The sequence below is a fragment of the Paraburkholderia sediminicola genome, assembly GCF_046027825.1.
Taxonomy (GTDB): domain Bacteria; phylum Pseudomonadota; class Gammaproteobacteria; order Burkholderiales; family Burkholderiaceae; genus Paraburkholderia; species Paraburkholderia sediminicola_D.
Genome location: NZ_JAQQDU010000007.1, coordinates 115,343 through 161,410, shown reverse-complemented (window position 1 = coordinate 161,410; position 46,068 = coordinate 115,343). Strand labels below are relative to the sequence as shown.

At 60.5% G+C, this 46,068-nt stretch carries 59 protein-coding genes; 14 read left to right on the top strand and 45 right to left on the bottom strand.

What is annotated here, in order from left to right; all coding sequences use genetic code 11:
• Window positions 1-157: 157 nt before the first annotated feature.
• The 8 genes from PQQ96_RS06150 to PQQ96_RS06115 all read right to left on the bottom strand — a co-directional run bounded on the left by PQQ96_RS06150 (window position 158) and on the right by PQQ96_RS06115 (window position 10,047).
• Window positions 158-2,671, bottom strand: coding sequence for a TonB-dependent siderophore receptor (locus tag PQQ96_RS06150; protein ID WP_408290024.1), 2,514 nt, complete (start codon window positions 2,669-2,671; stop codon window positions 158-160).
• A gap of 117 nt (window positions 2,672-2,788) precedes the next feature.
• Window positions 2,789-3,793, bottom strand: a complete 1,005-nt coding sequence (locus PQQ96_RS06145; RefSeq protein ID WP_408290022.1) for a FecR domain-containing protein — start codon at window positions 3,791-3,793, stop codon at window positions 2,789-2,791.
• Between the two features lie 19 nt (window positions 3,794-3,812).
• Window positions 3,813-4,325, bottom strand: coding sequence for a sigma-70 family RNA polymerase sigma factor (locus PQQ96_RS06140; RefSeq protein WP_408290021.1), 513 nt, complete (start codon window positions 4,323-4,325; stop codon window positions 3,813-3,815).
• 100 nt (window positions 4,326-4,425) lie between these two features.
• Entirely contained in the window at window positions 4,426-5,040 is a 615-nt protein-coding gene (locus PQQ96_RS06135; RefSeq protein ID WP_408290020.1) for an NAD(P)-dependent oxidoreductase, read from the bottom strand.
• A 140-nt stretch (window positions 5,041-5,180) separates the two neighbouring features.
• Complete coding sequence (chrA, locus tag PQQ96_RS06130) at window positions 5,181-6,404, bottom strand: chromate efflux transporter (protein ID WP_408290018.1); 1,224 nt, start codon at window positions 6,402-6,404, stop codon at window positions 5,181-5,183.
• A gap of 180 nt (window positions 6,405-6,584) precedes the next feature.
• Window positions 6,585-8,375, bottom strand: a complete 1,791-nt coding sequence (locus tag PQQ96_RS06125; protein ID WP_408290016.1) for a chloride channel protein — start codon at window positions 8,373-8,375, stop codon at window positions 6,585-6,587.
• Window positions 8,376-8,377: 2 nt separating this feature from the next.
• Window positions 8,378-8,794: a MarR family winged helix-turn-helix transcriptional regulator gene (locus PQQ96_RS06120; RefSeq protein ID WP_408290015.1), complete on the bottom strand. Its 417-nt coding sequence runs from the start codon at window positions 8,792-8,794 to the stop codon at window positions 8,378-8,380.
• A gap of 86 nt (window positions 8,795-8,880) precedes the next feature.
• Window positions 8,881-10,047 (bottom strand): HPP family protein, encoded by a 1,167-nt coding sequence (locus PQQ96_RS06115; protein ID WP_408290013.1) that lies wholly within the window; start codon window positions 10,045-10,047, stop codon window positions 8,881-8,883.
• A gap of 303 nt (window positions 10,048-10,350) precedes the next feature.
• Here PQQ96_RS06115 and PQQ96_RS06110 point away from each other — a divergent pair, with 303 nt between their 5' ends.
• Entirely contained in the window at window positions 10,351-10,668 is a 318-nt protein-coding gene (locus PQQ96_RS06110) for a DUF1840 domain-containing protein (RefSeq protein WP_408290011.1), read from the top strand.
• A 596-nt stretch (window positions 10,669-11,264) separates the two neighbouring features.
• Window positions 11,265-11,723 (top strand): universal stress protein, encoded by a 459-nt coding sequence (locus PQQ96_RS06105; protein WP_408290009.1) that lies wholly within the window; start codon window positions 11,265-11,267, stop codon window positions 11,721-11,723.
• Window positions 11,724-11,739: 16 nt separating this feature from the next.
• Here the strand turns inward: PQQ96_RS06105 and PQQ96_RS06100 are convergent, their stop codons facing one another.
• Window positions 11,740-12,306, bottom strand: a complete 567-nt coding sequence (locus PQQ96_RS06100; RefSeq protein ID WP_408290008.1) for a DinB family protein — start codon at window positions 12,304-12,306, stop codon at window positions 11,740-11,742.
• Window positions 12,307-12,678: 372 nt separating this feature from the next.
• Here PQQ96_RS06100 and PQQ96_RS06095 point away from each other — a divergent pair, with 372 nt between their 5' ends.
• A complete protein-coding gene (locus PQQ96_RS06095) occupies window positions 12,679-12,867 on the top strand; it encodes a hypothetical protein (protein ID WP_408290006.1) in 189 nt (62 codons plus the stop codon).
• Between the two features lie 131 nt (window positions 12,868-12,998).
• On the opposite strand, the gene PQQ96_RS06090 is transcribed toward PQQ96_RS06095, so the two are convergent.
• Together PQQ96_RS06090 and PQQ96_RS06085 are read right to left on the bottom strand one after the other, a co-directional pair.
• Entirely contained in the window at window positions 12,999-13,454 is a 456-nt protein-coding gene (locus PQQ96_RS06090) for a YjjA family protein (protein ID WP_408290005.1), read from the bottom strand.
• Between the two features lie 532 nt (window positions 13,455-13,986).
• Complete coding sequence (locus PQQ96_RS06085; RefSeq protein WP_408290003.1) at window positions 13,987-14,193, bottom strand: hypothetical protein; 207 nt, start codon at window positions 14,191-14,193, stop codon at window positions 13,987-13,989.
• A gap of 409 nt (window positions 14,194-14,602) precedes the next feature.
• Between PQQ96_RS06085 and PQQ96_RS06080 the strand changes: the two genes are divergently transcribed.
• Window positions 14,603-15,853 (top strand): metal-dependent hydrolase family protein, encoded by a 1,251-nt coding sequence (locus PQQ96_RS06080; RefSeq protein WP_408290001.1) that lies wholly within the window; start codon window positions 14,603-14,605, stop codon window positions 15,851-15,853.
• 51 nt (window positions 15,854-15,904) lie between these two features.
• On the top strand, window positions 15,905-17,275 hold the full coding sequence (locus PQQ96_RS06075) for an MFS transporter (protein WP_408289999.1): 1,371 nt from the start codon (window positions 15,905-15,907) through the stop codon (window positions 17,273-17,275).
• 15 nt (window positions 17,276-17,290) lie between these two features.
• Here the strand turns inward: PQQ96_RS06075 and PQQ96_RS06070 are convergent, their stop codons facing one another.
• Window positions 17,291-18,157, bottom strand: a complete 867-nt coding sequence (locus PQQ96_RS06070) for a LysR family transcriptional regulator (protein ID WP_408289997.1) — start codon at window positions 18,155-18,157, stop codon at window positions 17,291-17,293.
• Window positions 18,158-18,274: 117 nt separating this feature from the next.
• On the opposite strand from PQQ96_RS06070, the gene PQQ96_RS06065 reads away from it, so the two are divergent.
• The 3 genes from PQQ96_RS06065 to PQQ96_RS06055 all read left to right on the top strand — a co-directional run bounded on the left by PQQ96_RS06065 (window position 18,275) and on the right by PQQ96_RS06055 (window position 19,782).
• Window positions 18,275-18,604 (top strand): antibiotic biosynthesis monooxygenase family protein, encoded by a 330-nt coding sequence (locus PQQ96_RS06065; RefSeq protein WP_408289996.1) that lies wholly within the window; start codon window positions 18,275-18,277, stop codon window positions 18,602-18,604.
• 283 nt (window positions 18,605-18,887) lie between these two features.
• Window positions 18,888-19,223: a YbjQ family protein gene (locus tag PQQ96_RS06060; protein WP_408289995.1), complete on the top strand. Its 336-nt coding sequence runs from the start codon at window positions 18,888-18,890 to the stop codon at window positions 19,221-19,223.
• A 136-nt stretch (window positions 19,224-19,359) separates the two neighbouring features.
• Window positions 19,360-19,782, top strand: coding sequence for a hypothetical protein (locus PQQ96_RS06055; protein ID WP_408289993.1), 423 nt, complete (start codon window positions 19,360-19,362; stop codon window positions 19,780-19,782).
• 205 nt (window positions 19,783-19,987) lie between these two features.
• On the opposite strand, the gene PQQ96_RS06050 is transcribed toward PQQ96_RS06055, so the two are convergent.
• Window positions 19,988-21,430: an ISNCY family transposase gene (locus tag PQQ96_RS06050; protein WP_408289991.1), complete on the bottom strand. Its 1,443-nt coding sequence runs from the start codon at window positions 21,428-21,430 to the stop codon at window positions 19,988-19,990.
• Between the two features lie 243 nt (window positions 21,431-21,673).
• On the opposite strand from PQQ96_RS06050, the gene PQQ96_RS06045 reads away from it, so the two are divergent.
• The gene (locus tag PQQ96_RS06045; RefSeq protein WP_408289990.1) at window positions 21,674-21,907 is read left to right on the top strand and encodes a hypothetical protein; all 234 of its coding nucleotides are present in this window, start codon (window positions 21,674-21,676) and stop codon (window positions 21,905-21,907) included.
• A gap of 72 nt (window positions 21,908-21,979) precedes the next feature.
• Window positions 21,980-22,420 carry a hypothetical protein gene (locus PQQ96_RS06040; RefSeq protein ID WP_408289988.1) on the top strand — a complete coding sequence of 147 codons (441 nt, stop codon included), beginning with the start codon at window positions 21,980-21,982 and terminating at the stop codon, window positions 22,418-22,420.
• Between the two features lie 86 nt (window positions 22,421-22,506).
• Here the strand turns inward: PQQ96_RS06040 and PQQ96_RS06035 are convergent, their stop codons facing one another.
• From PQQ96_RS06035 to PQQ96_RS05940, 20 genes are all read right to left on the bottom strand, one after another.
• The gene (locus PQQ96_RS06035) at window positions 22,507-22,731 is read right to left on the bottom strand and encodes a hypothetical protein (RefSeq protein WP_408289986.1); all 225 of its coding nucleotides are present in this window, start codon (window positions 22,729-22,731) and stop codon (window positions 22,507-22,509) included.
• A complete protein-coding gene (locus tag PQQ96_RS06030) occupies window positions 22,724-23,191 on the bottom strand; it encodes a holin family protein (protein ID WP_408289984.1) in 468 nt (155 codons plus the stop codon). Before PQQ96_RS06030 ends, PQQ96_RS06035 begins: the two co-directional genes overlap by 8 nt.
• A 4-nt stretch (window positions 23,192-23,195) precedes the next feature.
• Window positions 23,196-23,495 carry a hypothetical protein gene (locus PQQ96_RS06025; RefSeq protein WP_408289983.1) on the bottom strand — a complete coding sequence of 100 codons (300 nt, stop codon included), beginning with the start codon at window positions 23,493-23,495 and terminating at the stop codon, window positions 23,196-23,198.
• Window positions 23,477-23,884 carry a hypothetical protein gene (locus PQQ96_RS06020; RefSeq protein ID WP_408289981.1) on the bottom strand — a complete coding sequence of 136 codons (408 nt, stop codon included), beginning with the start codon at window positions 23,882-23,884 and terminating at the stop codon, window positions 23,477-23,479. Before PQQ96_RS06020 ends, PQQ96_RS06025 begins: the two co-directional genes overlap by 19 nt.
• The gene (locus tag PQQ96_RS06015) at window positions 23,881-24,513 is read right to left on the bottom strand and encodes a glycoside hydrolase family 24 protein (protein WP_408289979.1); all 633 of its coding nucleotides are present in this window, start codon (window positions 24,511-24,513) and stop codon (window positions 23,881-23,883) included. Before PQQ96_RS06015 ends, PQQ96_RS06020 begins: the two co-directional genes overlap by 4 nt.
• Before the next feature lie 122 nt (window positions 24,514-24,635).
• On the bottom strand, window positions 24,636-26,066 hold the full coding sequence (locus tag PQQ96_RS06010; RefSeq protein ID WP_408289978.1) for a hypothetical protein: 1,431 nt from the start codon (window positions 26,064-26,066) through the stop codon (window positions 24,636-24,638).
• Entirely contained in the window at window positions 26,067-26,642 is a 576-nt protein-coding gene (locus tag PQQ96_RS06005) for a hypothetical protein (RefSeq protein ID WP_408289976.1), read from the bottom strand. It abuts the gene before it with no gap.
• Entirely contained in the window at window positions 26,643-27,029 is a 387-nt protein-coding gene (locus PQQ96_RS06000) for a hypothetical protein (RefSeq protein WP_408289974.1), read from the bottom strand.
• Window positions 27,008-27,280 (bottom strand): hypothetical protein, encoded by a 273-nt coding sequence (locus tag PQQ96_RS05995; protein WP_408289973.1) that lies wholly within the window; start codon window positions 27,278-27,280, stop codon window positions 27,008-27,010. The genes PQQ96_RS06000 and PQQ96_RS05995 overlap by 22 nt, the downstream gene beginning before the upstream one ends.
• Window positions 27,280-27,741, bottom strand: coding sequence for a hypothetical protein (locus tag PQQ96_RS05990; RefSeq protein WP_408289971.1), 462 nt, complete (start codon window positions 27,739-27,741; stop codon window positions 27,280-27,282). Before PQQ96_RS05990 ends, PQQ96_RS05995 begins: the two co-directional genes overlap by 1 nt.
• Window positions 27,742-27,765: 24 nt before the next feature.
• On the bottom strand, window positions 27,766-28,770 hold the full coding sequence (locus tag PQQ96_RS05985) for a major capsid protein P2 (RefSeq protein ID WP_408289969.1): 1,005 nt from the start codon (window positions 28,768-28,770) through the stop codon (window positions 27,766-27,768).
• Window positions 28,771-28,825: 55 nt separating this feature from the next.
• Window positions 28,826-28,954 carry a hypothetical protein gene (locus PQQ96_RS05980; RefSeq protein ID WP_408289968.1) on the bottom strand — a complete coding sequence of 43 codons (129 nt, stop codon included), beginning with the start codon at window positions 28,952-28,954 and terminating at the stop codon, window positions 28,826-28,828.
• An 11-nt stretch (window positions 28,955-28,965) separates the two neighbouring features.
• The gene (locus tag PQQ96_RS05975) at window positions 28,966-29,151 is read right to left on the bottom strand and encodes a hypothetical protein (protein ID WP_408289966.1); all 186 of its coding nucleotides are present in this window, start codon (window positions 29,149-29,151) and stop codon (window positions 28,966-28,968) included.
• A 116-nt stretch (window positions 29,152-29,267) separates the two neighbouring features.
• Window positions 29,268-29,897: a hypothetical protein gene (locus PQQ96_RS05970; protein ID WP_408289965.1), complete on the bottom strand. Its 630-nt coding sequence runs from the start codon at window positions 29,895-29,897 to the stop codon at window positions 29,268-29,270.
• Between the two features lies 1 nt (window position 29,898).
• The gene (locus PQQ96_RS05965; RefSeq protein ID WP_408289964.1) at window positions 29,899-30,429 is read right to left on the bottom strand and encodes a hypothetical protein; all 531 of its coding nucleotides are present in this window, start codon (window positions 30,427-30,429) and stop codon (window positions 29,899-29,901) included.
• On the bottom strand, window positions 30,430-30,744 hold the full coding sequence (locus tag PQQ96_RS05960; RefSeq protein ID WP_408289962.1) for a hypothetical protein: 315 nt from the start codon (window positions 30,742-30,744) through the stop codon (window positions 30,430-30,432).
• 10 nt (window positions 30,745-30,754) lie between these two features.
• Complete coding sequence (locus tag PQQ96_RS05955) at window positions 30,755-31,045, bottom strand: hypothetical protein (RefSeq protein WP_408289960.1); 291 nt, start codon at window positions 31,043-31,045, stop codon at window positions 30,755-30,757.
• 82 nt (window positions 31,046-31,127) lie between these two features.
• Window positions 31,128-33,158 carry a replication endonuclease gene (locus PQQ96_RS05950; RefSeq protein WP_408289958.1) on the bottom strand — a complete coding sequence of 677 codons (2,031 nt, stop codon included), beginning with the start codon at window positions 33,156-33,158 and terminating at the stop codon, window positions 31,128-31,130.
• Window positions 33,155-33,442, bottom strand: coding sequence for a hypothetical protein (locus PQQ96_RS05945; protein ID WP_408289956.1), 288 nt, complete (start codon window positions 33,440-33,442; stop codon window positions 33,155-33,157). Before PQQ96_RS05945 ends, PQQ96_RS05950 begins: the two co-directional genes overlap by 4 nt.
• Before the next feature lie 85 nt (window positions 33,443-33,527).
• Window positions 33,528-33,698, bottom strand: coding sequence for a hypothetical protein (locus tag PQQ96_RS05940; RefSeq protein ID WP_408289954.1), 171 nt, complete (start codon window positions 33,696-33,698; stop codon window positions 33,528-33,530).
• A 350-nt stretch (window positions 33,699-34,048) separates the two neighbouring features.
• Here PQQ96_RS05940 and PQQ96_RS05935 point away from each other — a divergent pair, with 350 nt between their 5' ends.
• Entirely contained in the window at window positions 34,049-34,435 is a 387-nt protein-coding gene (locus PQQ96_RS05935; RefSeq protein ID WP_408289953.1) for a DUF3693 domain-containing protein, read from the top strand.
• 115 nt (window positions 34,436-34,550) lie between these two features.
• Complete coding sequence (locus PQQ96_RS05930) at window positions 34,551-35,081, top strand: IS21 family transposase (RefSeq protein ID WP_408289951.1); 531 nt, start codon at window positions 34,551-34,553, stop codon at window positions 35,079-35,081.
• A gap of 71 nt (window positions 35,082-35,152) precedes the next feature.
• On the opposite strand, the gene PQQ96_RS05925 is transcribed toward PQQ96_RS05930, so the two are convergent.
• Window positions 35,153-35,479 (bottom strand): helix-turn-helix domain-containing protein, encoded by a 327-nt coding sequence (locus PQQ96_RS05925; RefSeq protein WP_408289949.1) that lies wholly within the window; start codon window positions 35,477-35,479, stop codon window positions 35,153-35,155.
• The gene (locus PQQ96_RS05920) at window positions 35,463-35,717 is read right to left on the bottom strand and encodes a type II toxin-antitoxin system RelE family toxin (protein WP_408289947.1); all 255 of its coding nucleotides are present in this window, start codon (window positions 35,715-35,717) and stop codon (window positions 35,463-35,465) included. Before PQQ96_RS05920 ends, PQQ96_RS05925 begins: the two co-directional genes overlap by 17 nt.
• 461 nt (window positions 35,718-36,178) lie before the next feature.
• On the opposite strand from PQQ96_RS05920, the gene PQQ96_RS05915 reads away from it, so the two are divergent.
• The gene (locus PQQ96_RS05915) at window positions 36,179-36,709 is read left to right on the top strand and encodes an IS21 family transposase (RefSeq protein ID WP_408289945.1); all 531 of its coding nucleotides are present in this window, start codon (window positions 36,179-36,181) and stop codon (window positions 36,707-36,709) included.
• Window positions 36,710-36,834: 125 nt separating this feature from the next.
• On the opposite strand, the gene PQQ96_RS05910 is transcribed toward PQQ96_RS05915, so the two are convergent.
• The 10 genes from PQQ96_RS05910 to PQQ96_RS05870 form a co-directional block, all read right to left on the bottom strand.
• Window positions 36,835-37,353, bottom strand: coding sequence for a hypothetical protein (locus PQQ96_RS05910; RefSeq protein ID WP_408289944.1), 519 nt, complete (start codon window positions 37,351-37,353; stop codon window positions 36,835-36,837).
• A 59-nt stretch (window positions 37,354-37,412) separates the two neighbouring features.
• Entirely contained in the window at window positions 37,413-37,763 is a 351-nt protein-coding gene (locus PQQ96_RS05905; RefSeq protein ID WP_408289942.1) for a BrnA antitoxin family protein, read from the bottom strand.
• Window positions 37,747-37,848, bottom strand: coding sequence for a BrnT family toxin (locus PQQ96_RS05900; protein WP_408290032.1), 102 nt, complete (start codon window positions 37,846-37,848; stop codon window positions 37,747-37,749). Before PQQ96_RS05900 ends, PQQ96_RS05905 begins: the two co-directional genes overlap by 17 nt.
• A 63-nt stretch (window positions 37,849-37,911) precedes the next feature.
• Window positions 37,912-38,016, bottom strand: coding sequence for a BrnT family toxin (locus tag PQQ96_RS42345; RefSeq protein ID WP_459252136.1), 105 nt, complete (start codon window positions 38,014-38,016; stop codon window positions 37,912-37,914).
• Between the two features lie 22 nt (window positions 38,017-38,038).
• On the bottom strand, window positions 38,039-38,731 hold the full coding sequence (locus PQQ96_RS05895) for a hypothetical protein (protein WP_408289940.1): 693 nt from the start codon (window positions 38,729-38,731) through the stop codon (window positions 38,039-38,041).
• A 145-nt stretch (window positions 38,732-38,876) separates the two neighbouring features.
• Complete coding sequence (locus PQQ96_RS05890) at window positions 38,877-39,089, bottom strand: Ogr/Delta-like zinc finger protein (RefSeq protein ID WP_179731908.1); 213 nt, start codon at window positions 39,087-39,089, stop codon at window positions 38,877-38,879.
• Complete coding sequence (locus tag PQQ96_RS05885) at window positions 39,086-39,340, bottom strand: ogr/Delta-like zinc finger family protein (RefSeq protein ID WP_408290030.1); 255 nt, start codon at window positions 39,338-39,340, stop codon at window positions 39,086-39,088. The genes PQQ96_RS05890 and PQQ96_RS05885 overlap by 4 nt, the downstream gene beginning before the upstream one ends.
• 572 nt (window positions 39,341-39,912) lie before the next feature.
• Window positions 39,913-40,995, bottom strand: coding sequence for a porin (locus PQQ96_RS05880; protein ID WP_408289938.1), 1,083 nt, complete (start codon window positions 40,993-40,995; stop codon window positions 39,913-39,915).
• A 308-nt stretch (window positions 40,996-41,303) separates the two neighbouring features.
• Complete coding sequence (locus PQQ96_RS05875; protein WP_408289936.1) at window positions 41,304-42,074, bottom strand: YczE/YyaS/YitT family protein; 771 nt, start codon at window positions 42,072-42,074, stop codon at window positions 41,304-41,306.
• Between the two features lie 141 nt (window positions 42,075-42,215).
• The gene (locus tag PQQ96_RS05870; RefSeq protein WP_408289934.1) at window positions 42,216-43,985 is read right to left on the bottom strand and encodes an amidohydrolase family protein; all 1,770 of its coding nucleotides are present in this window, start codon (window positions 43,983-43,985) and stop codon (window positions 42,216-42,218) included.
• A 212-nt stretch (window positions 43,986-44,197) separates the two neighbouring features.
• Here PQQ96_RS05870 and PQQ96_RS05865 point away from each other — a divergent pair, with 212 nt between their 5' ends.
• A complete protein-coding gene (locus PQQ96_RS05865; protein ID WP_408289933.1) occupies window positions 44,198-45,085 on the top strand; it encodes a LysR family transcriptional regulator in 888 nt (295 codons plus the stop codon).
• Window positions 45,086-46,068: the final 983 nt, after the last annotated feature.

The window sequence follows — 46,068 nt, the reverse complement described above, 5'->3', positions numbered from 1 at the left end:
ACTCATCGTGGCTTCCTGCCGTTTCGTTCCAGGCAGTATTGTATGGACCCGAGGGCTTTTGCGACAGCCTCTTCAGGTAGGGGCATGTCAAAACGGTTCGAATCTCATGTTGATCAATTGAACGTGCAGGCCTGACACGCAGTGCCGGCGCAGTCGCTTAGAACTCCAGCGTCGACAGCAAAGAAACCTGACGCGCGTCGCCAACCGCTACGAAGTACCTGTTCGCGCTCGATGGGTAGTAGGTCTTGTTGAACAGATTCTTCACGTTGAGCTGGAACGACAGATGGCGATTGCCGAGTTTCGTCTCGTAGGTCGCGAAGGCGTCGGCGACGGTATAGGCCGGCAGCGTGAAACTATTGGCCGAGTCGCCCGGGCGTGGGCCGACGTAATGCGCACCTGCGCCGACGCGCAACTGGTCGCCGCCGAAGATCGTGCCGAAGTCGTACACCGCGGCGAGCGACGCCGTGTTCTGCGGTGCATTCCACAGGCGCTTGCCGGCGTAAAGCGGGTCCTCGGTGGTCTTCGCGTCAATGTACGCGTAGCTCGCGATCACGCTCCAGTGCTGGCCGATCTGGCCGGCCACGTCGAGCTCCACGCCGCGCGAGCGTGCCTTGCCGGCCGTGCGCCAGTCGGTCTGTTTGGTGGTGTCGTTGTATTGCTGCACCAGCACGTTCTTCTTGTCGATGTTGAAAATCGCCAGCGTGCCGCTCAGGCCGCTGGGCATCGCCACTTTGGCGCCGAGCTCCCACGAGGTTGCTTCCTCAGGCTGCACCGACGAATCGATGACCACGCCGGAGCCGAGCGGCGCGATCGTCGAGGTCGGCTTGAGCGATTGTGTATAGCTTCCGTACAGCGATACCGTGTCGGTCCATTTGTAGATCACGCCCGCGCGCGGCAGCCACTTGGTGCCGTTGATGTCGGTGTTGACGACAAACGGACGACCCTTTCCCGCGAGCTGGTTGTAGCTTAGAAAACGCGCGCCGCCGATCAGAATCCACTTGTCGGTGAGATGCAAACTGTCCTGAAGGAAGAGCGAGCGGTCGTGCAGCGTGTCGGTCTGATCACTGTCGCTCGCCGACACGGTGGTCGACGGGCTCTCCAGGCCGTAGACCGGGTGGAAATAGTTGAACGGATATTTCGTGGCCTGGCGCAACAGGTCTTTGCGATAGATGCGGCGGTATTCGTCGTCGACGCCAACCTGCAAATCGTTGCGCAAACCAGCGATGTCGAAATGGCCGTCCACATAGGCGATCGCGTAGCTGTCCGTGCTAAGCGCACCATGCGTGGCATCGTTGCTGCGCGACACGGCACCGGTCGTGCTGTTGATGCCTTGCACGCGCAACTGGCCCGCGTCGTAGCGCTCGCGGTTGTAGCTGTAGCCGAAGTGCGCCTTCCAGTTAGCGTTAATCTGATGATCGACGCTGATCTGCGCGAGGTTCGATTCGCCGTCCATTTCGTTGAACGGTTCGTCGAGACGTTCGCGGCTCGAGACGGCGAGCGGCTTGTTAGTCTTCGGGTCGAGCGCCGTGCCGCGGTCGAACGGATAGAGAAACTTGCGATATTCGTACGACACCACCACCTGCGTGTCGCGTCCGTTCCACGCGAACGATGGCGCGACGAGTGTCTCGCGATGTTCGCCGAAGTTGCGCCAGTATTGTTCGTCGGTTTGATCGACAACCAGCCGGTAGGCGAGGCGCGAATCGCCGATTGGCCCAGTCGTATCGAGCGTCGCGCCCGCACCGCTGCGGCCGTGTCCGTAGGTCGAGCCGAGCACGGAAATCGCGTGGTACGGCGTGAGCAAAGGCTGCTTGCTGACCACGTTGACGACGCCACCTGGGTCCATGATCCCGTACAACAGCGAAGTCGGACCCTTGAGCACTTCGACGCTGTCCGCGGCCGCGTTCAGCGCACGTCCCTGCACGAGCGGCATGCCGTTGTGCATGATCGAGCCGTCGCGATTGCCGCCGAAGCCGCGCTTGAGCAAGGTGTCCTGCGTGCCCGCCAGCGTATTGCCTTGCACGATGCCGCTCACGTTGGCGAGCGCGTCGTCCAGATTGCGCGGACGCTGGTCGCTCAATACCTGCTTCGGCACGATGTTGACGGCCTGGGCCGTGTCGAGCGCCGACGTATCTGAACGCGTCACCACCGCGTCGACAGGCGGCCGGTAACTGCCGGCTTTCACGATCGTCGAGTTGATGGTCACGGCGGGAAGGGTGGTGTCGTGCGGGTTGCTGTTGTCCGCTGCGGATTCAGCGCGCTGCACGAGCGTATAGCTGCCATTGGACTGGTGCACCGCGCCGAGTCCCGTGCCGCGCAGGATTCGATCGAAGCCTTGTGGCAGGTCGTAATCGCCCTGCAGGCCTTCACTCGTGCGCCCAGCCGTCAGCGCCGCGGGGAACGACAACAGTAGGCCGCTCTCGCGTCCGAAGCGATTGAGCGCCGCTTCGAGCGGGCCGGCCGGAATGTCGTAGCTCTTGCGCGCCGGCGCCTCTGCAGCGGGCGGCACATCGGCTGCCAGCGCGACGTTAAACGGTAGTCCCGCCGAGATCAACGCGGCCGTCGCAAGATGCCTCGCCAGGTATGCCGGTTGTCGTACGCACAAAGCGCCGCGACGGCCACGGCTGCTGCCCCGGTTGCCGTTGCCGGCGCCGGTCTTTCGATGCTGTCCCATGTTCAAAGCTCGCAGGAAGGTAGACGATGTGTTGCTCTCATCTCCCTTGTCACGCGAGATTCGAAAACAGCTCACAACAGCCGAAAGTTTTTTCAGCGCCGGTGGCGCACGTCGGTTCTAGGCGCGCGCCGCGCGCACGGTGCCCCAGTAGCGTGTGATGAAGACCACCTCGATCGGCAGTGTTCTCGCCACGGTGTCCAGTACGCGGTCAGTGTCGCTAAGCGGAAAGGTGCCTGAGAGCCGCAGGCCGGCCACAGAGGGATCGCAGCTCAAATGCCCCGCGCGGTAGCGGTCGAGTTCGCTCACGAAATCGCCTAGCCGCATGCCGCTCGCGACGATCAAGCCATCCGTCCATGCCGCGTCGTTCTCGCTGATTGGCTCGACCGCGCTGACATCGTTGCGTGTAAAGCGGGCGCGTTGACCGGCAGGGACGATCGGCGCCAGACCGGGTGCGTCGAGTGGACTGATCCGCACGGCGCCTTCGAACACATCCAGGCGGCAGAGTGCGCTTTGCTGTCTGACGCCAAAGCGCGTGCCTAAGGGCTGCAAACTGCCTTGCGCGGTCTCGACGATGAACGGCCTCCGTTCACCGTTGTTGTGACCGGTCGCGACTATGATTTCGCCTTTGATCAGACGCACACGCCGCTCCGTGCTGCTGAAGCGGATATCGACCGCGCTGTCGGTGTTCAGCGTCATGCGGGTGCCGTCAGCCAGTGTGATGGTGCGACGCTCGCCGAGCGCGGTGCGCGCATCGGCGCTCCACGCGCGCCACGGCACGTGTTCACTGGCGATCCATGTCGCGCTGCCGGCGAACAACAGGGTTGTGAGGACCTTGACGCTCGCGCGCCGTCTCGCCGAGCCGGGGCGTGTCAGCGCGGCGCGTGCGACGGCCGCGCGGCCTGCGCCTACGTTGCCTATGGTTTCTTCAGCGAGGCCCTTGAAGCGGCTGCTGACGCTGCAGATGTGTTGCCATGCGCGTTCGTGATCGGGATGTTCAGCGCGCCAGCGCGCCAACCCGAGTTGCTGCGAGCGGGTGTTGTCGCGGGATTGCAGTTCCATCCACCACTCCACGGCGCGCAGGGCGATGTGCTGCGGAATATCGGGTCTCGCGCTCGTGTTCATCCGTCAATCCGTCGATCCGTCAGGCCGCGCTCAGCGCAAAGAAACACTGCGCGCCGGCACGCACCAGGTGGCGTTTCACGGTCGAGATGGAAAGCTTCAGTTGGGCGGCAATCTCGGCATGGCTCAAACCGTCGAGCTGGGCCAGCAGGAAAGCAGTTTTGACAGCGACCGGCAGCCGCTCCAGCAGACTGTCGATTTCGCACAGCGCTTCCAGAAGCAGCGCACGTTCCTCAGGCGAGGGCGCGAAACGCTCGGGCACTAGCGCCAACGCTTCCAGGTACGCACGCTCGATCTGCTCACGGCGCCAGTAGTTGGCCATCACGCGTTGCGCGACCGTCGTCAGGAACGCCCGCGGCTCTTCCAGACCGAGCGGTTCATCGCGGGCGAGCAGACGTACGAACGTGTCGTGCGCGAGGTCGGCTGCACGATGCGCGCAGCCGAGCTTCTTACGCAGCCACGCGTGGAGCCAACCGTGATGAGTCTTGTAGAGCGCCTGCATCTCGTGATGCAGGGCCGATTCGTTTGCCGCCATGGGCTACGGTGCGCGCCGGATCGGTAGATGCGGCGCACTTGCGAATGAGAATGATTCGCATCATAGCATGACGAAATGTAAGGTGTGAATGCAGCGTCTCTCAGTAGCCGACTGTGAAACGCTGGCGCGAATGAGCCGGCTTTTCCACTTCGTCGAACAAGGCGATCGCATAGTCCTGATAGCTGATCCAGCTGCGGCCGTTCGCGTCGGTGAGCAGATCGTCGTGGCCGAGCCGGAAATGGCCGGTGCGCTCGCCGTCCACGAATTCGGCCGACGGCGAAATGAACGTCCAGTCCAGCTCGCGCTCCTGCCGCAACGTGTCGAGGAAAGCGGCGCCTGCGGTCGCTTCGGCTTTATAAGCGGCAGGGAAGTGCGGCGAATCGAGCAGCCGCTTGCCTGGCGCCACGTCCAGGCTCGCCGCGCCACCAACCACGATCAGACGTGGGACGTGTGCGGCCTTGACCGGGTCGATGATCGCCGCAGGGTTCAGACCGTTGAAGCGGACCGAGCTAATCACAACGCTCTGTCCGGCAAGGGCGCTCTGCAGCGCCTGCTCATCGTGCAAATCCACAGCCTTCAATTCGAGACCGGGGCGCTGGCCGAGTTTCGACGGATCGCGCACAATAGCGGTCACCGTGTAATTGCGGCGGAGTGCTTCGGCGACGAGTTGCGTGCCGACGTTGCCGCTGGCACCGATGATGGCGATCTTGCTCATGAGATGCTCCTTGAGGGTGAGTGAACGATTGGCAGGGGCTATTTTCCGGCCAGCCGCTACGGCTACAGATCAGATCATAGTGCCCGGAAAGCGATCAAAGTTAGCGGGACTATCAGCACCGATGAAGCGGTCTGGTTGGTTCAGATAACCCACCACGCAAGCAGCGCCGTGAGCAGCACCACGGCCCATGAAGGCACGCGCCACCAGCCAAGCATCGCGAGCGCCACGACGACCAGCGCGAAATCGCGCCCGCTGTGAACCGCGCTGGTCCACACCGGATCGTAGAGCGCGGCGAGCAGAATGCCGACCACAGCGGCGTTGATACCGGCCATCGCCCGGCGCATCGACGCGAACGCGCGCAACTCGCCCCACAACGGCAACGCCGCGCCGACCAGGAGAAACGACGGCAGAAAGATTGCGACGGTGGCGATCAGCGCACCGGGGATTCCCGCCGGATAACCGGTGCTGGCGGCGCCGAGAAAAGCCGCGAACGTGAACAGCGGACCCGGTATCGCCTGGGCTGCGCCGTAGCCGGCCATGAAGGCATTGGCCGAGAGCCAGCCGCGCGGCACCACGACCGCTTCCAGTAGAGGCAGCACGACATGGCCGCCGCCGAACACCAGCGAACCGACCCGGTAGAACGCCGCGAACAGCTCGAGCGGATAGGCATGCAGCAAGGCGGCCGCGGCAGGCAGACCGATTAGCAACAGCACGAAAATCGCGAGACAGACGAAAGCGCCGGCCCTGGTACCGGGCATGCCGAGTGGGGCGCGCGGCACCTCGGTCGACGATTTCAGAAGCAGGGCGCCGGCCATCCCCGCCACGACAATCGCAGCGATCTGCCCGTAAGCCGCACCGAGCACGATCACCGCGATGGCCGACGCCGCCGCGATGGTGACGCGGGCACGGTCGGGGCAGAGCGTGCGTCCCATCGACCAGACCGCCTGCGCGACGACGGCGACCGCCGCGAGCTTCAGGCCACGCAGCAGATGAAGCGCGCTCGCATCCGCCAGATGCGTGAAACCGTAGGCGAAGGCGACCATCAGCAGCACTGATGGCAACGTGAAGCCGAGCCAGGCCGCCAGCGCGCCAGCGATGCCGCCACGAAAACGGCCGATTGCGATGCCGACCTGGCTGCTGCCGGGCCCCGGCAGAAACTGGCACAGCGCGACCACGTCGCTGAACGTGTGCTCGTCGAGCCAGCCGCGGCGTTTGACGAACTCGTCGCGAAAGTAACCGAGATGCGCGGCAGGGCCACCGAACGAGGTCAGCCCGAGCCGTAAAAAAATGCAGAAGAGCATCCACGGCGAACTGCGCGCGGGCAGATCGGGAGGCGCGTCGGAGTCCGCGTTGTGCAGGGGCATGGTTTGGCTGTCGTGCCGGAATCGAGGCGGAAGGCCAATGTCATTCGGCCTTCGCTTTACCGGTGGATCAAAGCAGCGTCAGATCATACCCGAGCCTGGGCGTCGGTTGGGCAACGCCTCGCCCGCGCGCAGTGCCTAAGCGGGCACGGAGAGCGGCTCAACGAACGGTCCAGTGGGTTGCTAGCCGCTGCGCGACCAGTACCGCTTTCGAAGCGCTGGCGTGATCCGGCGGAAGCGCTCCTTCTTGTGCTCTTCTTCAAAATGGCTGAGCGACGGTTTGATCAGATCGCTACGCGATACGATCCCAACGAGGCGCATCGTTTCCCGGTCAGCAACGACAGGCAAACGTTCGAGGCCATGTACGGCCAGCCTCGTAGCGACGAGCCTGCACGTTTCGTCGGGCAATGCATAGGCGGGGGGCCGCCGCTGCAGCACGTCAGCCAGACTCAGGTGGGCTTGGGATCCTGAGCCATCGTGACAGAGTTGCTGAAGCAGCATCCGGTCGACCATGCCAAGTACCGCCCCCTCTCGCGACACCGGGTAAGCACGACGCGTCTGCGTGTCGCCAAAGTACGTCGCAAGCACCTCGGTGACTGTCATTCCCGCATCGATCGATTCGACAGAGGCCGTCATGACTTCGTCGACATAGTGACGCTCTAGCGGGTCAACACCGTACTCCCGATAGATGTGATATCCGCGCCGCGCGATCTTTTCAGTCATGATCGAGCGGCGCATCACCACAGTCGAGAATCCGTGCGCAACCAGTGTGGCGGTCAGAAGCGGCAACAGCGCATTGCTGTCGTGCGTGAGGCCGAACGCGAATACGATCGCAGTCAGTGGCGCACCCAGTGTCGCGCCAAGCGTGGCAGCCATGCAGACTAGCGGCCACAGCGCCGGTTGATTGCCGGGCAGACGGTGGGCAAGCACCGTTCCGAGCCCGGCGCCTAGCATCAGCAACGGCGCGAGAACACCGCCGGACGTTCCCGATCCCAGCGCAACCACCCACATGACGGCCTTGACGGCCAGCAATGCGAGCGCGATCTGTACGGCTATATTCTGATGAAGCAGATCGCCGATGACGTCGTAGCCGACGCCGAGTGCGCGTGGCTCGATGAATCCGCCAATGCCGACGATGACGCCACCGAGCGCAGGCCACCACATCCAGTGAATGGGCAACTTGCCAAACAGATCTTCCGTCTTGTACAAGGCAGCGGAAAGGCCTGAAGTCAGTGCGCCAGAAAGCAGTCCTGCAATGATGCACGAGATCAGCGACCAGCCGTCAGGCGCGCCCGTCTCAAGCGGAAACAGCGGCCCGGTGCCAAAGAATGCGGCGCGTGCGAAACCGGCTACGGCACAGGCAAGCGCAACGGGCAGGAAGCTGCGCGGCCGCCATTCGAACAGCAGCAACTCGACGGCCAGCAACACGGCGGCCACGGGCGTACCGAACACGGCGGTCATGCCCGCTGCGGCGCCGGCGACCAGCAGTGTTTTGCGCTCCGCCGATGTCACTTTCACGCATTGAGCAATCAGTGAGCCGAGTGCGCCACCCGTCATGATGATCGGGCCTTCGGCACCGAATGGGCCGCCGCTGCCGATCACAATGCCGGACGACAGCGGTTTCAGTATCGCGACTTTCGGCGACATCTTGCTCTTGCCGAACAGGATCGCTTCAATCGCTTCCGGAATGCCATGTCCACGGATTTTTTCGGAGCCATACCGCGCCATCAGGCCGACGATCAAACCGCCGGCCACGGGCACCAGGATCACCCAGGCGCCGAGCGTGTTGTGGGCCGGTGAGCGGTCCGCAAACGACAGAACGCCAAAGAAAAACAGATTGGTGAATAAATGAATCAGGTTCAGTAATACGAATGCGGCAAGCGTGCTGACGGCGCCGATGCAGGCGGCAAGTACACACATGCCGGGCAGCCGCGCATTAGCTGCAAAATCGCGCTTGTGGGAATCCGTGCTCATCATTACTCAAAGTCGATCTGTGGAACCTGGAACGCACCTTCGAGCGATTTGAGCTCGGCACGATGCAGTTCCGCCAGTTTTGCCAGTACCTTTTCACCCGCTTTTTCAAGGTGGACCTCAACCTGACGACGGTCCGTTTCGCTAACCTGACGACGGACCAGATTGAGTGCCTCACACCGGGACACCAGCGCAACGACACCGTGGTGCTGCGCCTGAAGGCGCTCCGCCAGTTCCCCAACCGTTGCCCAATCGCGTTCCGGATAGCCCTTGATGTGCAGCAGCAGCAAATATTGCAGCGGCGTGATGCCTTCGCTCTGGGCGGCTTGCTCCGAGAAACGTTCAAAGCGCCGCATCTGATAGCGAAATTCCGACAGCTGTTCGAAGTCGGCCTTGCGCAGCCCGCGATTCCGTTCTTTCATTGGATGTCTGCCAACGCAAAAACGGCAATTATATCACAGAGTGATATAAATAATCGTGGGTAGGCCGTAGCGATGGTGTGCCGTCGTCATGCCGCCTGCTTGCCCTTCGCGAAGGTTTGGCGATACAGGCCGGAAATCAGATCCACCTGCGTAATCATGCCGACCACCTGACCCGCGGCATCGAGTACTGGAATATGGTGGTGGCCGTAGTTCGCGAACATTGGCACGAGGTCGACAATCGGCGATGCCGCCTCGACCGTGCAGACTTCCGTGCTCATCACTGAGCCGACATTTGGCGCGGAAAGTGGATCTCGACGCAGCCAGCCGTCGAAGTAGCTAGCGATGGAGGAAGACTTTCCGAGTGCTCGCTTGTCGAGCAGATCCGCGCGGGTCACGATGCCGAGCAGCCTGCGCGCCGAATCGACGACAGGCAGGGCTTTCACATGATTGCGTTTGAGTTGCCCCCAGGCGGTCGCGGTCCGGGTGTCCGGCGCCACCGTCACTACGTGACGTGACATGATGTCCGCGCACGTTAGTTCATTGAAGGTGCGCGAGAAGGCCTGAAGCTGCGTCTCGCGCAGCAGTGACTCGAGGTCGTCCGGATCGATGTCCAGCATTTCGCTGCGTCTTTGCAGAACCGCTTCGAGATCCGCTCTACTGAAGCCCGAACGCGACGCTTCCTCGGCGGGTGAGCCCGCATTGACCCGGTTCTGGCGGCCGGCGTGCGGATAGCGATGACCGGTGGCGGCATGGTAGAGAATCGCCGCAACGAGCAAGGCGATCGATTGCACGGCGATCGGCTCAAGCACGAACGTGTAGCCTAGCGCATGCACCGTGGGCCCGCCCAGCACCGCCGTCAACGCAACAGCCCCCGAAGGCGGATGAACACACCGGAGCGCGAACATGCCGCAGATCGACAAGGCGACAGCGAGGGCCGCCGCGAGAATCGGGTCCGCAATCGTGCTCGCACAGGTCACGCCAATCGTCGCGGAAACGAGATTGCCACCAACGATGGACCATGGCTGCGCGAGCGGACTGGCCGGCACAGCAAACAGTAATACAGCCGAGGCGCCCATTGGCGCGACGAGAAGTGGAATGTTCGCCGCGTGTCCGAGCAGAAGATGCATCGAACCGCCCGTGAACGCGATGCCGAGCAGCGCGCCGAGGCAGGATCGCCAGCGCTCCTGCCACTTGACTGCCATTGGGGCGGGAATGAAGCTGGAAAACCAGCTGATTGCGATGGATCGAAACAAGATCTGACCGGAAAAGGGGTTGCACGAAATCAATCGCGAGGCCATGACCTTAAGGGGGAACCTTCGCGAAGCGAAATAAACAATCGTCATGATTATATTGCATTGTGATATATCCCGCTGCTTTGGGTCAGCCGCAGGGAGGGTTAGGCCGTGCCCCATCCGCCGTTGCGAACGCTTTGGGGTACCACGCGCGGCCTTCCGGCAGGCTCAGTAGCTGTTAAATTAAATCATGTTGTGATATAAGTGATTGCAGAACCACTGGACAGGTAACTGGCAAGCAACATAAGGGAGGGAGCGACCATCATGATGATCACTTTTCAATCAACTGCGTCGCCTGACGTTGTGATGCTTCGGGATCTTGCCCAGTATCTGCTGGGTCTGATCGGTAAGCGACTCGACTCCCGCGGCGTCATCATGCACGACGAGTTGCCGGGCGCAATCAGCCGTCTCGAAGCAGCGATCGAGGACGAGGCCAAGGCCGAACTTGTTCTTGAAACGCTGCAGCGCTCTCCTGGCAACCGGCGCGATTCAGGCAGCGGACTTTCACAGCGCGCCTGGCCATTTCTGGACATGATGCGGGCGGCGCGCAAAACGGACGCGGACATTCTCTGGGGACTCTAGCCGTCACGCGCACGAACGGTACGGCCTTAGTCAAGCGCGTCGGCGGCGACGCGACTAATGCCCGTTGCGCGTCCGGTTCCACCAGTGCCGACGCACGGCAGGGTGGAGAATCCTCTCCCGCAACGTCGCGCGGCGCCCTTGCATAATGACAACGAGAGCCACCATCGCGAGGATCGCGGCAGAAACGGCCAGTTGTACTAATAAATCCATCATGATTTGTCTCCGATATTTTCTTGCCACCGCTCAAGGTGCAACGTTTCCAGCAAGCTGCCGATCAGAATGATCGCCAAGCAACGCAACGTCCCTTGAAAACCTGCATGAATGGAATCTGCAGTTTGATTGGGGGAAGACCGCTGAACGTAGCGCGCGCCCCTCGGTAACACGTGTCGCGCCCGAGGTTGCGAACTCGCTGCACTGATCGTGTTGGCATGTCATTTATCGCTGTCAGTGCGACATATTATATCATTCGGTGATATATAATGAAATCCAGAGATTCGCGCGCAGATAGCCGTTCAGCCCCTCAGCCGTTCTTGGCGAGACACAGCGGGCGCCGCCGGATTGCCTTCCGCGCCGTCGCAGTGAAAGGGGGAGGGTGTATGTCGAGTTTCGGCCGTGTGCTGCTTTGTTATGACGCAACCCGTGAAGGGCAGCAGGCGCTGAGAGAAGCGGCCGCGCTGGTCGAAGAACTCACGGTGGAAACGCACGTACTCTCCATTCTGAGTCACTCGGTATGGGTACAGGGCGCAGACATCACCTCCGCCGTGCCCCTTGACATCGTCGAGAAGGCCGCCAGAGATCTGCTTCAGGAGGGACTGAGCAAGCTAGCCGCGCGTGGAATCCGGGCAACCGGGCACTTCGTCATCGGGGAGCCATTAGATCAGATTCCCCTTTTCGCGAAGGATCTGAACGTTGACCTTATCGTGGTAGGTCATCGTCATGCCACCCGACTGGCGCGCTGGTGGGCCGGCAACAACGACGGCCGACTGCTAGACAGAGTCAGTTGCAGTGTGCTGGTCGCGATGTGCCAGGCCGGTGATCACGAGCCGAACCCGTAGGGGCCGGTCGTTCCGTTCACCGTTCTTCGATATGAACGACCTCTGGTAAAGGCGCCGGGCCACGAAGCCGGCGCGAGGGTTCTGTCCTGTGCAGATGCACCGCGTAGGTGTCCCACGGCAATTTGATGCCTTGCTCTGATCCATTGGAAACCTGAACAAGAATTCGTCCTACCTCACCACGGTGATAACCGCCATGGGTAACGACGTGGGTCAGCATTTCTTCACGCGTCATATACCCACTGTCCCCATCTGTGAACGTAAAGGGTACAGATTCGGAAAGCATGGCAGGAGTAACCGTCCCCACATAGTCGAGGTACCAGGCATCCGTATCCGATAAGCCAGTACGCAGTTCCGCGAGCGCTGGGGTGTCGGGCGTATTGTCCGACGAGAAGTCATGGTCTTCGCCAACAAGATGCGCCGCGAAGATTCTGTTCACCACCAGACAATGATTCATGAGCCGGATGGCAAGATGCCGCTCCGTCGGATGACGCTCAGCGCTCAATCCGCTCATGGCCTCAAGTAACTCACCATTAGCCCACGCTTGATATCGGAACATCTTGAGAAGTAGTTCAACTGCACTCATGGTGGCGATCTCCTGATCATGAATCATATGCGAGTTTGGGCTTGACATTATTTCCGCAGGGAACTTGCATGTCTACTCGCATTCCCGGCACAGAAGCGGCGATACCGTAGAAGCCGTGACTAGCACGTTTCCTGGCTACGGCAGAGGCAATTGCTGAGGCAGGAACTCGCGTTCCGAATCGAGGGCAGGTGCCTCCGATTCAACATGAAGAGGTGAACGCATCTTACGGATGCCAATCAGGACAGGAGATCGTTGACTACCGGCCTGAGAGCGCGCATCGTGGTTTCTGCCGGCGGTGACTCGTACTCGCCATGGCTACGACCGCCAATAGGCTGCGCACCGGCTTGTAACCCACCTCACTGGAGAAAATCCATGAAGAAGGACATTGTTCTGGCATGTGTGCTCTTGACGGCCTTCGCGATGCCAACTGCCACTTTTGCGCAGCAGCCTAATGGCGACAACCATGATCATCATGACGTACGGCCCCCGCCGCCGCCGCACCACCACCATCACCACCATCATCACGCCGCGCCGCCGGTCCAGCACGAGAGCAATCACTGACGTGATCATGCAGTCGTACCGGACGAACCACGCTGGAGGGGCGGCAACTTACCAGCGGCAAACGCCGGGAAGGGTGCAGTGCGCAACGCACCCAACCCGTCACCGAGCGGGACGCATTGCTCCATGCATGCTCACAGCATGGATTTCCCCTGGGCGAGAATCTTGTCGCAGATCTGCTTCGTAGCTTGTTCCTTCAGGCCGCCACCGCTCAGGTCCAACTGCTGGCCGTTGCCGCTGCTCAGGATACCCTTGGCACCGTTGGTATAGCCGCTGTCGGATGAGGCTGAACTCGAACCACCCGGGAGCTTGCTCATCAGTGAATCCTTGACCGACGATGCACCGTTGCCGCTGAGATAGTTGTTCTTGATGCAGAACTCCAGCACGCCCGCGACGTTGCTGGAGCTGCCGGAGGTCAATGACTGACCTGACAAGGCACTGCCCATGCCACCGAGGCTCCCGAGGCCACCGGTCGATCCGCTACCCCCGCTCTGGTTGAGCAGGTTACCGAGCTGCGCCTGGGCGGCCGAAACGGGTAGCAATGCGGCGATCAGAATCCCTGTGGCGGTGAGATACATACGTGCTTTCATACTCGAACTCCTTCTGCTGGCTGGAAATCCTCTCTACTATAGTGCCTTTCAGACGGATAACAGACAGCGCCTCACGTTAAATATTGTGTGGTGCAATAAGGGAGGAGTCGCGCATTTTCTCTGAAACCGGACCGATTCTGGGTGAGTCCGGTGAAACGATGGCACGGTGCATGGCGAGCGGTTTGCGGTGGAGCAGGGCCGGCAGAATGTGTCGCCTGGGCACGAAGTGCTGCTGGATCGGACCCAGGCTCAATGGAATTTACAAAGGAGTACTGTATACATCCGCGTGAACCGCTTCATGTCGTGACCATTGACGGGACCGGAAGGGCGCCTTCAGCGCCTGTGGCGCATCACTTCCCAGCAATCGCGATGGTCCATCTGCCTGAGCTTGCGCCGTCGTATCGTTTCGCGCCAATAGTGAACGGAAACCAGCAGCACGGCGGCGCTCAGCGCACACAGACCTACGACGATTCCTGTCCCAGACTCGGCCACGGAACACTCCTTGACTGTAAGACTGATCAAGCGATACGTGTCATTCGTCGTTCAGGATACGAGCGGCAGCCTTCAGAAACATCTGTCCGTTATCGGTAACGAGAGGACGTTGTTGCCCGGAAGCGAGGTTTTCCAGCGTGACGAGTTGGCGGTCCAGAAGCGCTTCCAGATCGGCACCGTCCAGACTCAGCAGATCCGGTGCATCCTTGAGCAGCATGAGGGTCGCGAATTCATGTGGACTGAGCATCTCCGTCTCCTGGCTGAGCCTGTTGCTTCGCTGGGAACCTGATCCGTTGGCCTCGCTTCGCGAGCAGGATCTATTCGGGGATGGCTGCTGCGGGATGTCACCCTGCGTTCGGATGGCATGTCGCGCGCCAAGGCACTCATCTTAATGCTGAGGTGTCCAATAGATCAATATGTGGGAAAAACTTTTTCGACATTTTTACGGCACCCGCGTGAAGCCATCGCGGTGCAGCATAACATGGCGACCGACGAACACGTGCCGCTTCGCGCCGCGTGTTCGTCAGCGCACATACTTTAAGCTTGCTAAACCGATCCTGATGAATATCCTGGCAGCGCTTCCATACGCTAGCCGGCATACTCGAGCCGAGGCCCGAATGCCGGGCGCTGCGATCGAACCCTGAAGGAGACAACAGTTGACCACCTTCCTCTTCCGTAACGGCGCGCTTCTCGATCCTACCCATCCTGATCTGCTAGAAGGCTTCGAAGTCCTCATTGAAGACGGCTTCGTCCGTGAAGTTTCCGACAAGCCGATCAAGAGCAGCACCGCGCGCGTCATTGACGTCAAAGGCAAAACGATCATGCCGGGTCTGATCGATCTGCATGTGCATGTCGTTGCGATCGAGTTCAACCTGCCGCGCGTCGCGACACTACCTAACGTGCTGGTTACGCTGCGCGCCGTGCCGATCATGCGCGCGATGCTGCGCCGCGGCTTCACTACCGTGCGTGACGCAGGGGGTGCAGGGTATCCCTTCAAGCAGGCGGTCGAGTCAGGGCTGATCGAAGGTCCACGTCTCTTCGTATCCGGCCGCGCGTTAAGCCAGACGGGTGGTCATGCCGATCCGCGCGCCCGCTCTGACTACATGCCGCCCGATTCACCCTGTGGATGCTGCGTGCGCGTGGGTGCACTTGGCCGCGTGGCGGACGGCGTCGATGAAGTGCGCCGGGCCGTGCGCGAGGAACTGCAGATGGGCGCCGACCAGATCAAGATCATGGCTTCGGGCGGGGTTGCTTCACCGACCGATCCGGTCGGCGCGTTTGGTTACTCTGAAGATGAGATCCGCGCCATCGTGGCCGAAGCTCAGGGGCGCGGTACCTATGTGCTGGCGCATGCCTATACGGCTGCGGCGATCGCGCGCGCGGTGCGCTGTGGCGTGCGCACAATCGAACACGGCAATCTGATTGACGAGGAGACCGCTCGCCTCGTCGCGGAGCACGGCGCGTATGTCGTGCCAACGCTTGTCACTTACGATGCCCTTGCAAGCGAGGGCGAAAAATATGGCCTGCCGCCGGAAAGCATTGCCAAGGTCGCGGACGTGCATGGCGCCGGCCTGCACTCGATCGAAATCATGAAGCGCGCCGGGGTCAAGATGGGATTCGGCACGGACTTGCTCGGCGAGGCACAGCGCTTGCAAAGCGATGAGTTCCGGATTCTGGCCGACGTCCTGTTACCGGCCGAGGTGATCGCGAGCGCGACCATCGTCGGAGCGGAAGTGCTAGGCATGCAAGACAAACTCGGCAGAATCATGCCGGGTGCCCATGCCGATGTGCTCGTGGTCGACGGCAATCCGCTGAAGTCTGTCGATTGCCTGTTAGGTCAGGGCGAGCATATTCCGCTTGTGATGAAGGATGGCCGGCTCTTCGTCAACGAACTCGAAAGCGCTTGAACGTATGGCCCTGCGTTAGCGGTACCCCACAGTCCCTATCGGAGTCTGTTCATGTCGATGATTGCTGCCCGCATCGAGCGCCTGCCGTTTTCAGGTTTCCACCGCCGTCTGCTGTTGATGGGCGGCCTCGGCTACACCTTCGATGCGATGGACGCTGCCGTGCTCGCTTTCCTGCTGCCGGTGCTGCGCACGCAATGGGGGCTGACGAGTGTCCAGACGGGCGTGCTGGGAAGCGGTACGTTCATCGGCTATTTCGCCGGCGCGATGCTCGCAGGCATGCTCGGCGATATCATCGGCCGACGCAAGGTCATGATGTACGCGCTCGTGATTTATTGTGTGGCGTCACTTGCCAGCGCGGTAGCGAATGACTGGGGATTCTTTCTTGCGACGCGCATTGTCGCCGGCTTGGGGACGGGCGCGGAAAGCGCCATCGTCGCGCCGTTTCTGTCGGAGTTCGTGGCGCGGCGGTATCGCGGGAGTTTCACGGGTAGCCTCGCGGGGTTTTTCTCTTTCGGCTTCGTGGCGGCTGCACTGCTTGGCTATCTGGTGATCCCGCTCGCACCTAATGCATGGCGCGCGGTCATGGTCATCACTGCGCTGCCCATTGTGATGCTGCTCTGGTGGCGCCGCGCGTTGCCTGAGTCGCCACGCTGGCTCGAGGCGCGCGACCGGCACGCGGAGGCCGATGCGATCGTGTCGCGGATGGAGGAGGAGGTGACCGCGGCGGGCATGCAGTTGGAGCCGCTGCCTCCCGCGCGCGACGGAGGCGTTCCGCTCGCAGCGGGACGGGCCTCGATCGTCGCGAACGTCAAGGCGTTATGGTCGGCGAAGCTCGCGCGCATCACGGCGATGACGTGGCTGATGTGGCTGTCCATCACGTTCAGCTACTACGCTTTTTTCACGTGGATTCCCGGCTTGCTGGTGCAGAACGGGATGACGATTACGCGGAGCTTTTCGTATTCAGTTGTGATTTACCTTGGACAGATCCCGGGATACTTTTCAGGTGCGTGGCTCAACGAGAAGATCGGCCGGCAGGCTACGATCGCGTCATACATGATATTGGGCGGCGCATCGGCGCTCGGGCTCGCGTTGACGCATACGGATACTGGCATCATGGTGTCGGGCATCCTGCTTTCGTTCTTCATGAACGGCACCTATGCCGGCGTTTATGCTTATACCCCGGAGGTTTTTCCCACCGACGTGCGCGCGACCGGCACTGGGCTCGCTTCCTCCATTGGCCGACTGGGCGCGATTGCTGCGCCTATTCTCGTCGGGTATGTCTATCCGAGGCTGGGCTTTGCCGGGGTATTCGGTGCGACGACGCTGGTGCTGCTGACCGGTGCGTTGGCCGTGGTGCTCATGGGGGTGCCGACACGGGGAAGGTCGCTGGAGGACATTGCAGCGGGGCAGGTCGAACATTAAGCAGAAGGGCGCTGATCATGTTTGCTGGATTTCCTTCAGCAAACTTGCCAAAGCATTGACCTTGGGCTGCGGAGCGTCTTTGCGCCAGATCAGCAGCGTCCGGACGCTACGGTATTCGCCTTTTAGTTTGTGCACTGACAGCCGGGCTCGTTCGGTATAGGTATCGAGAACCGCGGCGGGAATCAGCGCAACGCCCATCCCTGCAACGCAGCAGCCGAGGATGGCGTGATAAGAACCGAGCTCGACAATCCGTTGCGGGGCGACATTGTCGCGTGCGCACCATGCCTCCAATCGCTGACGATGTGGACAATCTGGCTCGAAGGCCAGTAGCGTACCCGTGCGCAAATCGCGAGCCGACCGGATTGGCGGATGATCCGGGGGGCCAATAATCACCAGATCTTCGACATAGGCGAGCATGGCCTCCAGTCGCGCATCGGAAACCGGCTCGGCGACCAGCGCGGCGTCCAGTTCACCGGCGAGGACACGCGCGGTCAAAGGCCGGGGCGCGCCAGTTCGCAGTTCCACCGATAAATCGGGAAAACGCTCATGCATCTGCCCGAGTAGTGATGGAAGGCGAATGGCCGCCGTGCTTTCCATTGCCCCCAGGTTAAGCACCCCACGCGGGACTTCATCGTGCATCGCGCCACGCGCCTCTTCGGCAAGCGCCAGCAGGCGGGTCGCGTAGTCGAGCAGAACCTTGCCTTGTGGCGAAAGCTGAAAACGCTTGCCCTCACGTATGAAGAGCGACACATCGAGATCACTTTCCAGTTGCTGAATGCGAGTCGTGATATTCGACGGCACTCTGTGCAGCAATGCCGCAGCACGAGTGATGCCGCCCGTATGAGCGACAGCTTGGAATACACGCAGATCAGTCAGGTCCATTTTCTTTAAATGAGAAGACAATCTTCCGATTTATTCATTTTACATGAACAACCACCAAACCTAGACTCTGCAATACCCGCTGCAATGTCGCACGCGTGGCTTTGTGAAGGAATTGAAATGATCGTGACTGTCTTCAGGTCAAGGCTGAATCCTGACGCTCAAGATGAGTACAGGCAGTGGGCGTCCCGGATGAGCGCTCTGGCAGCCGACATGCCCGGCTACATCTCGCACAAGGGCTTCGTTGCCGAGGATGGCGAACGCGTGACCATCGTGGAGTTCGAATCGGAGGAGGGAATGCGCGCCTGGGCAACGCATCCGGAGCACGTGGAGGCGAAGAAGAAGGGGCGTAGCGTCTTTTTTTCAGAATTCAGAGTGCAGGTCTGCAACGTCGTGCGCGACACAGCCGACCATTGGTCGCGCACGGCAGGAGCACGGACGATACTGTGATGTGAAGCATGATGTGAAGCGGCGTTCCCCGGTTTTTGAGGAATTGTCGGTCCCGCAGGCAAGCGCGGTTGCTGGGCATCCGTGACCGGGTATAAAGATTCTGGCGTGAATGCCGTTATCCAGCGTATGGCCCCGTGTTCACGTTCAAAGCAGATTCGCGCAATCCGCATAACAAGCCTGACTCGCAAGTAGTCTTCCAGAAGCGCGGGAGCTAGCAACGGGCCATCGGGCCATCAGCGTGTCCGTGGTCCGTCGGAGACGACAACTCAACATTGAGACGACGATGATAGAGCGACATAGGGTTACGACGGCGTTTGAGCTTCCGGGGCACCGGATAGAGCGTTCCTTCGGCGTCGCTCGCGGGATCGTCGTTCGATCTCGATCCATCGTTGGCGCGTTCGGCGCATCACTGCAGACGATTTTCGGCGGCAACATCACGCTTTACACGTCACTGTGCGAACGAGCGCGACAGGATGCATACAACCGCATGATTGCGCAGGCTGCGGAGTTGGGTGCAAACGGCATCATCGGCATGCGGTATGACGCAACCGAGATAGCGAGGGGCATCACCGAGGTGCTGTGCTACGGGACGGCGGTCCACGCAACGCTGCTGGTTTGAAGCGCGCGTACTGAGCGAGGCTGACGACTCGGTCACATATGGCTACATAGACAGGTTCGACCACGTACCGCGAACTCCTGGACCAACCATGCTACGTCACAACATAGCGAATCAACGACGCGCTTTCGCCGGCATCATGCTGGCTGCGATTTCCAGCCTGATAACCGGCTGTAGCGACGGGATCGCAGAGGCCGACGTCGCATTCGTTACCGCCGGAACGCCGGCCCAATTCGAATCACTACGGATGTACGGCGCCGTCCCGGATAACATCCCTCTGGGCAGCAGCAACGCGCATGCCGCGGGCCGGCTTCACCAGGGGTGCCAGGCGATCATCAGCGTCGATGGCCGCGATGTGCCCGTGACAGTGATTCTCGAGAACGATCAGGGCGCGTCCTTCGATCTTGACGTCACCCGTACGTCTGACGGGTGGAAAGTTACTTCGGATGGACTTAGACCGCCGAGCACGGATCCCGTTGGTTTCCGCACGCGGTTTACTACCTGTGTGAACGCGCTTCGGGACAAATATGCGGCTGAACCGGAGAAGGCTCCGTTCAAGTGAGCTTTGATGGTGCTGGGTGCTCGGTAGCGCCTTGCTGTCCAATTTGACGAAATCTGGCGAAATCTGAGGGGGGTGTCGAGGCCATTTCAAGATGTCGTGGTGGCAGCCAAATAGAAATGTCGTGTTTTTTAGGGTTAAAAGGCCTGTCTTTCATGGGTTACTGATCACGCAGTGTCGAAGGATCCGTTGTGAATGGGCAGGGCGCTTACGTCTGTTTCGACTGACCTTGCCGACCACCCGCCAGGTTTACGGGCTGCGGTTTTATCTGTCTTTGCTGGGCAAGATCCACGACCACCTGTTCGATGTCCGCCTGCGTGAATTCGCGTTGCTTCTTCTTGCCCGGCGAACGGTTTTGCCCCTTCGGTGGAGCGCCAAGATGAGTCCGGGAGGGTGCCTTGCCAATCCGGCTGTTATCGCGTTGAACCTGCATCGCCTGCGAGACCTGACGCACGTAACCCAGACGCTTGTGCTCGACGATGCCCCCCTGATCGACTTCTGTCAGCCGGTCATATGAGTGGCACGCAATCGCCTTGCCATCTGCACGGATCTCGATACGCCCGTGCGGGTACTCCCACACCTCGATATACCGATCGATCAGCCGTCGGTTCTCCGACGTATCGTCCATCAAATAACGAACCCGGTCGTACTGCACGGTCAGCGCCTTCGTCACCTTGCGCGGCTCGCGCCACGTGAGCACGAGCTCAAGGTTCTCGTCAGCCCTCAGCGGGCGGTGTGCGTCAAAATCGCTCTTCGGAGGCTTGGCGAAACGCGCGTTGTAGGCAGCCATGAAGGAGGGCGCCCAGGCATTGGCCGCAGCCATCGTGCTGATGTCGCGCAACCGCATTTCCTTCACCAGCCGGTCCTGCAGCGTCAGGTGGGCGCGCTCGACACGACCCTTGGCCGGGCTGCTGTTTGCACAGATTGTGTCGATGTTCAGCTCGTACATCGCGCGGCCAAACTGCGTCACGCTGTTGCCGGTCTTGCTCGCGGCCGTATTCCGGAACACGCTCGCCTTGTCGCTGTAGAACGCCACCGGCTTGCCGTGACGCTCGATGTACGTACGCGTCGCCTCGAAGTAGCTGAACGTCGATTCGGTGGCCGTGAAAAGCACGTGCATCAGCCGGCTCGTTGCGTCGTCGACGTACACCAGCAGCGTGCACTGAGGCGCCCGGTCCTCGAACCACGGATGCTCGCTGCCGTCGATCTGGATCAGCTCGCCCAGGCACGACCGCCTGGCGCGTGGCTGGTAGACCTTCGGTGGCCGCTGCCGGCGCGGCACCCATAGGCCCGCGTCCGTCATCAGCCTGCGGACCGTTTCCTTCGCCAGACGGATGCCGTGGCATTCGACCAGCTTCTCGCAGGCCAGCGTCGGGCCAAAATCGGTGTAGCGCTCGCGGATAATCGCCAGGGCACGCTGGGCCTCGTCGTCGTCCAGCCGCCGGTTACCTGGTCGGCCGCGTTTGCGTGAGACCAGGCCCGCTGCGCCTGATTCACGGTATCGGATTACCAGCCGCTCGATCTGCCGCACGGTCAGGCCCAACCGTTCGGCAGCACGTCCAGGTTTCAGAACCCTATCCATAACAGCCTGGATCACCTTCAGTCGGTCGAGTTCGCGCATGTTCAATGTCACCAGTGTCGCTGGATGCATCGCCGGCTCCGTAGTCCCACAAGGAACCAGCAAGCATATCCAGGCCCAAACACGACATTTCTATCTGGCTAGAACACGACATTTCTATAAAGCTACTACGCCAAAAGTGTTGATAATTTATCTTATGTCAAATCGTCGCCGGTACAGGAAAACGACAGTATCAGGCCTTGCACTGGCCGCCTAAGCTCCGATTAACGTATGCAAAACGCTTCTTTTCCGCAGTTCGCTTCGCCGAGGTTTGCGATGCTTGATCTGTTCGGGCAAGTCGTTGTTACGTATGAAGATTTGGAGCTTTGGGTGTCCGCTCTTGCCCCTGGCTTCGCCGGCAGCGACCAGCGCATGGCGTACTACATCCTGCATTGGGACGTGGCCGGCAAGGTGCGCCGCGCCAAGCTGGCCGGCACCTTCGAAAGCATCATTGAAAACGCCCGCACACGCCGGGCGTATCTGTCACGGCGGCTGGGAATCCCCGGCTGACCGCGTGTGGTTTGCCCGCTTCGGCGGGCTTTTTTTCAAGCATAATCCCGCGCACCACACACCGGAGTTTCCATGAAAATAAAAGCCGCCCTGCTTGCCGCCCTTGCAATCTCTTCCGCGTCCGCTCAGGCATTGCCGCTCGACAATCTGATGAGTTGCTCCCTCTCCTCGAAGGATTTCTTCACGCGACTGGTCCAGTCTCAAGTCATCGAAACGCCTGCATACAAGGTCACACCCGAAGGCTTTAACGCCTTCAAAGAGGCATTCCCCAACGCACTCACATTTTTTGGCATGTCTGTCGGACTGGTCGTCGGATATGCAGACGATCCGCTGTTTTTTAAGCCTGGTCCTAATGGGGCGACCCCAGCCTATGACGGATATGGATTCTTCGTTCAAGCACCCCCAGTTGCCGTTCAGGCAATTCTCGATAGCGCAGGTTTCAAGGCCACTCGCGTGCATGCCGAGCCGTCTGGCTTAACATTAGTTTCATGTCGGTTTCCTCGACCTCAGTAAGCAAAAAGCCCCTGAAAACAGGGGCTTTTTTCATTTCCGCTTGAAGCGGCCTTTGCTGTCGCGCGACTGCCGGCGTCGATGCTTGGTCATTCGTTTTTCTCCATCATGGATACACTGGTCTCGAGTTTGACCACACGGCCCTCCAGCGCATAGAGCCGGTCGTCGGTTGCCTTTCCTTCACTGCGCATGTCCACCATGCCCACGCGCACCTCTGCCACGTCGTGCGCGATGCCGCTCATCTGCCATATCAGCGTGCCGGCCGTCACCGCGAGCCCCGCCACACCGACCCATTTCGATACGTTGTCAGCCATTGCCAGCCCCTTGCCGGGCCTGCACGACATTCTCTGTCATGTGCATTGTCCCGAGCCCGAGCAGCCCGACCAGCAGCGTCATCAGCGTGTTGTTATCGATCGCTGGCGGAATCGGGATATGCCACCAGCCAATCGACGCCCACATCAGCATCGGCCGCGCGAGTATCTGATACGCCAGCCCCGCCGTACACACCCACATCACCGCCGGCCGCGCACCCGATACAAAGAAATTACTGTTGGCCGCTTCGGTGTTGTTGGTCTGCACCTGCGCAAGCGCCAGCTTGACCTGTCCATCGAACTGGTCCAGTTCGCCGCGCTGCTGCATCTGCAATAGCTGAAGGTCAAACTGTTCCTGCGCCTGCTGTTGCGCGGCCTTGTCCGGCCACACGCGTTTAATCACCGTGCTGATGAGGTCCGCGACGCCGCCGCCCGGCGCGATGAGATCGGTTAATACGCTCATGGTCTTACATCCCGATTGACTGCATCGTCAGGCTTGAATCCAGTAGCGAATTCACCGTGGGCGATTGCGTCGCGTTGCTGGTGTTGAGCGTCGTCTGGTCAGGGATCGCGCCCATGCCGGGTGTGGGGTCTCCCCCGCTAAACAGTGAGCCCGTCGCATAGCTGAATAGCGACGACGACAGGCCCGTGACGCCGCCGGCCGCCGCATATTTGGCCTCGACGTACCAGATCACCGCCGCGATGCCGACGACGACCAGTCCAATTTCGAGCGCGTCGTCTTTCAGGCTCACAGTGAGAAGTCCCACGAATTCAGATCGCTTTCTCCCGCCTGCGCCATTGATGCGCTGGTCGCCGCGGCAATGGCCGCGCTGTCGGAGTCGGGATCGTAGGCCGCCGACGTGTACGCCTGATCGAGTCCGCCGGTCGTGTCGGTGCCGACGCCTGGCAGATAGCTGTTCAGGCTCCCCGCCGAACTGTTGGTGGTGCCGAACAGCGAACTGACCGCGTTGGTTGCCGCTGCAATGCTGGCCGCCAGCGCGGCCGGGTTGCTCGCGTTGGTGGTCTGCTTGGCCGTTGCCGGCGTGCTGGTGCTCACCATCGTCGGATTGATGAACATCTTGTACACGACGAATCCGAGCACCACGACCGCCAGCCCGATGGCGACGTTTCCGATGGTGTTGTCAGGCTTGCTCATGCGACGGCGCCCCCCGCTGCCTGATACCACGCCTGCAACGAATCCAGCGCGTTAGTTGGCTGTCCGTAGCTGTTGTAGCCAAGGCTTGCCCACACCGGTCCGCACGCCTGCACGGCTGCGGCGAAATTGCCCGCGTCCACGTCCGCGAGCGCGCCCTTGTTCGTGATTAGCTGGATCGCCATCGCGTCCTGTGTCGCCGGGCTGAAGTCTGACAGCCCCGTCTGTTTGCACAGCGTCAGCCACGTCGGATGGTTGATCTGATACAGCCCGGCCGCCGTCGAATCGAGCGCCTGATTCAGAATGTCCGGATGCGTGCTGTAGTCGCTGAAGGTCAGCGGGTTCGACGGCGTTGCGCCGCACAGCACGTTATAGCCGCTGTCCGTTTCACCGATCAGCGATGCGCCGACCTCGCTCTGTCCGATCATCGCGAGAAACGCCGTGCGGTTGCTGGTGTTGCCGCCACTGCCTGAAAACAGATCCATGAAATCCCCTGTTGCGCCGCCCAGCGCGCTCCCTGCTACGTCGGTATCGCCGCCGCTATCCGACGACGATCCGCTCTGGTTTAAAAAATAGACCGCTGCCGCGACTGCCACGATCAGCAGCACAATTCCGCCCTGGTTGTTGTCCACTATGCGAACCTCCACACGATGGCCGTTACCGGCGCCGGGCCGCTGCACTGCACGCACAGCAGGGACGCCGCAACGAGCGCGGCGCCCGCCATCGACCGCAAGGTGTTTTTCATTGCACGTCCTTATTGTTCGTACCACTCGAACATCCCGCCAATGTCGTAGTTCACCACGCTGGCTTCCATGGTCAATCCATAGCCGGGCGGGATAACGATTGGGTCCGCGCTCGGATAATTCGACGTGACTCCGGCTCCGGACAAGGCGGTTACCCCTAGCGTGAATGCGGGCGATGCAGTTGCGGTGGTGTCTGTCCGGATCTGCCCTTGGGCCGCTGCTCCGCCCGCCAGCTTCGACATTCCCTGCCCCACCAAAGTGGTCGCCTGCGTGGAATTCAACAGCAGCGGCACCGAGATTGCCGTTGCGCCTACGTCGTAGGTCGATACCTGCTGCACGTACAGATTGACGCCCGACCCGGCCGGGTTCCATAGCTGAATCCGTGAGTATTGGGACGCTGCCGAACCGGAACTGTATCCGGCACTGAACGACTTTCCCGCAACCGAGCGCACCTGCTGCGTGTTATCGGTAATCGCGCCGATGGTGTTCGATCCAGTGCCCAAGGTCACCGCGCCGATACTGTTTGTACCGGCCGGCAGCGGCTGGTTCGGATCGAGACCTACAGTGACAAGCGACACGTCCGGCGCACTCGACGCGATTGCAACGAGGCTTGCTGTACCGCTGCCCGCGATCACCGTCGAGAGGCGCGCGCGCACCTGCGGATAGCCCGCCACAGGCAGTTGCCATGAGTGGATCCCCGCGCCCGCCAGTGCGAACGTCGTATCGGTCAGATAGCTGTCCGTCCGCGGTGCCTTGAGCGAAATCCAGTTGGTGCCGTCGTACACCTCAAACGTGATTGCACCGGCCGTGATCGTGCCGGATGGCGCGACCGTGAAAATCACCGTGTCATAGCCCTGTGTGTTGACGGTCTCCGCAGTGTTTAGCGCCGTGGCCGAAGTCCACGCGGCCGTCACGGGTGCCTGATACGCGTCATACACGGGCACGGGCGAGCCCACACCGTTGGCGATACTGACCGAGCCAGACACGTTGGCTGTGCCCGACACCGACACCGGCATGGGCGTTGCCTCCGCGTCCGTCTGCAACTGCACGGGCACAGGTTGCGCCGTCGTGTTGGCGACCGTGATATTGGACGCCGTGACGTTGACGGTGCCGCCCGCGATATTTACGGGCACCGGGTCGGCCGACGTGTTCGTGATCACGCTCGCGTTCGAGAGAATCTGGATATCCACATCGCCGCCAGTCACGATCGCACTGATCGTGTCGCCGGTTGCGGATGCGATGGTCAGGCTGTCAAAGCCGCCCTCCGGCGTCAGCTTGTAGCCGCCCAGCACGCCGTTCACCGTATAGGCGACCTGCGAGCCCTTCAGAAACTGGACCGTCAGCCCCGCGCTGTTGCCCGATGACAGGACCTGCAACACCTTTCCTTTCTGTTGGAATGGCGTCGCTGTGCCGGGCGTGAGCGTTGTTCCGATGTTCTGCACTTATGCCCCCTTCCGCTGGCTCATGAACCACAGCGCCACGATGCAAATCGCGATGCCACCTAGCACGATGGTCCGCTGGTCGCTGGTGTCTGCGTCTGAATATGCCGTTGCCAGCGTCTGCGCGTTGTTCGCGTATGCGCTCGACAGGTTGCTCGCGTCGCTGCTCATCGTCTGATCGAGCAGGTTCGCGAAGTTCGCCGCCATCGTCTGTACCGATGACGTGGCATTGTTCGATGCGGTGCTCACTGCATTGATGGCCGTTCCGGACAGCCATTCCGCCAGACTGCTGTTCGACGTGATGGCGCTATTCGCGATCTGCTGCGAATTCGTCATCGACGCCTGCGCGACCTGCGTATTCGCATCGAGCGCGCTGGTTCCTTCGTTTAGTACGCCCTCAATGGCGTTGTTTGCCGTACCGAAGGCTGCGGTAATCGCGCCATCGTCCAGGCTGTTGACCGTGATGGTGTTGCCGCTGCCCGAGGTTGATACGCCCGTCCCGCCCGATACCGATTGCCGGTTGTCCTGGCTGGTCGTGCTGGTGTTGCTTGCGCTTGATGAACTGCTGCCGCCAGCCATTCAAAACTCCTTTTTCATGATGACGCCGCGCGGCAGATGCCCCACGACGCGGTATCCCTGTTCGATGCCCTTGCGGATCAGGCCCGGCCGGCGCGTCTGGAAACTGGCGCTTGCCGGCCGCTGCGCTTCGAGGCACGCATTCAGCACCAGCGACAGATCAATATCGGCCTGCCCGCCGTAGACCAGCACATGCAGGTTGCTGCCCTGCCACTGCTGCGACCATCCTGCTACCGCGTGTCCGCCTTCCTCTACCAGCCAGCATTCGCCCGCCAAAAGTAGCTGCTCTAACGTCTCGCTGGTGGTGCAGAAGCGTTCCGCACGCCGCACGAAAGGCCGGATCTCATCCGCCGACGCGCGGCGCGCGGTCACAGCTTTTTGCGCAGCCACAGCCACACCGCCCCGCCTACCGCGAGCAGCATAAAAATGCCGCTTGCCGAACTGGTGAGGTTCGACACCGCCGAGCCCAGCGATGCAATGCCGCCCGTCACGTTCGATAACCCAGCCGTCAGGCCCGGCGTCGGCGTGGCGGCCGTCGTGAAGGAACCATCGTTGAACGTCACGACGTTATCCATCGCGGCATCGGACGGCCCCGCGTAGTTCGAGGTTTCCGGCCCGCTCATCGAGAATGGCGTACCCATTACAAGTGTTCCTCCTTCGCGAACAGCACCGCACCGCCGATCAGCAGCAGCCAGAACAGCAGGTTGCCCGGCGTCGAACTCACGACGGCCGAACCCGGCCCCGGCCCGGTGCCAATCGGATAACTGACCCCGTTGGCGGCCTTGTAGTAGCCGACGCCAGTTGTGGACGCCTGCGAGTTGATCGAGTCCAACGCAACGATGGTGCCGAGCGTGTCGGCAAACGCCGCGTTGATATCAATCGGACTGGCCGCCGACGATCCCGACGACTGCAACGTGCCGAGGTCGCCCGCCGTTGCCGTTGGCGTCGGCGGATCGGTATAGGTCGTGACGCCGTAGCCGCTGCCGATATCGTTCAGCCCGAACAGCGACGACAGCGAACCATCGCCGCTGGTTGCGTCCGTGCTGCCCGAATCGTCCGTGGCGCTATCGTCCGAGCCGCCCGGCATGGTGAAAAGTCCCATGTCTACTCCCTCCGGTTGAACCGATTAACGGCCGGCCGGATCGAGCAGGCGCGTGTAACCAGTGAGCGTGACCGGGCCGCCAACGGTCGTGAGACGCACGAACACGTTGTTGGACTTGGTGGTGTTCAGCAGCTTTTCGCGCAAGCCTTGCAGATACCAGTCAATGACCAGAAGGCCCGCTTCCTGCACCTTGCCGTACTGGTTCTGAACCGTCGCAAGCTGGGCCGGCGTCGCCTGCATGATGATCACGCCCGCATTGAACACCTGAATGTTCGAGATCGAGCCCGCGCCGCTGACGTACGCCCACGTGACCGTGCCGTCCGCAATCGATGCTGCCGTGGTGCTCGGGCCGGCACCGCTAGATGCCGTGGTGCCGCCCGTGGTCGCCTTGTACAGGTTGCCGTTTGCCGTCACCAGTGCGCCCGTGGCAATCACCGTCGAAACTGTCCACGCCGGGCCATAGTTGGTCTGGTGGAAAAACAGTTGCTTGATGATGCCGCCCGACTGCCCGACCGGCAGCGCGATATCGTTGTTCTGTGCGTTCTGGAAGTTGTAGTTCGCGAACAACTGCTTGAGCACGAACTGGTTCGTGCTCGGATCGTTTTCGGTCGTGTAGACCGTGACGCCACCGACGCCCACGGCCGGCGCCGTCGATGCAATGTCCATTTCCAGCGTGAAACTCTGGAACAGGTTGGACGGATAGCACGCCACCAGCATTTCGGCCGCCTGGCTGGTCGGCTTGCCGGCCGCGCTCGATGACTTTGCGTTCTGCTGCGTGAAGTCAAGCCAGAACGTGAAATCGTCGTTGACCTTGCCGTCATACAGGTTCTCGTTTTTCAGGTCGCCGCCGGCCACCGTGAAAACCGCCTTGCCGTTCACCTTCAGGCGCGCCTGCGTGATCTGTTCACAGGTCAGGCCGCCGGTAAGCTGGACCTTGATCTGTTCGTACGTCACACCCAGCGGGAAATTGACGATGATGGTGCCGCCCGGGTAGTAGGGCGTGACGTTGTTCTGTTGCTGGATGCGCATGGCGCTCCTCTCTGTGTGATGAAGGGTGGGTGTCCGCTAGCTGGCCTGGTGTCCGTTAGGACATTGCGCCGCCGGGCATGTACGGCCCGATCACAGGAATGGCAACGAAATTGCGCTGCACGAAGGCGCACAGCGTGACGACGCCGAGAATCACGGCAGCGGTTTTAAGGTCTTGACGGTTCAAGGTTGGCTCCGTTAGGAAGTGGTGGTTGAGGTAGTCGCGCTGTTCGTGAGCGACCAGATCGAGTTACCGTCGACCAGTGCCTTAATGAACGGGATACGCGAAATCAGGATCGAAGCGCCGACGACGCCAATAGTGGTGGCGATGATTTCCATCACCATGCGGTTCCGACTCGGAAACCAGTTATCGCCTGTCGACACGTCCTGCCCTCTGCGTTGAATGAGTCCGCAGAATCCCAAAGAAAAACGCCGTGGTCACTGTTCGTGAATCACGGCGTTTTGCGGCGAATCGCGGACTCCGCGAATCACGGTTTTTTTCAGTTTTTCGGCACTGACACCACGCCCGGCGTGTTGACCTTGGCCCGCACGTCACGGTGCAGGTAGTGGAATTGCGGCAGCTTTAGAATCTCGCGGTGGTCACAGAACATGGTGTTGGCCATGACCTTGGCGTCGTTCACGTAGCCCACCGCGTAACAGCGGATCTCCGAGCAATTTCCGAAAAAATCCTTGTCCACCTGTGCCGGCCGCTGGCACGTGCCGATGATGGTTAATCCGCGGTGCCGCCCTGCCGTCGATAGGTTTTTCCATGCCGGCGGCGCCCATGTCGGCGTCGTCACGCGTGACAGTTCCTCGACCACCACCACCCAGCCGGTTAGCTCCCACGCGACGCGGCAGAACCGGTCGAACTGGGTTTTGACGTCGGTATGGTTCGGCACGTAGACGATGCGCTTTTTCTTGGCCTTGATCGCCGCGACCAGTTCCGCGACGCTCGACACGATCACGCCACCAATCACGGCCGCATAGCCGTCCGTTGCTTCGAGCGGCGACCAGACCAGAATCGGGGCTCGAGTTTTTTTCAGCCACGCCTTGACGTATAGCCCCTTTCCGTTGCCGCTCGCGCCCACCACCGCGATGATGTGCGCCTGATTGCTGGTGCCGGCCGTCATGTCACGTCCCGAACGCGGGCGCTTCCGGCGCGACGGCTAGCTGTTCCTGCGTCATCGATCCCGGCTTGATCTTAGGCGCGGCGAGCTTCGCGGCCTGTTCCGCCTTTGCCTTGTCCATCATCGGCTTGACCACCTGATAGGTGCCGTACCCGATCGGTGCGCCGGCCACCGCGAGCGCGAATAGAGGATGGCCGAGCAGTTGGCCTGCCCCGCCCCAGCCGTACGCCTGATCGCAGCGCCCGAGCGCCGCCGCGAGCGCATCCATGCGCGCATTGGTCCACACCGGCTCAACCGGCGGAATGACGGCCGTCAGCAGTTCCTTGGCCGCGCCAAGCGCCTCGCGCCAGCCGGCCGCCACCGTCGCCGCCTCCGACTCGATGGTGGCCGCTTCGGCCGCTTCGACCTTCGCGGCAATGTCCGCGTGTTCGGACATTTCTTCCTGGGCGATGCCCGCCAGCACGTCCACCGTCGAATCGGCGCGCGTGTCCACGACGGCCGCTTCGAGCGTCGTCGCCTCTGTGATCTTTCCCATTTAAGCCCCTGAGAGAATGCCGCCGAACAGGCCGCCGCGCGGCTTCGGTGCATCGGTTTTTTTCGGTGTTTCGACGGGTTTCACCGCCGGTTTGGGTTCCGCGATTCGCGGCGATTCGCGGACCACGGCAGGCGCTTCATCCGGGTCCGCTTCCGGCCGGATTTTCGCCATGAAAAGCCGGTTGCCCCGCTCCTCTTTCTGCGTCAGCACGACACCGCACCGCCCGCACTTGTAATAGGCCATGCCGCGCACGTTCGAGCGCACATCAACCTCATGGCTACAGGTTCCACAGTCCGCTTTTCCGAGATACGCCATGGCCGCCTCCTTACGCCGTGACCGGGGGGACTGCCGGCGCGGCAGGTGCCACTTCTGGCACTGCCGGTGCCACGGGCGCGGCCGGCTCTACGGCGGCCGGTGCCGATTCCGGCGTCGGTGCCGGGGTCAGCGCCACGATGGCCGGGCGCGTCGCCGCCGCTTCGCCCTCGACCGGTGCCGCCCGCTTGGCGTTCTCCTCCAGCGCCTTCAGCCGCGCCTCGATTTCGTGCAGTGCGTCGATGATGAACTTCGGATGTGTGGCGTTGTGCGCCAGCGCTTCGATTGCTGCCTTGATGCTCATGTTGGTCTGCCTCGTTCTAATGTGCGGGCGTGAGAAGGCCGCCCGCTTGCCCTAACCTGCCTGCGTGCCCAGCTTCATCGTGTCAATGGCCGCCGCCATCATGCGAATAAGGGCGGCTTGCTCCTTCAAAACGATTCGTGCGGCCTGCGGAATGAGCGCCGAAGCCCTCACCACCTTGTCCACCTCCGCTTCGTTGCGCATCGCGTACTGCGTCAGCGTCGCTTTTTCGCTCATTTTCTCCGTGCTCCGTACAGTTATTTACACAGGTCCAAGGCGCGCGCTGCGCGCGCTTCAAACCCAAATCCAAACCCTTCAATCCGCGCTCGACGTAGCCCGCCCGGGTAGAAGGTGCGCCCGCACCAGCAGACGTAGAACCTTCCCCAACCCATGTAACCGCCGATGCGGAAGTGGCACCTGTGCGATATGCCTGGTGTTTCCGGACTACCTGCCATGTGTATCTCCTCGATTCGACGGTTACCGTGCGCGGCAGAATGTCCGTCCAGTTGCCCAGGGCGTCGTGCACCTTCGCGACCTCGAAGTACTCCACGCCGACCGGTCTAGCTGCGGCCGGTTCGCCGTAGGCCGTGAGCGCGTCGCTCGCGACCGTTGCAATGCGGATGCGATAGTTACGGCCGCAGAAAACGCCCCCTTGCGCTTCGACGTAGTGGTCCCACGCGACAGAGGCGTTTTCCCGGCCCTCGAACTTCGCCACCTTGTTGACCGCGTTGAATGCCTTCAGCACGTGCGCCGGTGCGTCAGACGGCACGCTTTCAACACGGCGCATTTCACGCCACGGGCCGACCGGCGGCCCGCCTACCTGCTGGAACTGCTTGATGCGCCAGCGCGAAGCCCATGCTTCGACACGGGCCGACGTATCGAGCGAGTCATTACCCAACAGGTCCTTTTCGAGCTTGTGCCCGTCGATGTTCTTTGCAACGTATTTGGCGATGTAGGCCGCCGCCGTTCCAATCGCCGGGTCCATCGTCTTGAAGTCGCACCGCCTCTCTTGCGCGCCCGCTTCATCACCGTCCATCTGGAGCGCGTATCGGCGGATAGTGGCGCGGATTTTCTGATCGTTCTCAGGCGGATAGAACACCAGCAGGTGCCAATGCGGCGTGCCGTCGTGCATCGGCTCAGCAATGCGGAAACCATAAAGCCGCATGCCTCGGTTAGCCAGTGAGGTGCGAATGCGAGCAAACACGCCGCAAAGATATTTCTGTGCATCTTTCGGTTTGGTGTGGTCGTACTTCGAGTTTTTGACGGCACGGCCACCGATGATTTTGTGGCTATGCATCTTTGACGGACAGGTGACAGTGAGGAAAAGCCCGGTGTGGCCGTGCGCGATGGCGATTCGCTCGAAACCGTTAATACGTGTCATGAGTTCCGCGCGCTTGATGGCGCGGTTAGCCGGTCCCTTGGCCGCCAGTTCTGCCAGCGTGAATTCCTGCTCTGTCTCGACGTTGCGCGCAATGGTCGCCTCAAGCGTCGCCGCGTTGCGTTCGTTCTGCGCCTTGCGGGCCGCCAGCGATTCATTCGACACGTACATGTCGCGCGACTTGTTGACGGTGCCCAGCTCAATCGCCGCGGACTCCAGCGCGCGGGCGTGCGCCTTACGCAACTGTCCGGTCCACCACCTGGCCGCCACCATGCGACGCACGGCGGGCGTGTCGTCGTATTTCTTGGCCGGTGCCTCGATGCCGCGCGCAATACACAAACCTGCGAGCTCGCACCGCGCCTCGAATGCCTCGACCGCCTCCGCTTCGTCGGCCGACACGCCCGCCGCGCGCAGGGCATCGCGGCCGTGCTGCTGCATGTCTGCCATTTCGAGCAGGCGCACGCGACAGCGCTCCGCTCCCTTCCACGCCGCGTCGACTACAGCGCCGTCGTCGGCGTCTAGCGTCAGGTCGTCATTGACTGCGAACGGCAAAAGACGCGCCACGGTGGTCCGTAGCGTCTCGTTTGCATTCCGCTGGGCTTCGTTCGCACCGGTGAGCTTTTCCGGGTTGAATCGCGAACGGCGACGCTCCCACGCGCCGAGCAGCGAGCCGCACCAGCGCGCTGGCAGCGACTCGACCATGGCGTTAGCCCATGCTTCGTTTGATTGGTGTATCACCAGCCACGCCCCTTAAGGACACGGGCGCGCGCCCGTCCGTACGCATCGGTATCAACCGGCGCACGCGACGGACGCGGCCGCATCGCTTTGAACCTGTCCAGTGCTGCATTGATGACGGGCATGCACTCAGCGCGTGCCCTGTCGAATTCCGCACGACGGCGAGCCGTCCACGGTGTGGGGAGAACGTGCGTTGGGCCGACCGAGCCGGGCACGTAGCCGAAAGACACATCCTCCGGACCTTCGGCGTTGTAGCCGAGATCATCGAACGCGGCCGACGTGCTCATTTGCGCCGCCAGTTCGTGAGAACGTCCATCAACAGAACGCCCGACGCTGCACCGGCCAGATAAACGATCAGCAGGACGGGGGTCATTAATCAAACTCCCGCGCGCAGATGATCGAGTCCACCAGATGCTTTGCGCCTTCCATCGTCCGCAGCCCGAAAGCGACCACGCTTCCCTCCTCGTTCATCACGGCAAACCAGCCGTCGAACAGGATTCGCCAGCCTAGGTAAAACGTCGTTGCTGGGATCGGCGCCTCCATCACGCCCCCATCCAGTGGAAAACGGCATTGATCGCGGCGAGCACGCGAGCGCGCCGCTCAAACGGGCTTCGAACGGCGTAGCCGCCGATGGATGACTTGCGAATTTGTAACGAGCTATGACGCATGCCGCACCCCTTAAAACCCACCCCTGACTTTAGAAACGTCGCCCCACGCCTTGCTGGGTGGCCTCCTAGCGCGGCGGGTGGGTGTTTTACCGCTGGCGTTTTGGGGCGACTGGTCAGGAGAATAGTTCAAGGCGTGTAACGTAGTCAAGCCCGTGTAACGTTGCACGCACTTGACGTTTGTCCTAAGGTTCTAACCGGGTGTTTTAAAAAAGGGGTATGGGTGCGATGAAGACCACAATCCAGTATCTGGACGCGGTTAAGAAAAAACTTGACCTGCCGTCTGACTACGCCGCCGCGAAAGCGCTTGGCGTAACGCGTGCCGCAGTTAGCCGATATCGAAATTCATTAGGGACTTTCGATGAAGCTGTTGCGATGCGCGCCGCAGAAATCCTAAATGTTGATCCTCTAGAGGTTATCTCCGCGTGCAAGGCTGAAAGCGCGCACGACGAGCGTATCCGCAAGGTATGGGTGAACATTTGGGGAAAAGCGACGGGAGCGGCGACCACGGTAGCAGTGACCGTGTTCATAGCAGGGCTAGCCGCCGCTCCCTCGCCCGCCAGATCAGCGCCAGTCTCGGCTGAAAGTGCAACTCTTTATCTTATGTCAAATTGAAGTTCTCTAACTTGCTCACCTCGGACTACATTCGGCTATCAGGTGCATCTAATTGTAAGTTTTGTAACATTTACGTTAGATTAGGCACCGCTTCCGATTTCCAGCAGGATTCCAGGTGTCCGCAGAACAACGGCATGGCTGCCTGCATGAGTTTCTTACCCTGACCGACGGTCTTTCAATCGCCGCAGTCGCACGGACATTGCGCTGTTGCTCGCGCACCATCCGCAACTATGTCGCCGGCCGGTCGCCGATACCCTGGCATCGCATTGAAATGCTTCGCCTGCTTGCGCCTGAGACCTCCGCGATGCAAGGCAATTCCAGCGGTGACAAGTCGGCCGAAGAAACCCCTGTAGTGGCCAATATCGAGCCCGATCCAACAAGTCCTGACGTACCGCCGGCTGAATTGCTCGCGTGGGTCGGCGTGCACGCCCCGCACTTCCTTTCGAGCAGACGCAGCTTCGCGCTGTATGTGCGTGGCTGGAACGTGGTCGACAAAATCAGACGCGCCAAGCGTGAAGGCACATTCGCCGCCGTCCTCGCGCGCTGGCACGCGCTGGCAGTCGAACTGCCGCGAATGTGGCGGTCTGGCCGAATGTTCGCGGGCATCGGCCCGCCCGCATACGTCCACGACAAATCAGCATCGTGACGGTTATGGGACACATGGACGGAAAAATGGGGCGTCTAGCGCCCCATTTAATCTGGATGGTTTGGGAACGGTCAGAAATCGAGCTGAGCCGCCGTGATGCCGAGCGCCGACGCGATCTTTTCGCGCGATGCCTTGCGCAGACGATCACTTCCTTCCTGCTGCGCATACGCGGATTGACTGACACCCATACGTGCAGCGACTTCAACTTGCGTCAGGCCAAGATGCTCGCGCCAGGCGCGAACCGGCGTTGCACCGTCAACCGTCAGGCTCACGACTTCGTGCGGAATCAGGCCGCGTTCAGCACTATGCTCGGCGACATATTCCGCGTACGGAATCACGACATAGGCGGGTTTGCCGTCCGGCCCGTTGATGACCTGAATGTTAGTACGTGCGTTCATTGCGTTTCCTCACTTCCTCAATCTCGACGACCTTGATAGCGCCGTCCCAGTTGAACAAGACCCGGTAATTGCCGACGCGGAGCCGGTAGCCGTAATCGTGATCGGTCAGCGCTTTCACGCTCTGGCAATCTGGCATCGCGGCCAGAGTACTCACGCCGTCGCGAATCGCTGCCTGATGCTGCCGGTCAAGCTTGCGCAATTGTTTTGCCGCTTTCTGGGTCCAGTTAATTGCGTTCATGCTTTTATTATAAGCTAAATATAAGTTTTTTCGCCAGCTTAACTTATTTTTTGGCCGAGCCCCCTGCTCGCTTTGGTGCAGCTCCCGTCCGTCATTCGAACCTCGATCGAACGTGAGCCCGAACGAACATCCGTGTATGGATTCGTGTTCGTTAGCGCGGCACACGCGAGATCCACCCGAACCCGAACCACCTACTCCACCAGTAAACGAAGCGTGATTGCTCAAACCCCAAGTCTGAGTAAGCGTCTAGTCCGTGGATGAGCGACCAGAGTCGCGTCTCATTGCCTTCAATTAGTTTGAGCAGGCCCTGCAAGCGCCGGGTAAGTTGCTTGGGGTCCATCTCCTTGTGATGCTCGACGACGACGAAGAATGCGCCACGGAACGCGCGCAAGTTCTCGTATGCGTAATCGAGCGAACAAAATTGCTTCAGTCGAGCATTCCGATTTCCAGCAGGATTCCAGGTGTCCGCAGAACAACGGCATGGCTGCCTGCATGAGTTTCTTACCCTGACCGACGGTCTTTCAATCGCCGCAGTTGCCCGGACATTGCGCTGTTGCTCGCGCACGATCCGCAACTACGTCGCCGGCCGGTCGCCGATACCCTGGCATCGCATTGAAATGCTTCGCCTGCTTGCGCTTGAGACCTCCGCGATGCAAGGCAATTCCAGCGGTGACAAGTCGGCCGAAGAAACCCCTGTAGTGGCCAATATCGAGCCCGATCCAACAAGTCCTGACGTACCGCCGGCTGAATTGCTCGCGTGGGTCGGTGTTCACGCTCCGCATTTCCTTTCGAGCAAACGCAGTTTCGCGCTGTACGTGCGCGGCCGGAACGTGGTTGACAAAATTCGACGCGCCAAACGTGAAGGGACGTTTGCCGCGGTGCTTGCGCGCTGGCGCTCGCTTGCGGTCGAACTACCGCGAATGTGGCGTTCTGGCCGGATGTTTGCGGGCATCGGACCGCCGGCATATACGCAAGACGAGCGCGATCCCTAGCCCTAACTCGTCTGATTTGCATTCAGAACGCTAACCATCCGAAGCAGCACGCAAACAAATAAGCCCGCGAAACGCGGGCCCACCCGGTTCTCACCTTCCCTACCTTCCGGCCCATCGACGGACTGTTATGCCTCGTGCAGCCGCCAATGGGTCGGTTGGACGTGTGCCGAGACGATCCGGCCTTCATCTTGCGGATTGAGGAGATCCTTCTGTCGTCCAAGCAGCACGAAGCAAGGCTCGTCGACCGGATTAAGGCTCGACTGCTCGCTGACGAAACGGGCTGGGGACTCCACAACTTTGTCGTCGACGAGGTGCCGCACCTTCACGCTAATTTCCGTGGCGGTCGCGGAAAGCTCCGGCAATCGCTCGCCGATCCTGACCCAGTCGTCACTGGCAGGGCGCGATTGTTCCGCCCACGGATTCGCATCCGGATTGCGGCCGTGTCGCGTCAGGAATTCCCTGATCGTCGAAATATCGGGTCGCGTTACGTCCCCCGGCGTCGTGAAATACTTGTTTGCATAGTGAAGCGCCGCATCGCGTACCCTTTGGGCGGCTGGATTCGGGCGATCGAATTCGGTTGCCAACCGAGAGAGGTGGCCACTAATTCGGTCGTATTCGTCTTTCGAAATTTCGAATGCGTTCATCGTTTTTCATGTCAAGTGATGTGATCGAGCCGCCACAGCGATGCGGCACCACCAAGTTTCTAACGGCCTCGAATCATGCCGTGAGAGCTGGCCCACTCGCGAAGCGCATCGTTCATGCGCGATTGCCATCCGTCGCCAGTCCCCTTGAAAGCATCAATAAGGTCAGGATCGAGCCGGATCGTTGTACGTACCTTGTGCTGGTCGATCGGCATCGAGGGGCGGCCGGGGCCTCTCAGCGCGGCGGCAGCCGCCTTTTCGCCGACCATCGCCGGCAACGCATCACGCGCGGGACGCATGCGCTTCAATTGCGCGTCCGTGAGCGGCCGGTTATCTGCATCACTCTCGGCCGCCTTGGTGAGCGCCACATCTTCAGCGGCGTCGGGGATGTGAAATTTACGCTTCGTCGACATATTTAAGCACCTCTCTACGGTTAGCTTTGCGCAGACTGATTGCACGCAGCGTTTCGCCGCGCATGGTGAATGAAAGCGAATAGATGCGATCGCCGATCGGGCCGAGAGCGGTAAACCGTTCTTCGCTGTAATCGAATCGGTCATCACGTCACACCAGCGCGGCGTCCATCTCGAATGCTTCGGCCATCGCCAGCGAAACGCCGTGCTTCCCTTGGTTGGTTTGGTCTTTGACCGGGTCGAATTCGATTGGCATGTAATTATTGTATGCACAATAACTAAGGCTTGCAATCTATTTTTGTGCATACAAAAACCGGGAGCGTCCCGGCGTATCTCAGTGCGCGCGACGCATCGCTTTTCGTGACTGGCAGTACGTGACCGGCGCCTCGTGCGGGCGTGACTGCTTTGACGGTCGTGTCGCCAAGCCGTAGCGCGAGCAGCCAGCAGAAGCAGGCGCCCTCCTCAATCACGACGGCGAACGCCATACCCGCAAACAGATCGATGCGACCGGCAGCGACGCCGAAAGCAGTCAACAAGCCTGCAAGCGGATCAGCTTTCGCCGCCGTGCGCTCGGCGTCTGCTCGGTCGAACGCCAATTCTCGACGCCTCACTTCGGCCGACTCGGCGTCGAGTGCGACGAGTCGCGCATTGAGGGCGGTGCGTTCGATGCGAACCGCTGCGCATCGGTCGTTGCACCTACGTTCGGTTTCGCGGGCAAGTCGCGCTACGATGCCGGCGCGCTCACTGGCGATCCCTGCCAGATTGCGATCGGGAATGGAGACTACCGGAACGACCGCCGCACGGACTTCACCTGCATGTTTTTGTGCCATGACGAAAAACACGGCGTGCCCGTAGCAAGTCGCCGTCATACAACCAATCCACAGCACTATGCCGAGCGCCCGAATCCGCGAGCCATGAGGACGACACAGCGCGGGAAGAAGGTGAGCGGCAACAACCAGCACGATGCCCACGCAGACGAGGAGCACGCGCTCGCCAAGTAACCCGCCCCGCTGCCATCTTGCGACTATCGACAGACAGGCCGCAGTTGTGGTGGCCGCGAGCGCGAGTAACGCTGGTGGAGCTCTAGTCATCCCGTTTCGCTCCCCCCGGAGTTGGTTAAAGATCAAACTGCAGTTCGGTGTTGCTTCGCCTCTGCCGTTTGGGTATTGGCAGTTCGGGCGGGAACATTTCGAGTTTCGTGCGATAGGTGTGGCCGCATGTCACGTCGTCGCACTGAAAGTCAATCTCCCAATCCGTCTCTGATTTCTTTTCCATCGCGCGCGCGATACCGCGAGCGTTGCAATGCGGGCAGGCGATTGTGAATCTCACGGTCGGTTCTCCCGATGCATCGTCCTGTGCGCGTTCACCGCGCCGCGAAGCATCGGCGACGGCCGCACTTCGAGCGACACGCCTTCGCGCGGCCGTGACGGCGCCGACAGCGAGAACAGGATTTCAAAGCCCGCCGGGGTGCGATAGCCGCAGTCCTCGCAAACGAAGTACATGCGCCGCAGCGTTGTAGACAGACTTTCGGTATGGCGTGCGTCAATTTCGCCGCCGCAGCATGGGCAATCGATCTTCATTTGTGTCACGGGACCTCCTCGGTCTACAGGTTCCGTTGACCCCATCTCGCACCGTTCCCTTCCCCGCTGACGCTGATTTTATTGCTGCGACCCAGTTGCGCAACCGGACCGGCCACCCCTGGCCGATCGTTGCGCGTACAGTTATTGACACAAGTCCGAGTGCTCGCGGCTTCGCCGCTGCGCTCAACCTTCCGCCACTCATAGCGAGTAGCAGGAACAAAAATCTCTGTTTCCTTCGAGTACGCGCACATACCGTCTACGATGTACGCAATGCCCGTGGCCGCAATACCGTGTGGCACCTTGACCGGTGCAATGCCGTACCGGCCTTCGCGGTGCTGCGTGGTGCGCTTAACGTAAATCAGGCGCTCTTCGCCCGCGACGCCGCCCATGGCGCGCGCGTATTGCGCCCAGTCCGCTTTATGGGTTTCTGTCTTTTGCGCCGCATGCCATGCCTCCACAATTGCGGGGGATTCGTGCGCTCGGACTGCGCAGCTCGCGGCGCAAGCCGCGTAGCGATGCGCCAGTTACGTCCTGGCCACCGTCCCGCGGACTTTGATGGTGGCGCCGCATGCCTAGAACCGCGCGCGAATCCCCACGCCCGCAGTCTCGCCAGACGACAAGCCGGCAAAATGGTCGTACATGTACACGGCGTAGAGATCCGTGCGTTTGGAGAGCGGGTAGTCGTATCCTAGCGATGCAGTCTGGCGGGTCTGATTGAGTCCGCCGGAATCGCGCGAATACGCATACGACGCCAGAACCCTGCCCGTTCCAACAGCGATTGCCGCGCCGCCTTCGAACATGTTGACGTGGAGATCCTTGCTGATCACATTGTCATCGGTATAGGTGTATTCGCCGTATAGCTTCGCAATCGAAAACTCGTACGAGGCCGCGAGCTGGGTCGCTGTCTGACTGTGAAAACCCTTCAGCAGGGAATTCAGGTCGCCTGCCGTCGAGTTAAAGTTCGCGTATTGGTAGACGGCGCCGGCGGCAAAGGGACCGTTCCGATAAGAAGCCTGGAGCGAGTACTGCTTGCTGCCGTTCCCAGAGCTGCTGTCACCGAACGCGTAGATTGCGTGGCCGGTAAATCCGTGCAGATCAGGAGTGGCATACTGGACTGCATTGCTCCAGGCGGTCCCGCCGACGATCCCCTGATCGGTCTTGTACGCCGGATAAGTACCGAGGCCGGCATACATCTGGACGATGGTCGGCGAGAATGTGAAAGAGGCGTAAAACGGATTGAACTGGCATGCCTGCAAATACAGCAGACTGCTCTGGCGTCCGAGCGTCACCGTGCCGGCAGGTGTCGTGAGGCCGACATACGCATTGCGTGAGAAGAACGGATCGCCGTTGAACGACCCGTACGCGCCATTCTGTGGACGGAAAAAACCCTCGATAGCAAAAATCGTCTTGTAGCCGCCGCCCAGGTCCTCCTGACCGCCGAAGCCCCAGAACGAGGTAGACAGACCACCGCCACCTTCCTGCCAGCTAGCAGCTTTGCCGGGATATTTCTGGACGCCGACCCATGTATCGACGATGCCATATAGCTGGACGCTCGATTGCGCGTATGCGTGAGCGCCTATCACCATAGAAGCGATTATCGCAGTAATGCGGTAAATCCTTTTCAGCAAAGCAGTGCAAGCACTTTCTACAAACATAGTATTGCCTCTTTCGCTCTTTCAAATGACGAGTGGATGCGGACGTCGTGATTGACGTCTCGAAGCCAGGGGTAATTGCGGGCGCAACTTATACTTGAGGCGGAATTCGAGGCCTGTGCTCTGGCCGCAAATCAAATGCGGCAGTGTGCCGGATGCGACCTGCAGGCGATCACACGATCACAAACAATCGATTGTTTGGGGAGCCGCCCTTGATGTTCCCCGCGATGGTACGTGCGCAGCGTCGATTCTGATGCGACACGCAAACCTGGACGATCGCCATCGACCCAATCCCTGGCAACCGCCTTGGATCAAAAGCGCTGACGCGAATAGGAGCGGTGCTCCAACGATCTTCGGTGATACGAGACGATCGCAGTTTTGATTTTCTGGAACAGAAAGAAATAGAGTTTGATGTACTGCCCCACCAGAATGGCGTTCATGAACGTGCCTTCGCGGATGAATTTGGGTCCGCCAAGCAGGGCGAAACCGATCGCTGCACTAATGATCAAAAGCGTGCAGTCGAAAGCCGTCTTGATGTCCCCCCATCTCAATCCAGTGCGCTTGAAAAGCGTATTGACGAACATGTCGATCGGCATGAGCACGAGATTCGCCCGGATCATCAGGAACAGGCCGAAAGCCAGCAATGCATCTGCGAAAGCTAACAGGAAGAATTTCGGAAGATAGTCCTGAAAACCGATCGACCTGGTCAGCATCAGATTCAGATCCAGGCACGTAGCCAGCACAAACGCCGGAATCAACGAGGCGAAATTCTTCAGTTTGAAGTCTTTCCGCGCAGCCAGATAAGTCAGGAACAGCATGAACAACTCAAGCATGAAGTTGTACGTGCCCTGACTGAGACGCGGGTACACGAGGGTCATCGTTCGGGTCAGGCTGCTTTGCGGCGAAATGCCTATGCCGGCCCTGACGGCCAGACTAATGCCCATGGTCAGTATATAAATGCCAATGACGTAGGTGATCCAGCGCCGTTTAAGGCTCCCGGTATCAATGACTTCAGCTTCCCTTGCATGGTGCGCCATTACTGCCCCTTGGTTGTCTTCCTGCTTTTGTGCGGTGCTGCTCACTTTTCTTGATGATGGGACACCGCGCTATGGTGAAGCGTTTTCCGCGATTTACCGGAGTGAACGTGCCGGTTCCATCCTCAGCTCCCACGGCCGGCGGTAATCTAATGCACCCACCGGCCTTCTCCTCCTATCGGGTTAGCATCAAACCATGAAACCGAACCGGTCGAGAGAGATGAACAAGGTCAACAGTTTGTTCACCACGGGCTCGCCTTCATTGCGATTACCCATCGCCTCTAACGCGGCGTCGACGGCGCGGGTCGCGCTAAGCAAGTCGGAAAGGTTCATGTTGGCCTGGACGCCGTAGATATCCAAGGGCAGCACCGCCTTGACTTCCTTGTTGTCAGTGACGACGCAGCCGCCCGCATAGGCGTCGACCTGTTGGAGGCAGTGGCACATTTCTGCGCTGTTCGGTCCGACCGCAACGAAGTAGGCTTTGGGCGCGGGCCAAAACGTTGCCACAGCGCCGCGATCGACATAAACGCCCTTGAACAGACCGTTGACCACATGGCGCTTACCGTCGGCATAGCGCTGTACGACCGAAATCCGGTTGAGCTTGACGCCCCCTACTTCGGCGACGACTTTGCCGTCCCGCAACGGCACCCACACTTCCTGATAGAACTTCTCGTGGCCTCGGCCATAGACGTCGAACAGGTACACCTTCGCCTGCTCGCCATCTGCGGAGATTTCCAGTGGAACAAGCTCCAGTTGTTCCGGCGTCAGATTGCCGAGACCTGGAACCGGTTTTTTCACCATGCTGGAATAGTCGATATCGGCTTGCTTCAACAGCTTGCGATCTTTGGCGACCAGTTCGCCATCCTTGAAAACAAAGCGCGGGTTGATCTTCGACAGGCTGTCGGTCAGCACGATATCGGCGAACCGGCCTGGCGTCAGGGAACCGAACTTGTTGTCCATCCGGAACGCACGCGCCGTGTAGAGGGTCGCCATCTTGATCGCCTTGATCGGCTCGATGCCCATTTCAGCGCACAGCGAAACGATCCAGTCCATGTGGCCCTTGGTCAGCAGGCGGTCGACCGAGATATTGTCCGCGCACAGTTGGAAATTCTCGGCAGGCCACTTGCGCTTGACGATCGCACGCAGCATGATTTTGATCACCTCACTGCTGCCGACACCGAATTTGATTTGCGTCTGAAGGCCGTAGCGGACGCTCTTCTCGATGTCGTCCTCCTTCCAGACATCGTGGTTGGCGAAGGCGCCGATCGCGGGCATGTAGTTCAGCATCATGTCCGACAGCGTGGTCACGCCCCAGTGCGTGTTCATGAAGCCGCCCTTGGCACGTCCCAAGGCAGATTTGCGGAAGTCGTCGTCATTGCCCACGCTGTAGGTGAGGTGCGCGAGTTCGCCCAGGCCGATCACCGGATCCATCTTCAGCAGGGCGTCGGTGACCGCCACGGAAGTTTTCTTTCCGGGTGCAAATGCGTAGACCCGATAAGGTAGGCGTTCGTGGTTCTTGAACAGTTGCTCGGTTGCCTGCACCGCTTCCGCGCCCGCCGCGCTCACAAAATCGAGGCATTCAGAAAAAATGGTGGTCGTGCCGCAGGGGACGATGGCCTCGGCGAACGCTGCCGGATGGGCCAATTGCGCATCGAAGTGGACGTGAGCGTCGATCAGCCCTGGAATGGCATAAAGGCCTTCACCGTCAAAAACCTCACGTACCTTGATAGCCATTTCGTCAGGATTCAATGCGACGATGCGCTTGTCGTAAATCAGGATGGACCCTTGATAGACAGTTTCGCTGTGGACATCAAGGATATTCAGATTTTTCAGGAGAAGATCGGCCTCCTTCCTTCCGTTGAGAACCTCGAAGATCGCTCTCACCTGGTCATAGTGGGCACTAGCCTGGCCATGCTGCCCGGACGCCGTGACGCTTCTCTCGCTGACTTCTTGATACATGGTTGTCTCACTTTCATCAATTAGTTTGAGGCTGCTTTTTGCCGCGCCGCAACGAACTACAAACCAACGCGACTGGTGCAATTAAGACTGAAGTGAGTGTTTCTAAAAAGAAGCGTTTTTTGCACGGAGTGTGCACTTTTCGAGTACGCTATGCCGACCAGAGAGAGACAGGCGACCGACCAGAGAGGCAGCCGAACATGCTCCATTCACGATTGCTGCGCTACCTCGACGAGGTTGCACGTTCCGGCTCGATCCGCGGCGCCGGCGAAAAGCTGCACATTGCCCCTTCCGCCATCAATAAGCATCTGCTGCTCCTTGAAGAGGAAATCGGCGAACCGCTGTTCGAGCGCCTGCCGCGCGGGCTGCGACCGACGCCGGCAGGAGAAATCCTGCTGGCCCACGTGCGCAGAACCATTCTGGAATACCGCCAGGTCGAAGCCGAGATACGCGACCTCAAGACGCTGCAGAAGGGCGAGGTGATCATTGCCACAGTGACCGGGCTGGCCAGCGGAATCGCCTCCACTGCAGCGGCAAGTTTCTGTGCGCACCACCCTCATATCAAGATTTCGATCAGGGCCACGTCCGGGCGCGAAATCCTGGACGCGCTTGTCAGCGGTGAAGCCGATCTGGGCCTGGGCTTCAACCTGGCGCCATCGCCGCAACTCGAAATCCTTTGGGAGATGGACACGCGCCTCGGTGCCGTGATCGCACCGAACCATGCATTGGCGCGTATGGAGTCCATACCGCTCGCCTACTGCACATCTTATCCACTCATCTTCGCCGACCGGTCCATGCTGATGCACGGCATAGTCGCCGATACTTTCGTGGAAGCGGGACTCAGCGTCGAACCAGCCTTTCGAACGAATTCGATCGAGACGATGAAACGCCTCGCCGCTGCAAGCGAAAGCATTGCGTTTCTCAGCAAGTTCGACATCGCGGAGGAGCACCGCCAGGAGATTCTCACTTACCGGCAGATTCGTGACCGCGTCTTCAGCAGGAACGTGCTCTCCCTCGTGCGCCGCGAAAAGCAGGGACACGGCCTTGCGAGCTTGCTGCTCGCTGAGGAAATCATGGGCGTATTAGGGGCGATGAGCGGATGACGCAGCTTCGCGCTGCATGTGCGTGGCTGGACCGTGGTCGACAAAATCCGATGCACCAAGCACGAAGGCACGTTCGCCGCGGTACTCGCGCGCTGGCGATCACTCGCAGTCGACCTGCCGCGAATGTGGCGCTCTGGCCGGATGCGTTGCGCTCGCACTGATTCGTTCAGCGTAGCTAACAGCGATACGGGAGTTCAAATCGATCTAGTCATTTTGGCCCGTCCAGCAAGACGGGCCGCTCCCACCATCATCCCCACGTCGGCAAAAATTGACGATTTTTGAACAGCATTCAGGCAACGACCGGCCCAAACGTGTTGCCCACATGGCAACACATCGTGGCTTCCAATTCGGAGGTCGGCCAAATAAAACTGGATCGAATTAGTCTCGGGGTCGTCGCTCCCCGGCTTCCCGATTCTCAGCCACGACTCGGCGAACGGCTTCCAAAAGGTCCGGGCGCGCTTCGGGGTCGGGGACTTCGATCAGCTTGCGCGGAGCCCTGGCTTGGGGCTTCAGCGTCACACCGTAAAGTTTTTGCGGCGCAGTCATAGTTCTTCTCCGGCTTCGATAACAGCCACTTCGGACGGCAGACTCGGTTTTGCTTCTGGTTTCCGAAAATCACACTTTCGGATCTTTACGGAGTAAGGAGCTGTGCACTCCGTGCGTCGTGCGCCTCCAGGCTTCGTCGGCGCGTTGTTGGGCCGATTTCACGGTATATGCGCCCCGCTGCTTGCCCTTCGGAGCTGGCGAAAGCGCCGAAGTCAGACCAGAAAGTGTCCGGCGGACGGTCTTGCTGAACATGGCACACTCCGCGTTTGTGTCGGAATGGTCAGTCTAGGCCTTTACGTGCAGCTCGTGATACTGCACGTTTACACAGTATTTTGGCGAGTGCGCTATGGACGGACGCGACAGGCACGTTCCGCACCGATGGGCAGGTCGCGGCTGTACTTCACCTCCTCTCAGGTCCTGGCTCACTCAGACGCTAG

Coding starts and splice junctions, on each gene's coding strand:
- PQQ96_RS06110 (WP_408290011.1), top strand. CDS start 10,351: ATGATGATCACTTTTCAATCAACTGCGTCGCCTGACGTTGTGATGCTT.
- PQQ96_RS05935 (WP_408289953.1), top strand. CDS start 34,049: ATGAAGACCACAATCCAGTATCTGGACGCGGTTAAGAAAAAACTTGAC.
- PQQ96_RS06065 (WP_408289996.1), top strand. CDS start 18,275: ATGATCGTGACTGTCTTCAGGTCAAGGCTGAATCCTGACGCTCAAGAT.
- chrA (WP_408290018.1), bottom strand. CDS start 6,404: ATGCCCCTGCACAACGCGGACTCCGACGCGCCTCCCGATCTGCCCGCG.
- PQQ96_RS05965 (WP_408289964.1), bottom strand. CDS start 30,429: ATGGGAAAGATCACAGAGGCGACGACGCTCGAAGCGGCCGTCGTGGAC.
- PQQ96_RS06140 (WP_408290021.1), bottom strand. CDS start 4,325: ATGGCGGCAAACGAATCGGCCCTGCATCACGAGATGCAGGCGCTCTAC.
- PQQ96_RS06145 (WP_408290022.1), bottom strand. CDS start 3,793: ATGAACACGAGCGCGAGACCCGATATTCCGCAGCACATCGCCCTGCGC.
- PQQ96_RS06090 (WP_408290005.1), bottom strand. CDS start 13,454: ATGAAAGCACGTATGTATCTCACCGCCACAGGGATTCTGATCGCCGCA.
- PQQ96_RS06150 (WP_408290024.1), bottom strand. CDS start 2,671: ATGGGACAGCATCGAAAGACCGGCGCCGGCAACGGCAACCGGGGCAGC.
- PQQ96_RS06095 (WP_408290006.1), top strand. CDS start 12,679: ATGAAGAAGGACATTGTTCTGGCATGTGTGCTCTTGACGGCCTTCGCG.
- PQQ96_RS06105 (WP_408290009.1), top strand. CDS start 11,265: ATGTCGAGTTTCGGCCGTGTGCTGCTTTGTTATGACGCAACCCGTGAA.
- PQQ96_RS05945 (WP_408289956.1), bottom strand. CDS start 33,442: ATGAGCACGTCGGCCGCGTTCGATGATCTCGGCTACAACGCCGAAGGT.
- PQQ96_RS42345 (WP_459252136.1), bottom strand. CDS start 38,016: ATGCCAATCGAATTCGACCCGGTCAAAGACCAAACCAACCAAGGGAAG.
- PQQ96_RS05960 (WP_408289962.1), bottom strand. CDS start 30,744: ATGGCGTATCTCGGAAAAGCGGACTGTGGAACCTGTAGCCATGAGGTT.
- PQQ96_RS06055 (WP_408289993.1), top strand. CDS start 19,360: ATGCTGGCTGCGATTTCCAGCCTGATAACCGGCTGTAGCGACGGGATC.
- PQQ96_RS05940 (WP_408289954.1), bottom strand. CDS start 33,698: ATGGAGGCGCCGATCCCAGCAACGACGTTTTACCTAGGCTGGCGAATC.
- PQQ96_RS06120 (WP_408290015.1), bottom strand. CDS start 8,794: ATGAAAGAACGGAATCGCGGGCTGCGCAAGGCCGACTTCGAACAGCTG.
- PQQ96_RS06045 (WP_408289990.1), top strand. CDS start 21,674: ATGCTTGATCTGTTCGGGCAAGTCGTTGTTACGTATGAAGATTTGGAG.
- PQQ96_RS06050 (WP_408289991.1), bottom strand. CDS start 21,430: ATGCATCCAGCGACACTGGTGACATTGAACATGCGCGAACTCGACCGA.
- PQQ96_RS05970 (WP_408289965.1), bottom strand. CDS start 29,897: ATGACGGCCGGCACCAGCAATCAGGCGCACATCATCGCGGTGGTGGGC.
- PQQ96_RS05910 (WP_408289944.1), bottom strand. CDS start 37,353: ATGAACGCATTCGAAATTTCGAAAGACGAATACGACCGAATTAGTGGC.
- PQQ96_RS05870 (WP_408289934.1), bottom strand. CDS start 43,985: ATGTATCAAGAAGTCAGCGAGAGAAGCGTCACGGCGTCCGGGCAGCAT.
- PQQ96_RS05990 (WP_408289971.1), bottom strand. CDS start 27,741: ATGGGACTTTTCACCATGCCGGGCGGCTCGGACGATAGCGCCACGGAC.
- PQQ96_RS06030 (WP_408289984.1), bottom strand. CDS start 23,191: ATGAGCGTATTAACCGATCTCATCGCGCCGGGCGGCGGCGTCGCGGAC.
- PQQ96_RS06040 (WP_408289988.1), top strand. CDS start 21,980: ATGAAAATAAAAGCCGCCCTGCTTGCCGCCCTTGCAATCTCTTCCGCG.
- PQQ96_RS05880 (WP_408289938.1), bottom strand. CDS start 40,995: ATGTTTGTAGAAAGTGCTTGCACTGCTTTGCTGAAAAGGATTTACCGC.
- PQQ96_RS05925 (WP_408289949.1), bottom strand. CDS start 35,479: ATGAACGCACGTACTAACATTCAGGTCATCAACGGGCCGGACGGCAAA.
- PQQ96_RS06125 (WP_408290016.1), bottom strand. CDS start 8,375: ATGAGCACGGATTCCCACAAGCGCGATTTTGCAGCTAATGCGCGGCTG.
- PQQ96_RS06035 (WP_408289986.1), bottom strand. CDS start 22,731: ATGGCTGACAACGTATCGAAATGGGTCGGTGTGGCGGGGCTCGCGGTG.
- PQQ96_RS06005 (WP_408289976.1), bottom strand. CDS start 26,642: ATGGCTGGCGGCAGCAGTTCATCAAGCGCAAGCAACACCAGCACGACC.
- PQQ96_RS05920 (WP_408289947.1), bottom strand. CDS start 35,717: ATGAACGCAATTAACTGGACCCAGAAAGCGGCAAAACAATTGCGCAAG.
- PQQ96_RS06075 (WP_408289999.1), top strand. CDS start 15,905: ATGTCGATGATTGCTGCCCGCATCGAGCGCCTGCCGTTTTCAGGTTTC.
- PQQ96_RS05905 (WP_408289942.1), bottom strand. CDS start 37,763: ATGTCGACGAAGCGTAAATTTCACATCCCCGACGCCGCTGAAGATGTG.
- PQQ96_RS06020 (WP_408289981.1), bottom strand. CDS start 23,884: ATGAGCAAGCCTGACAACACCATCGGAAACGTCGCCATCGGGCTGGCG.
- PQQ96_RS06085 (WP_408290003.1), bottom strand. CDS start 14,193: ATGCTCAGTCCACATGAATTCGCGACCCTCATGCTGCTCAAGGATGCA.
- PQQ96_RS05955 (WP_408289960.1), bottom strand. CDS start 31,045: ATGAGCATCAAGGCAGCAATCGAAGCGCTGGCGCACAACGCCACACAT.
- PQQ96_RS05995 (WP_408289973.1), bottom strand. CDS start 27,280: ATGGGTACGCCATTCTCGATGAGCGGGCCGGAAACCTCGAACTACGCG.
- PQQ96_RS05885 (WP_408290030.1), bottom strand. CDS start 39,340: ATGAAGATCGATTGCCCATGCTGCGGCGGCGAAATTGACGCACGCCAT.
- PQQ96_RS06060 (WP_408289995.1), top strand. CDS start 18,888: ATGATAGAGCGACATAGGGTTACGACGGCGTTTGAGCTTCCGGGGCAC.
- PQQ96_RS06100 (WP_408290008.1), bottom strand. CDS start 12,306: ATGAGTGCAGTTGAACTACTTCTCAAGATGTTCCGATATCAAGCGTGG.
- PQQ96_RS06135 (WP_408290020.1), bottom strand. CDS start 5,040: ATGAGCAAGATCGCCATCATCGGTGCCAGCGGCAACGTCGGCACGCAA.
- PQQ96_RS06070 (WP_408289997.1), bottom strand. CDS start 18,157: ATGGACCTGACTGATCTGCGTGTATTCCAAGCTGTCGCTCATACGGGC.
- PQQ96_RS05985 (WP_408289969.1), bottom strand. CDS start 28,770: ATGCGCATCCAGCAACAGAACAACGTCACGCCCTACTACCCGGGCGGC.